At 72.9% G+C, this 56,433-nt stretch carries 50 protein-coding genes and 2 riboswitches (2 of these 52 running past the window's edge); of the genes, 23 read left to right on the forward strand and 27 right to left on the reverse strand.

Going from position 1 to position 56,433, the window contains the following annotated elements:
• The 3 genes from nagA to Pma05_RS13990 all read right to left on the reverse strand — a co-directional run.
• Positions 1-513: the 5' end (the start) of an N-acetylglucosamine-6-phosphate deacetylase gene (nagA, locus tag Pma05_RS13980; RefSeq protein WP_203857815.1), read on the reverse strand. The gene continues 609 nt to the left of window position 1, outside the view; only the first 513 of its 1,122 coding nucleotides appear in the window; its start codon is at positions 511-513; the stop codon falls past the left edge of the window.
• 63 nt (positions 514-576) lie between these two features.
• On the reverse strand, positions 577-1,584 hold the full coding sequence (locus Pma05_RS13985) for an ROK family protein (RefSeq protein WP_203857816.1): 1,008 nt from the start codon (positions 1,582-1,584) through the stop codon (positions 577-579).
• Entirely contained in the window at positions 1,581-2,510 is a 930-nt protein-coding gene (locus tag Pma05_RS13990; RefSeq protein WP_203857817.1) for an SIS domain-containing protein, read from the reverse strand. Before Pma05_RS13990 ends, Pma05_RS13985 begins: the two co-directional genes overlap by 4 nt.
• 224 nt (positions 2,511-2,734) lie before the next feature.
• Here Pma05_RS13990 and Pma05_RS13995 point away from each other — a divergent pair, with 224 nt between their 5' ends.
• From Pma05_RS13995 to Pma05_RS14005, 3 genes are all read left to right on the forward strand, one after another.
• A complete protein-coding gene (locus tag Pma05_RS13995) occupies positions 2,735-3,520 on the forward strand; it encodes a DeoR/GlpR family DNA-binding transcription regulator (protein WP_203857818.1) in 786 nt (261 codons plus the stop codon).
• Between the two features lie 183 nt (positions 3,521-3,703).
• Entirely contained in the window at positions 3,704-4,399 is a 696-nt protein-coding gene (locus tag Pma05_RS14000; protein ID WP_203857819.1) for a hypothetical protein, read from the forward strand.
• A gap of 176 nt (positions 4,400-4,575) precedes the next feature.
• A complete protein-coding gene (locus tag Pma05_RS14005; RefSeq protein ID WP_203857820.1) occupies positions 4,576-5,100 on the forward strand; it encodes a hypothetical protein in 525 nt (174 codons plus the stop codon).
• A gap of 122 nt (positions 5,101-5,222) precedes the next feature.
• Here the strand turns inward: Pma05_RS14005 and Pma05_RS14010 are convergent, their stop codons facing one another.
• Both Pma05_RS14010 and Pma05_RS14015 read right to left on the reverse strand, forming a co-directional pair.
• Positions 5,223-5,873 (reverse strand): response regulator, encoded by a 651-nt coding sequence (locus tag Pma05_RS14010; protein ID WP_203857821.1) that lies wholly within the window; start codon positions 5,871-5,873, stop codon positions 5,223-5,225.
• Complete coding sequence (locus tag Pma05_RS14015) at positions 5,870-7,006, reverse strand: sensor histidine kinase (RefSeq protein ID WP_203857822.1); 1,137 nt, start codon at positions 7,004-7,006, stop codon at positions 5,870-5,872. The genes Pma05_RS14010 and Pma05_RS14015 overlap by 4 nt, the downstream gene beginning before the upstream one ends.
• 154 nt (positions 7,007-7,160) lie before the next feature.
• Here Pma05_RS14015 and Pma05_RS14020 point away from each other — a divergent pair, with 154 nt between their 5' ends.
• The 4 genes from Pma05_RS14020 to Pma05_RS14035 all read left to right on the forward strand — a co-directional run bounded on the left by Pma05_RS14020 (position 7,161) and on the right by Pma05_RS14035 (position 11,059).
• Positions 7,161-8,051 (forward strand): hypothetical protein, encoded by an 891-nt coding sequence (locus Pma05_RS14020; RefSeq protein ID WP_203857823.1) that lies wholly within the window; start codon positions 7,161-7,163, stop codon positions 8,049-8,051.
• A 292-nt stretch (positions 8,052-8,343) separates the two neighbouring features.
• Positions 8,344-9,348 carry an ATP-binding cassette domain-containing protein gene (locus Pma05_RS14025; RefSeq protein WP_203858053.1) on the forward strand — a complete coding sequence of 335 codons (1,005 nt, stop codon included), beginning with the start codon at positions 8,344-8,346 and terminating at the stop codon, positions 9,346-9,348.
• Entirely contained in the window at positions 9,345-10,361 is a 1,017-nt protein-coding gene (locus Pma05_RS14030) for an ABC transporter permease subunit (protein WP_203857824.1), read from the forward strand. The genes Pma05_RS14025 and Pma05_RS14030 overlap by 4 nt, the downstream gene beginning before the upstream one ends.
• A gap of 314 nt (positions 10,362-10,675) precedes the next feature.
• Positions 10,676-11,059: a DUF3263 domain-containing protein gene (locus Pma05_RS14035; RefSeq protein ID WP_203857825.1), complete on the forward strand. Its 384-nt coding sequence runs from the start codon at positions 10,676-10,678 to the stop codon at positions 11,057-11,059.
• 16 nt (positions 11,060-11,075) lie between these two features.
• Here the strand turns inward: Pma05_RS14035 and Pma05_RS14040 are convergent, their stop codons facing one another.
• Positions 11,076-11,288, reverse strand: coding sequence for a hypothetical protein (locus Pma05_RS14040; RefSeq protein WP_203857826.1), 213 nt, complete (start codon positions 11,286-11,288; stop codon positions 11,076-11,078).
• A 331-nt stretch (positions 11,289-11,619) separates the two neighbouring features.
• Between Pma05_RS14040 and Pma05_RS14045 the strand changes: the two genes are divergently transcribed.
• The 3 genes from Pma05_RS14045 to Pma05_RS14055 all read left to right on the forward strand — a co-directional run bounded on the left by Pma05_RS14045 (position 11,620) and on the right by Pma05_RS14055 (position 13,900).
• A complete protein-coding gene (locus Pma05_RS14045; protein WP_239312338.1) occupies positions 11,620-12,456 on the forward strand; it encodes a hypothetical protein in 837 nt (278 codons plus the stop codon).
• Between the two features lie 60 nt (positions 12,457-12,516).
• On the forward strand, positions 12,517-13,113 hold the full coding sequence (locus Pma05_RS14050; protein ID WP_203857827.1) for a DUF4291 domain-containing protein: 597 nt from the start codon (positions 12,517-12,519) through the stop codon (positions 13,111-13,113).
• A gap of 268 nt (positions 13,114-13,381) precedes the next feature.
• A complete protein-coding gene (locus Pma05_RS14055; protein WP_203857828.1) occupies positions 13,382-13,900 on the forward strand; it encodes a GNAT family N-acetyltransferase in 519 nt (172 codons plus the stop codon).
• Positions 13,901-13,930: 30 nt separating this feature from the next.
• On the opposite strand, the gene Pma05_RS14060 is transcribed toward Pma05_RS14055, so the two are convergent.
• A complete protein-coding gene (locus Pma05_RS14060) occupies positions 13,931-14,515 on the reverse strand; it encodes a TetR/AcrR family transcriptional regulator (protein WP_203857829.1) in 585 nt (194 codons plus the stop codon).
• Between the two features lie 89 nt (positions 14,516-14,604).
• Between Pma05_RS14060 and Pma05_RS14065 the strand changes: the two genes are divergently transcribed.
• Positions 14,605-15,012 (forward strand): nuclear transport factor 2 family protein, encoded by a 408-nt coding sequence (locus tag Pma05_RS14065; protein WP_203857830.1) that lies wholly within the window; start codon positions 14,605-14,607, stop codon positions 15,010-15,012.
• A 52-nt stretch (positions 15,013-15,064) separates the two neighbouring features.
• On the opposite strand, the gene Pma05_RS14070 is transcribed toward Pma05_RS14065, so the two are convergent.
• The 7 genes from Pma05_RS14070 to Pma05_RS14100 all read right to left on the reverse strand — a co-directional run bounded on the left by Pma05_RS14070 (position 15,065) and on the right by Pma05_RS14100 (position 23,835).
• Complete coding sequence (locus Pma05_RS14070; RefSeq protein ID WP_203857831.1) at positions 15,065-17,332, reverse strand: AAA family ATPase; 2,268 nt, start codon at positions 17,330-17,332, stop codon at positions 15,065-15,067.
• 66 nt (positions 17,333-17,398) lie between these two features.
• Positions 17,399-17,812 carry a hypothetical protein gene (locus tag Pma05_RS14075; RefSeq protein WP_203857832.1) on the reverse strand — a complete coding sequence of 138 codons (414 nt, stop codon included), beginning with the start codon at positions 17,810-17,812 and terminating at the stop codon, positions 17,399-17,401.
• 53 nt (positions 17,813-17,865) lie between these two features.
• Positions 17,866-18,651 (reverse strand): GTP-binding protein, encoded by a 786-nt coding sequence (locus Pma05_RS14080; RefSeq protein ID WP_203857833.1) that lies wholly within the window; start codon positions 18,649-18,651, stop codon positions 17,866-17,868.
• Positions 18,629-19,180, reverse strand: a complete 552-nt coding sequence (locus Pma05_RS14085; RefSeq protein ID WP_203857834.1) for a DUF742 domain-containing protein — start codon at positions 19,178-19,180, stop codon at positions 18,629-18,631. Before Pma05_RS14085 ends, Pma05_RS14080 begins: the two co-directional genes overlap by 23 nt.
• A gap of 56 nt (positions 19,181-19,236) precedes the next feature.
• Positions 19,237-19,707, reverse strand: coding sequence for a roadblock/LC7 domain-containing protein (locus Pma05_RS14090; RefSeq protein WP_203857835.1), 471 nt, complete (start codon positions 19,705-19,707; stop codon positions 19,237-19,239).
• Positions 19,704-22,532, reverse strand: a complete 2,829-nt coding sequence (locus Pma05_RS14095; protein WP_203857836.1) for a sensor histidine kinase — start codon at positions 22,530-22,532, stop codon at positions 19,704-19,706. Before Pma05_RS14095 ends, Pma05_RS14090 begins: the two co-directional genes overlap by 4 nt.
• Complete coding sequence (locus tag Pma05_RS14100) at positions 22,522-23,835, reverse strand: hypothetical protein (protein ID WP_203857837.1); 1,314 nt, start codon at positions 23,833-23,835, stop codon at positions 22,522-22,524. The genes Pma05_RS14095 and Pma05_RS14100 overlap by 11 nt, the downstream gene beginning before the upstream one ends.
• A gap of 376 nt (positions 23,836-24,211) precedes the next feature.
• Between Pma05_RS14100 and Pma05_RS14105 the strand changes: the two genes are divergently transcribed.
• Positions 24,212-27,127: an alpha/beta fold hydrolase gene (locus Pma05_RS14105; protein WP_203857838.1), complete on the forward strand. Its 2,916-nt coding sequence runs from the start codon at positions 24,212-24,214 to the stop codon at positions 27,125-27,127.
• Positions 27,127-28,014: an ABC transporter permease gene (locus Pma05_RS14110; protein WP_203857839.1), complete on the forward strand. Its 888-nt coding sequence runs from the start codon at positions 27,127-27,129 to the stop codon at positions 28,012-28,014. Before Pma05_RS14105 ends, Pma05_RS14110 begins: the two co-directional genes overlap by 1 nt.
• A 64-nt stretch (positions 28,015-28,078) precedes the next feature.
• Here Pma05_RS14110 and Pma05_RS14115 read toward each other — a convergent pair whose 3' ends face one another.
• Together Pma05_RS14115 and Pma05_RS14120 are read right to left on the reverse strand one after the other, a co-directional pair.
• Entirely contained in the window at positions 28,079-28,357 is a 279-nt protein-coding gene (locus Pma05_RS14115) for a DUF6295 family protein (RefSeq protein WP_203857840.1), read from the reverse strand.
• Positions 28,358-28,388: 31 nt separating this feature from the next.
• Positions 28,389-29,132 carry a dienelactone hydrolase family protein gene (locus Pma05_RS14120; RefSeq protein ID WP_203857841.1) on the reverse strand — a complete coding sequence of 248 codons (744 nt, stop codon included), beginning with the start codon at positions 29,130-29,132 and terminating at the stop codon, positions 28,389-28,391.
• A gap of 230 nt (positions 29,133-29,362) precedes the next feature.
• Positions 29,363-29,479: riboswitch (SAM riboswitch) on the forward strand.
• Positions 29,480-29,492: 13 nt separating this feature from the next.
• Between Pma05_RS14120 and thrC the strand changes: the two genes are divergently transcribed.
• The 3 genes from thrC (at position 29,493) to paaN (ending at position 33,956) form a co-directional block, all read left to right on the forward strand.
• Positions 29,493-30,788, forward strand: a complete 1,296-nt coding sequence (thrC, locus tag Pma05_RS14125) for a threonine synthase (RefSeq protein WP_203857842.1) — start codon at positions 29,493-29,495, stop codon at positions 30,786-30,788.
• Positions 30,789-31,202: 414 nt separating this feature from the next.
• On the forward strand, positions 31,203-32,219 hold the full coding sequence (locus Pma05_RS14130) for a GNAT family N-acetyltransferase (protein ID WP_203857843.1): 1,017 nt from the start codon (positions 31,203-31,205) through the stop codon (positions 32,217-32,219).
• 63 nt (positions 32,220-32,282) lie between these two features.
• Positions 32,283-33,956 carry a phenylacetic acid degradation protein PaaN gene (gene paaN / locus Pma05_RS14135; RefSeq protein WP_203857844.1) on the forward strand — a complete coding sequence of 558 codons (1,674 nt, stop codon included), beginning with the start codon at positions 32,283-32,285 and terminating at the stop codon, positions 33,954-33,956.
• Between the two features lie 153 nt (positions 33,957-34,109).
• Here paaN and Pma05_RS14140 read toward each other — a convergent pair whose 3' ends face one another.
• Positions 34,110-34,646: a GNAT family N-acetyltransferase gene (locus Pma05_RS14140; RefSeq protein ID WP_239312388.1), complete on the reverse strand. Its 537-nt coding sequence runs from the start codon at positions 34,644-34,646 to the stop codon at positions 34,110-34,112.
• A gap of 413 nt (positions 34,647-35,059) precedes the next feature.
• Here Pma05_RS14140 and Pma05_RS14145 point away from each other — a divergent pair, with 413 nt between their 5' ends.
• The gene (locus Pma05_RS14145; protein WP_033342363.1) at positions 35,060-35,263 is read left to right on the forward strand and encodes a cold-shock protein; all 204 of its coding nucleotides are present in this window, start codon (positions 35,060-35,062) and stop codon (positions 35,261-35,263) included.
• Between the two features lie 838 nt (positions 35,264-36,101).
• Complete coding sequence (groL, locus tag Pma05_RS14150) at positions 36,102-37,724, forward strand: chaperonin GroEL (RefSeq protein ID WP_203857846.1); 1,623 nt, start codon at positions 36,102-36,104, stop codon at positions 37,722-37,724.
• A 51-nt stretch (positions 37,725-37,775) separates the two neighbouring features.
• Here groL and Pma05_RS14155 read toward each other — a convergent pair whose 3' ends face one another.
• From Pma05_RS14155 to Pma05_RS14185, 7 genes are all read right to left on the reverse strand, one after another.
• Positions 37,776-38,018: a hypothetical protein gene (locus Pma05_RS14155; protein ID WP_203858080.1), complete on the reverse strand. Its 243-nt coding sequence runs from the start codon at positions 38,016-38,018 to the stop codon at positions 37,776-37,778.
• A gap of 80 nt (positions 38,019-38,098) precedes the next feature.
• Positions 38,099-39,064 carry a GNAT family N-acetyltransferase gene (locus Pma05_RS14160; RefSeq protein WP_203857847.1) on the reverse strand — a complete coding sequence of 322 codons (966 nt, stop codon included), beginning with the start codon at positions 39,062-39,064 and terminating at the stop codon, positions 38,099-38,101.
• Between the two features lie 185 nt (positions 39,065-39,249).
• Entirely contained in the window at positions 39,250-41,946 is a 2,697-nt protein-coding gene (locus tag Pma05_RS14165; protein ID WP_203857848.1) for a S8 family serine peptidase, read from the reverse strand.
• Between the two features lie 66 nt (positions 41,947-42,012).
• A complete protein-coding gene (locus tag Pma05_RS14170; protein ID WP_203857849.1) occupies positions 42,013-43,254 on the reverse strand; it encodes a S8 family peptidase in 1,242 nt (413 codons plus the stop codon).
• A gap of 70 nt (positions 43,255-43,324) precedes the next feature.
• A complete protein-coding gene (locus Pma05_RS14175; RefSeq protein WP_203857850.1) occupies positions 43,325-44,563 on the reverse strand; it encodes a S8 family peptidase in 1,239 nt (412 codons plus the stop codon).
• A 153-nt stretch (positions 44,564-44,716) separates the two neighbouring features.
• The gene (locus Pma05_RS14180) at positions 44,717-45,067 is read right to left on the reverse strand and encodes a winged helix-turn-helix domain-containing protein (RefSeq protein WP_203857851.1); all 351 of its coding nucleotides are present in this window, start codon (positions 45,065-45,067) and stop codon (positions 44,717-44,719) included.
• Positions 45,060-45,809 (reverse strand): hypothetical protein, encoded by a 750-nt coding sequence (locus Pma05_RS14185; protein WP_203857852.1) that lies wholly within the window; start codon positions 45,807-45,809, stop codon positions 45,060-45,062. Before Pma05_RS14185 ends, Pma05_RS14180 begins: the two co-directional genes overlap by 8 nt.
• A 212-nt stretch (positions 45,810-46,021) precedes the next feature.
• Between Pma05_RS14185 and Pma05_RS14190 the strand changes: the two genes are divergently transcribed.
• Positions 46,022-47,851: a glycerol-3-phosphate dehydrogenase/oxidase gene (locus tag Pma05_RS14190; protein WP_203857853.1), complete on the forward strand. Its 1,830-nt coding sequence runs from the start codon at positions 46,022-46,024 to the stop codon at positions 47,849-47,851.
• A gap of 51 nt (positions 47,852-47,902) precedes the next feature.
• On the opposite strand, the gene Pma05_RS14195 is transcribed toward Pma05_RS14190, so the two are convergent.
• Positions 47,903-49,297, reverse strand: a complete 1,395-nt coding sequence (locus Pma05_RS14195; RefSeq protein WP_203857854.1) for an FAD-binding oxidoreductase — start codon at positions 49,295-49,297, stop codon at positions 47,903-47,905.
• A gap of 179 nt (positions 49,298-49,476) precedes the next feature.
• Here Pma05_RS14195 and Pma05_RS14200 point away from each other — a divergent pair, with 179 nt between their 5' ends.
• A complete protein-coding gene (locus tag Pma05_RS14200) occupies positions 49,477-50,709 on the forward strand; it encodes an FUSC family protein (RefSeq protein WP_239312340.1) in 1,233 nt (410 codons plus the stop codon).
• Positions 50,710-51,064: 355 nt separating this feature from the next.
• Here the strand turns inward: Pma05_RS14200 and Pma05_RS14205 are convergent, their stop codons facing one another.
• Positions 51,065-51,310: a flavin reductase gene (locus tag Pma05_RS14205; RefSeq protein ID WP_203857856.1), complete on the reverse strand. Its 246-nt coding sequence runs from the start codon at positions 51,308-51,310 to the stop codon at positions 51,065-51,067.
• Positions 51,311-51,953: 643 nt separating this feature from the next.
• On the opposite strand from Pma05_RS14205, the gene Pma05_RS14210 reads away from it, so the two are divergent.
• Together Pma05_RS14210 and Pma05_RS14215 are read left to right on the forward strand one after the other, a co-directional pair.
• The gene (locus Pma05_RS14210; protein WP_203857857.1) at positions 51,954-52,757 is read left to right on the forward strand and encodes a helix-turn-helix domain-containing protein; all 804 of its coding nucleotides are present in this window, start codon (positions 51,954-51,956) and stop codon (positions 52,755-52,757) included.
• Positions 52,732-52,905: a DUF397 domain-containing protein gene (locus tag Pma05_RS14215; protein WP_203858054.1), complete on the forward strand. Its 174-nt coding sequence runs from the start codon at positions 52,732-52,734 to the stop codon at positions 52,903-52,905. Before Pma05_RS14210 ends, Pma05_RS14215 begins: the two co-directional genes overlap by 26 nt.
• Before the next feature lie 364 nt (positions 52,906-53,269).
• Here the strand turns inward: Pma05_RS14215 and Pma05_RS14220 are convergent, their stop codons facing one another.
• On the reverse strand, positions 53,270-54,655 hold the full coding sequence (locus tag Pma05_RS14220) for an aminotransferase class V-fold PLP-dependent enzyme (RefSeq protein WP_203857858.1): 1,386 nt from the start codon (positions 54,653-54,655) through the stop codon (positions 53,270-53,272).
• A 46-nt stretch (positions 54,656-54,701) separates the two neighbouring features.
• Positions 54,702-54,823: riboswitch (SAM riboswitch) on the reverse strand.
• 24 nt (positions 54,824-54,847) lie between these two features.
• Between Pma05_RS14220 and Pma05_RS14225 the strand changes: the two genes are divergently transcribed.
• Positions 54,848-56,433, forward strand: the 5' portion of a protein-coding gene (locus Pma05_RS14225; RefSeq protein WP_203857859.1) for a PrsW family intramembrane metalloprotease. It continues 136 nt past the right edge of the window; only the first 1,586 of its 1,722 coding nucleotides appear in the window; its start codon is at positions 54,848-54,850; the stop codon falls past the right edge of the window.

Below are 56,433 nucleotides of genomic sequence, written 5' to 3' on the forward strand. Positions count from 1 at the left end.
TAGTTCGATCGCGGCCAGCGCGCCGGGCAGCTCGGGGGCGAGGGTGACCATCCGGACCGTACCGTCGCCGAGGGCGAGCAGTTCGGTCAGCTCGTCCAGGGACGGGGCGCGGAGGAACTTCGGGTTCTGCGCCCCGCAGCGCACCCCCGACAGGTAGGGCCCCTCGTAGTGCACGCCGGCCAGCACGCCCTCCTTGACCAGCGGCGCGTACGCCTCGGTGGCGTCCCGCATCAGCTCGTACGGCGAACTGACCAGGCTGGCCAGCATGCTGGTGGTGCCGTGCGAGAGGTGGAACGCGGCGGCGGCCCGGGCCGCGTCGGCGTCGCCGGTGGTGAAGGTGTGCCCGCCGCCCCCGTGACTGTGCATGTCCACGAAGCCGGGCACGATCCAGTGCCCGTCCCGGACGGACGGGTATTCGGCGACCGCCGAGATCCGATCGCCGTCCAGCTCCACGCATCCCTGCCGGATCACGCCGGTCGGGGTTACCACCTTGCCACTGACCCGGACGGTCATGTCGTCTCCTTGCTGCGCTCGTCGTCGCCATGACATATCAGACAGGGCCGACCGACGATCTCGTCAGGCCCGGTCATGTCGTCGTACCCGATTCAGGGTGTCGAGGGCGAGCAGGGCGGCGCCGAGGGAGCCGGCCTCGTCGCCGAGGGCCGCGCGCAGCAGCCGGGGCTCGGTCTGGAAGGTCAGCCGCTGCCGCAGCGCCACGCCGAGCGGGTCGAGCAGGTCGGCACCGGCCTCGGCCAGCCCGCCGCCGAGTACGACGACCTCGGTGTCGTAGAGCGCCTGGGCGATGGCCAGCCCGTCGGCCAGGGCGTCGATGGTCTCCCGCCACACCCGGGTCGCCGCCTCCTCGCCGCCGGCCGCCCGGGTGACCACCTCGGCGGCGGTCGCCGGACCACCGGTCAGCGCCGTGTAGCGCCGGCCGACCGCAGCGGCCGAGGCGACCGCCTCCAGACAGCCGCGCCGGCCGCAGCCGCAGACCGGCCCGTCGGGGCGTACCACGACGTGGCCCAGTTCGCCGGCGGCGCCGTGCGCGCCCGCGAAGGCCGACCCGCCGACCACGTGCGCGGCGGCGATCCCGGTGCCGATGGCCAGGAAGAGCACGTGCCGGGTGCCCCGTCCGGCGCCGAGCCGGGCCTCGGCGAGCCCGCCCACCCGCACGTCGTGGCCGAGCGCCGCGGGCAGGCCCAGCCGCGCGGTGAGCAGCTTCCGCAGGGGTACGTCCCGGAAGCCCAGGTTGGCCGACCAGATCGCCCGGCCGGTGGTCTCGTCGACCACCCCCGGCACGGCGAGCCCGACCGCGACCGGGGTGAGCCCGTCGGCCCGCGCCTTCCCGGTGAGCCCTTCGGCGACATCGAGGATGCTCTCCACCACGGCCGCCGGCCCGCGCTCGGCCCGGGTGTGGTGCCGTTCGGTGTGTACGACGCGCCCGTCGGGTCGGACCAGGGCACACTTCATCCCGGTCCCGCCGACGTCGAGCGCGACGACCACCTCCCCGACCCTGCCGCCGGCGGGCGCCTCGCCGGCTGGCGCGATGCCGGCTCCGGCGGGCGGCTCGGCGGGGTCGGTCATGCGAGGACCACGGACCGGGTGAGGTGCCGGGGCGCGTCCGGGTCGAGGCCGCGCCCCTTGGCCAGGGCGACCGCGAAGCGCTGCGCCAGGATCAGGTCGGCCATCGGGTCCAGCGGCGGCCGGCCCGCCGCCCAGCCGCCGATCACCGCGTGTACGCCGTTGGTCCGGCTGTGCACGAACGCCGCCCCGGTGGCCGCGATGTCCTCGGCCAGCCCGTCGGGGATCTCGCCGAACGCCCAGACCACCCGGCCCGGTGCGGCGATCGAGATCGGGCCGTGCCGGTAGTCCATCGCCGGGTACGCCTCGGCCCAGGCGGTGGCCGCCTCGCGGCACTTGAGCGCCGCCTCGTGGGCGATCCCGACCGTCCAGCCCCGGCCGAGGAAGGTGATCTGCTCCACCCGGGAGGGGTCGAACGGCAGCGGGGCGCGTACCGCCACCTCGGCGTCGGCGGCCAGCGCGGTGATCCCGGTGCCGAGGTGGGTCCGGAGCAGGGCCAGGGCGCTGGTGGCGAACCGGGTCTGCACCACCGAGCGCTCGTCGGCGAAGGGCATCGCGACGGTCTGCTCGGCGAGGTCCACGGCCGGCGAGCCGGGGTCGCCGACGATCACGGTGCTCGGCCGGCGCCCGCGCAGCGCGGAGAGTACGTCCAGCACCTCGGTGGTGGTGCCGGACCGGGTGATCGCCACGACCCGGTCGTACCGGCGGTCGAGCGGGAACTCGGAGGACTGGAAGGCGTCGGTCTCGCCGTGCCCGGCGCGCTCGCGCAGCCCGGCGTACGCCATCGCCATGAACCAGGAGGTGCCGCAGCCGACGACGGCGACCCGTTCGCCGGGCCGGGGCAGTGCGGAGGTGGAGTCGGCGGCCAGCCCGGCGGCCTGTCGCCAGCACTCGGGTTGACTGGCGATCTCCGCGTCGACGTGGCCCATCGCAGCTCCTCGCGGGCGGGAGGCCGCACCGGCGGGGCGGCGCCATGTGACGGCGGACCGCCCTGCGCAATACGGCTCAGTTTGACGATCTTTCGCGCGTTATTCTGCGCGAAACATCACGGTCGTGGCAACCGTGTGCAGCTTCGCGCAGAACACAGTTTTGCGGCGGCGCGTTTCGCGCACTATTGTGCACGGAATCTCCGCAACGAAGCTGGAGGCCCGGGGTGGACCGCTACGCGAGATGGAACGCGCTGCTCGAACTGCTGACCGACACCGGTCGGGTCAGTGTGGAGGACGCCGCCGCCCGGCTGGACGTGTCGCAGGCGACCATCCGGCGTGACTTCGACCAGCTCGCCCAGCAGCAGATGATCACGCGTACCCGGGGCGGAGCGGTCGCCAACGGCGTCTCGTACGACCTGCCGCTGCGCTACAAGACCGCCAAGCACTCGGCCGAGAAGCAGCGGATCGGTGCCGCCGCCGCGGCCCTGGTCGCCCCGGGGATGGTGGTCGGGCTCAACGGCGGCACCACCACCACCGAGGTGGCCCGGGGGCTGGCCGTCCGGCCCGACCTGAACAGCAGCGCCGACGGCGCCCAGTTGACCGTGGTGACCAACGCGCTGAACATCGCCAACGAGCTGCTGGTCCGGTCCCGGATGAAGATCGTGGTGGCCGGCGGGGTGGTCCGGCCGCAGTCCTTCGAGCTGGTCGGCCCGCTCGGCGGCGCGTTGCTCCGCGAGGTCACCCTGGACGTGGCGCTGCTCGGGGTGGACGCCATCGACGTACAGCTCGGTGCGGCGGCGCATCACGAGGGCGAGGCGTCGATGAACAACCTGATGGTGGCTCGGGCCAAGCGCGTCGTGATCATCGCCGACTCCTCCAAGCTGGGCGGGCACGCCTTCGCCCGGATCTGCCCGATCGAGCGGGTCGAGACCCTGGTCACCGACTCGGGTGCCGACCCGGCGACGGTCCAGGCGTTCCGGGACGCCGGCGTCAGCGTCGTCTGCGCCTGACCCACCGGAGCGTCTACCCCACCGGACCCGTCTACCCCACCGGACGGTCTACCCCACCGGACGGTCTACCCCACGGGACCGTCTACCTCACCTGAGCGCCTACCGCACCTGAGCGTCTACCCCACATGGTCGATCTTGCTGGGCGCTTGACATGCTAAAGCTAATGGCCTTAGCTTTGTGGCTATGAAGAATCCTCGGCCCACCACGCCCTCGACACCTCCTGCCACTGCCACCCGCACCCGGCCCGGTGCTCTCCTGCTCGCCGCCACCGGCATCCTGTTCGTCCTCTATCCGGCCCTCCGGCCCTGGGAGGACGAATCCACCCTGGCCGGGGCGATCGCGGCGTTGGGTTCCACCGCGTGGGTGGCCTCGCACTTGTTCGCCATGATCGGCTTCATCCTGCTGCCGCTCGGGCTCCTCGCGCTGCGCCGAGCGGTCGCCGGCACCCCGGGCGAACGGCCGGCGGTCGCCGGGCTGCTGACCGCGTGGATCGGTGCCGGGCTGGTCCTGCCGTACTACGGCGCCGAAGACTTCGGCCTGAACGCCATCGCCCGCGAGGCCGCCGAGGGCCAGCGGTTCGACCTGCTCGCCGTGGTCGAGACCGTACGCTTCAGTCCGGTCGCGGCCACCACCTTCGGGATCGGACTGCTCGCGCTCGCCGTCGGCGCGGTGCTGGCCGGGGTGGCGGTCTGGCGCTCGGGGACGCTGACCCGCTACAGCGGGATTCCGTTCGCGCTGGGATTCGCCCTGTTCCTGCCGCAGTTCTTCACGCCCGCCCCGGTGCGGATCACCCACGGCGTGCTGGTCGGGATCGGCTCGGCCTGGCTGGCCCGGGAACTGTGGAGAACGGAAACCCGCCAGCCCGCACAACTCAGCTGAACAGATCCGCTGAACAACTCACCCGAACAACTCACCCGAGCGACTCAGTCGAACGACTCAGTCGAAGGGCGGGCCGGAAGGGCCTCTCCGGCCACCAACGGGCGATGTGGACGAACCGGGCATCGCCGTACGGTCTCTCCGTCCAAGTCCGAATCAGTGATGGCGAGGTGTTCCAGATGACCGGACACGACGACGACCGGAGGCGGTTCCTGCGGCATGCCGCGGGTGCCGGCGCGGTGGCGCTCGGTGCGGCGGTAACCGCGAGCGGGGTGGCGGTGGGTACGGGCGGGCCTGCCGAGGCGTCCCCACTGGACCGCCGGAGGCAGGACAGCCCGGTCGTGGGTACCTGGCGTGGTGTCGTCACGTTGCCGCACGAGGACGAGGTGGCACTCTTCACCTTCCTGCCGGACGGCTTCTTCCTCTCCTTCGCCCAGGGGATGCACATCGCCACCGGGCGCTGGGAGCCCACCGGGCGGCGTACCGTCACGTTCACCCTCTGGCAGGTGCTGCCGGAGGACCTGAAGGGGATGCCGCTGCGCTACAACGGCGAGGTCCGGGCCCTGCACCACGCCGAGGTACGCGGCGACACGCTGACCAGCCAGGGCACCTACCGAGGGCTCGACATCGACGGCAACGAGACCGGCCGGGGGCCGGTGAGCGCCCGGGCCACCCGGTTCGACATCAGCACCTTCTGGGCATAAGCACCTTCTGGGCATCCGGCGGACCGGGCCGGCCGACCCGGCTCAGCGGAGCAGACCGGCCGACCTGGCTCAGCGGGCCGGCCCGGCCGTCCCGGCTCGGCGACCGAGCCAGCCGTCCCGGCTCAGCGGACCAGGCCGGCGCGGTGCGCCAGGATCGCCGCCTGGACCCGGTTCGTGAGCTGGAGCTTGGCGAGCAGTCGACTGACGTGGCTCTTCACGGTGGCCTCGCTGAGATAGAGCCGCCGGCCGATGTCACTGTTCGTCAGGCCCTCGGCGAGCGCGACCAGCACCTCCCGTTCCTTGTCGGTCAACACGTCGAGCCGGCGGAGGGCGTCGTGCCGGTGCGGGTCGGCCGGCTCGGCGAACCGGTGCAGCAGCTTGCGGGTGACCTGCGGCGAGAGCATGGCGTCACCGGCGGCGGCGCTGCGTACCGCGGTGGCCATCTGGTCGGCGGTGGCGTCCTTGAGCAGGAAGCCGACCGCGCCGTGCCGGAGCGCCGTCGCCACGTACTCGTCGAGGTCGAAGGTGGTCAGCACGACCACCTTCGGCGGTACCGCGGACCGGGCCAGCGCGGCGGTCGCGTCGAGCCCGTCGGCGCGGGGCATCCGGATGTCCATCAGTACCACGTCGGGGCGCAGTTCGCGGGCCTGCCGTACCGCCTCGTCCCCGTTGCCGGCCTCGCCGACCACCTCGATGTCGTCATACGCGGCCATGATGGTCCGGAGCATCGCCCGGACCATCCACTCGTCGTCCACCACCAGCAGCCGGATCACCTGTGGACCTCCAGATCCGGGTCGGTCACCGGCAGCCGGGCCGACAGCTCGAACCCGCCGTCGGCCAGTTGGCGGGTATCCAGGGTGCCGCCGACCAGCCGGACGCGTTCGGCGATGCCGAGCAGTCCGTGCCCGCCGCCCGGCGCCACCGACGGCGCACTGGTGCCGCCGTCGTCCCGGACCACCAGCCACAGTCCGTCGCCGTCCGACCCGACAGCCACGGTGGTACGGGCGTCGAACGCGTGCTTGTGCACGTTGGTCAGCGCCTCCTGCACCACCCGGTAGACCGCGTGCTGCACCAGGGCCGGGGCGGAGAGTCCGGCCTCGACGGAGAGTTCGACGGTGTGCCCGAGCGCCCGGGACGCGGCCACCAGCTCGGCCAGGTCGTCGAGGCCGGGCTGTGGGCGCAGCGGCGCGTCGGCACCGTCCCGCAGCACGCCGACCAGGGTACGCAGCTCGGCCAGCGCCTCCCGGCCGATGCCCTGGATCCGGCCGGCGATGGTCACCGCGTTCCGCCCCTGCGCCGACTCCAGCGCGGTGGCGTGCAGCACCATCAGCGCCACCCGGTGGGTGACCACGTCGTGCATGTCCCGGGCGATCTGGGCCCGCTCCTCGGCCCGGGCCTGGTCGATCCGGAGCCGCTCCTCGCGTTCGTTGCGCCGGACGCGTTCCTCCAGGTTCGCCAGCACCTCCCGGCGGGACGACAGGTAGAGCCCGACCAGCACCGGCAGGATGCAGAGCGCGATGCTGAGCGGTGCGCCCGCGTCGCCGCCGTTGGATCGCGAGATCGGCCAGGCCACCGCGATCACCATGACGGCGGTGAGCGCGATCCGCAGCCGGGCCGAGCGCAACTGGGCGCCGACGGCGTACTGCGCCAGGATCGTCCCGGGCCACGCCCCGACGACGGCCCAGCAGATCAGCGCGGAGCCCCACAGCAGCAGTGGCCGGTCGCGCCGGAGCAGTACGGCGAGTCCGGTGAGCAGCCCGAGAGCCGCGTTCACGGCCAGCGGGGCACGATGGTCGACGAGCGGGGAGCCCGCGAACAGCCCGGACTGGAACACGTCCCAGACGCCGGCCACCACACAGAGCGCCGCGAGCGGCAGGTCCACGGCGAGGCGCTGGCGGGGACCCATGTCGGAGAAGTCTAGGCAGCTCGGCCTCGTACCGCCTCCGCCGTCGGATTCATCCGAAAGTAGTGCCGGGTCCCGGCATCGGGCGACCATCGGGCGGCGGGTCGAATCAGCTCGGCCGATGGCGGCCGGATCGGCCGAACCTAGCGTCGGAGGCATGTCTATCGATCTCCGAACCGAGCCCGCCGGCCCGGCCACCGGTCGGTCCCGGCCTGCCCCCGTCACCGTGCTGCACTGGGTCTTCGTCGGTTTCGCCGCGCTGACCTTCGGGATGCTGCTGGACGGCTCCGATGCCGCCGTGTTCCGGACAGCGGCACTGGTCGGCTATCCGGTGGCGGTGCTGCTGTCGGTGGTCGCCGCGCTGCGCGGGCCGGAGCGCGGTCGCCGGATCACCATCGTGTTGCACCTGGTCCTGGCGCCGATGCAGTTCGTCTTCAGCATCCCGGCCACGATCGCGCTGCTCGGCATCCCGCTGTCGCTGACGATCCTGGGGCTGAGCCGGCCGAGGTTTCCCCGGATGTCGCCCCGGACCCGGAAGATCTGGCTGATCCTGCACGTCGGCTTCAGCGTCGGCTGGCTCGGCGTGGCGCTGACCATGACCGTAATGGCGATCATCGGCAGCGCCGCCGAGTCGCACGCGCTCCGGCACGGCGCGTACGAGGCGTTGCACGTGATCGACCTGGCAGCGGCGATCCCGTCGATGTTCCTCGCCATCATCACCGGCCTGGTGCTCTCACTCGGTACGAAGTGGGGCCTGGTCCGGCACTGGTGGGTACTGGTCAAGTTCGCCATCTCGGTGAGCATCCCGCTGCTCGCCGGGACCGTGGAGAGTGCGCTGGCCGACGAGTTGGCGCTGCGTACGGTCGATCCGGCCGCCGAGCCGGGTTCCACCGGTGTGGCCCTGACGGCCTGCCTGGCCGGGTTCACCATCGCGCTCTGGGTCGCCACCATCCTGTCGGTGGCGAAGCCGTGGCCGCGTACCCGATGGGGGCGCTCGGCCGACGCCCGGGAGCGGGCGGCTCGCCTGCACGCGCAAGCCCGCGGGTGAGGTGCACGCCGAGGTACCTCATCAGTCCCACCCGGTCGCCCTTGAAGCCAACCACAGCAGTCGGCCGCCCTCACCTGTACACCAGATGCGCTACCAGGCCCCTGTAACGCCTTCCACGTCCAGGTCACCGGTCCGGACGTCGCAACCACCCCACCCCACCGTCGCAAGCCGACCGTTGCGGCGGATCGTCGCAAGCGAAGTAGCGTGTATAGCGTGGTAGCGCGTAAAGCGATGGTACGGTGTCGGTCGTTACCGGACGTAAGCGATGCCGGACGTGACCAGAGAGGCCGAGATGGCTGCCGTACTGGAGATCGAAGGTCTGCGCAAGACCTACCGGAGCAGACGTCGGGGCACCCGGCAGGCGTTGGACGGCTTCGACATGCGGGTCGAGGCCGGCCAGGTGCACGGGTTCCTCGGCCCCAACGGCTCGGGCAAGACGACCACGCTGCGTACGCTGCTCGGGCTGATCCGGCCCAACGGAGGCCGGATGGCGATCCTCGGCCAGGAGGTACCGGCGGCGCTGCCCACGGTCGCCGGCCAGGTCGGCGCGATCGTCGAGAGTCCGCAGTTCTTCCCGCACTTCTCCGCCCAGGACACCCTCTCGCTGCTGGCCGGGGCCGGCGGCGTGTCGCAGACCCGGGTGATGGAGGTGTTGGAGCTGGTCGGGCTGCGGGAGCGGGCCAAGGACCGGGTCAAGACCTACTCGCTGGGCATGAAGCAGCGGCTCGCGGTTGCCTCCGCCCTGCTGAAGAACCCGAAGCTGCTGATCCTGGACGAGCCGGCCAACGGCCTCGACCCGGGCGGCATCCGGGAGATGCGCAGCCTGATGCGCGATCTCGCCGCCTCCGGCATGACCGTGGTGGTCTCCAGCCACATCCTCGGCGAGGTACAGCTCATCTGTGACTCGGTCACCATCATCTCGCTGGGCCGTCGGGTCGCCGCCGGTCCGGTCGCCGAGGTGCTGGCCGAGCACTCCGGCGGTGGGCTGCGGGTCCGGCTGGAGGCGGTCACCGACCTGCCGGCCGCCGTCGAGCTGCTCACCCGGGCCGGCGCCCGGGTCAGCCCGCACGACGACCACCTCCTGGTGTACGAGGTGGACAAGCCAGCCACCGTCACCCGTACGCTCGCCGCCGCCAACCTCTACGTCAGCGAGCTGGCCCCGATCACCGTCGACCTGGAGAGCGTCTTCCTGGAGCTGACCGCCACCGCTCCGGTGCCGGGCCAGCACCGCCAGGTGGACCAGTCCGTCGTCGTCGACGGCACCGACTCCAGGACGAACGGGGGGTGGGGGGTGTGAACCTCTACACCACGGAACTGCGCCGGCTCGCCAAGCGGCGGTTCGTCCGCTATCTGACCCTGGCCGGGCTGCTCGTGCTGGTCGCCGTCGCGGTCGGGATGTTCTTCACCAACCAGAAGATCGGGCCGGCCCAGATCGCCGAGGCGGAACGCGTCGCGGACCGGGATTACCGGCAGAACGTCGCGATGACCGAGCAGTACCGCAAGGAGTGCGAGCAGGCGAAGGCGGCCGGCGACACCTCGACGGACCGGTTCCCGACGGAGTGCGCGGACATCCAGCCACCGCCCCGGGAGGCGTTCCAGGCCGACTGGCACCTGCCGGCCAGCTTCGACTTCCGGGAGGAGTTCGGCCGTACCCTCACCACCCTCACCGCCGTACTCGCGCTGGTGGCGTTCGTCGGGGGTGCCTCGTTCGTGGGTGCCGAGTGGAGTACCGGCGGCATGATGAACCTGCTGCTCTGGCGACCCCAGCGGATCCGGGTACTCCTCACCAAGCTGGGCGCGCTGCTCTCCGCGCTGTTCGGCGTGACGGTGCTGACCGGCGTGTTCTGGACGGCGGCGTTCTGGGCGACCGGCAGCTTCCGGGGCAGCACCGCGAAGATGACCGCCGGAGTCTGGCAGTCGTTCGGCCTGACCGGGCTGCGCGGGCTCGTCCTGATCCTGGTGGCCGGGGCGCTCGGCTTCGGCCTGGCCTCGCTCGGCCGGCACACCGCGCTGGCCCTGGGCGGGGTGCTCGGGGTGATGGTGGTCGGACAGTTCGGCCTCGGCATCGTACTGGCGATGGCCCAGGTCAGGTTCATCGAGAGCTGGCTGCTGCCGACGTACCTGCTGGCCTGGATGGACAAGAAGGTCACCTTGCAGAACTGGGACGCCTGCCAGGCGTCGTTCACCGGTGAGTGTCAACCGCTGACCAGGGACATCACCTGGCAGAACTCGTCGGTCCTGCTCGCCGTCGGGCTGGTGGTCGTACTCGGCGGGGCGATCTGGTCGATGCGGCGCCGGGACATCACCTGACCTGTCTGCGGCGGCGAGTGACGGGGGTCGGGGCGGCGGGTTACGGGGGTCGGGGGCGGCGGCCGGGGGGCGCCGCCCCCGACGGCCGCCGCGCCGGTCGGCATCCGTCTGACGGTGGTCGGCACTCCGCCCAGCAACAGCGAGCCTCCGCCCACCAACAGCGAGCCCTCACCGGAGTCACGGAGCCGGGCGGCCGTCCGGAGGTGACGGTTGTCGCCGGTCGCGCCCGATGCGGTCCTGGCCGGGCGTCGGTAGGCTGGTGAACTGTTCGCAGGTCGTGCCGTGTCTACGGTGTCTACTACCGGAGGAGCGCCATGAGGAACGCCTCTGCTCCGGCCGACGACGACGAGGCGGACGACACCGCCGCCGGGCACGCCGAGACCGCCCACGTTCCGCAGCCGAGGCCCGCGCCCGGTGTCGAGTCGGAGGACGTACCCGGGATTCCCGCCCCGGCGCCACCGGCCGACCCGGCACTGTCCGAGCGGGAGCGCGAGATCCTGGCCTTCGAGCGGCGCTGGTGGAAGCATGCCGGCGCCAAGGAGCAGGCGATCCGGGACGCGTTCGACCTCTCCGCCACCCGCTACTACCAGCTCCTCAACGGACTGCTGGACAATCCGGCCGCACTGGAGGCCGAGCCGATGCTGGTCGCCCGGCTCCGCCGGCTGCGCGCGGCCCGCAGCCGCAACCGCCGCCGCTGACCCCGCCTGGGTCCCGTTACTGCTCGTAGCCGCGCAGCCCGTTGCCGAGCGCGATGAAGGCCGGCGCCCACTCGCCGACGAAGATGCCCCAGCGGTCGGCCCGGTCGATCCCGGTGTACGCCAGCCGTCTCGACAGGCACCAGCTCAGGAACGACAGCCCGATGCCGGCCGCGCCCGCCAGGTACATGTGCTCGGCCCGCAGGCCCATCCGGTGCAGGTGCTCCAACATCTGCGCTTCCCCCTCGCGGTCGAGCCCCGCTACCGACGCTACCGTCGGTAATCGTCGTCGGTCGGCGGGTTGCTCCGAACGGCCCCGGACCTCACCCGCACCGCGACCGCGCGCCGGGAGCGCCTGCCGGCGTTCCTGGCCCCACCCCGCCGACCGGTCACTGAAACTCTCCGAACCGTCGATTCCGGCCGGTCCGGGCGTCGATTCGCGGTAGACAGGAGAGGGAGAACCACCCGTCGGAGCGCCGGGAGCCGCCGATGACACCGCCAGGCCGCCCGCACCCGCACCCGCACCCGCAGCCGGAGCCGGAGCCGGAGCCGGAGCCGCGCCGATGATGCGGGTCCGGTCGGCCTCGGCGCCCGCGCCGGGGCGGCTGGAGAACGAGGACCACGTGTTCCAGTACGGGGAGCTGGTCGGCGTACTCGACGGGGCGACGGTGCCGGACGGCTTCGACACCGGGTGCGTACACGGACCGGCCTGGTATGTCCGGCGGCTGGCGGCGCGGCTCGGCCTGGCCGCCGCTGACCGGCCCGCCGCCGCGCTGACCGGCAACCTCGCCGCGGCGATCCTGGCGGTACGCGCCGACCACGGCGGTACCTGCGACCTCGACCATCCCGGCACCCCGTCGGCTACCGTCTGCCTGCTGCGGCACGGTGGCGATCACGTCGACTACCTGGTGCTCTGCGACAGCCCACTGGTACTCGACCTCGGCGAGCGGGTCCAAGTGATCTCCGACGAGCGGCTGCGCACGGCAATGGCCGACCTGCGGCAGAAGGCGACCACCGCCGCCCGGGTCGGTGGCGAGGCCGATCCGGCGACCCGGTTCCGCCGGGCGGTGGCGTTGCAGCGGGAGCAGATGAACCAGACCCACGGCTACTGGGTGGCCGCCGCCAACCCGGACGCGGCGTACCACGCGGTCGCCGGCAGCCTGCCGCTGCACGGCCCGGAGCGGGTCCGCCGGGCCGCGCTGCTCACCGACGGGGCCTCGGTCGCGGTCGAGCAGTTCGGTCTCTTCGACTGGCGTGGCCTGCTCGACCTGCTCAGCGAGGCCGGGCCGGGCGAGCTGATCCGCCGGGTTCGGCTGGTCGAGGCCGGCGACGGCCAGCGCCGCAGCGGCTTCAAGCGGCACGACGACGCCACCGCCGCACTCTGCGAGTTCTGTGACTGAGCGCCGGCCCGGGTGGAAACCGGGTGGCGGCGGGCCTCGGGTACGGCGACGATCGGCATCGTGTCGATTCCCCTGCGGCAGGTCCGGGCCGGCTACACCGACGAGACGATCACGGTCTACCAGGCGTACTCGGCGGCGATCGTCGATCCGGCGCTGGCCGCCGGCCGGTTCGTGGCCCCGTTCAAGCGGGAGCGGATGACCTGGATCAAGCCGTCCTTCCGGTGGATGATGTACCGCTGCGGCTGGGCGGAGAAGCCCGGTCAGGAGCGGGTACTCGCGGTCGAGATCACCCGGGACGGCTTCGAGTGGGCGCTCGGCCGGGCCTGCCTGAGCCACTACGACCGGGACCGGTACCCGAGCCGGTCGGACTGGGCCGCGCGGCTGAAGACCAGCCCGGTACGCGTGCAGTGGGATCCGGAGCGCTCGCTCGACCTGGCACCGCTGCCGTACCGGTCGCTCCAGGTCGGGCTGAGCGGCCCGGCCGTCGCCCGGTACGTCGACGACTGGATCGTCGGCATCCGCGACGTCACCGCGACCGCACAGGCGATCCGGGCACACCTACGGGCCGGCGAGCGGGACGCCGCGACCGCACTGCTCCCCGCCGAGCACCCGTACCCGCTGCCGGAGCCGGTGGCGGCGGTCGTCGGCGCCTCCTGACCAGGCCGGCGCCGGCCGTGCCGTTCGGTGCGGCACCTTGGGGCCGGTTCGCCGGCCGGTATTGAACCTGCCGTCGCCGGTCCGCCGGCCGGCGTAGGTTGTGCCGGTTCGGTGCGGCACCCCGCAGTCGGGTCCGCCGGCCGGCGTCGGGGGCGGCACGACCAGCCAGGCGGTGAGGGGGTCGCCCGGTCGGGGCGGGATGGCCCGAACGGAGCGGGTCTGGCAAACGGGTGGACGTGGCGGCGGCGCGGCGAGAAGCATCGGGATCGTGACTCGTGAAGTACGGCTGACGCCGGTAGACGAGCAGAATCTCGAACCGCTGCTGTCGGTGGCGGTCGCCGAGACCGAGCCGGACGAGGTGATGCCGCCGGTCGAGGCGCCCGCTGGCTGGTCACAGGCCCGGCGCGACGCGTTCCGCGAGTTCCACCGGGCGAACTTCGGCGGCCTGGACGGGCCGACCGGCAACCTGATGTACGCGATCGTCCAGGACGGCGACGTGGTGGGGATGGCCCGGCTGGGCCGGCACGCCGAGCCGGGCACGCTGGAGACCGGGATGTGGCTCGGCAAGTCCACCCGGGGGCAGGGGATCGGGCTGATCGCACTGCGGCTGCTGCTCGCCGAGGCGGTCGACGCCGGCGCCCGGCGGGTGGTGGCCGAGACCCGGGCGGACAACCTGCCGGCGCTGAACCTGCTGAGCCGCTGCGGGGCGGTGCTGGGCGGCGACGGTACGGCGATCCGGGCGGAGATCCGGCTCGGTGTCAACGAGGACGTGGCCGGCGCCTGGTAGACCCGGGCAGCCGGGACCGTCGACCGCCGGTCAGCGGGGCGCGCCCGGCCGCAGCCCGGCGAAGATGATCGCCAGGGTACGTTCCCGCAGCTCAGCGTCCCAGCCACCGTTCAGGGCACCCTGGCAGGTACTGGCGAGCAGCGCCATCACCTCGGGCAGGCGTACCTGCCGGTCGACCGTCCCGGCGGCCTTGGCCTGGCGCAGCAGGCCGTGCACCGCCTCGCCCAGTACGTCGAGCAGCTCGGGGAGTTGGATCTCGACGCCGGTCCGGGCGAGCAGGTCGGCCACGGCCTTCTCGGTGGCGGCCTGCTCGACGGTCCGAGCGAAGAACGTGAACAGCCCGGTGCCGTCGCTGTTGTCGCCGCCCAGCGTCGCGGCCTCCTCGACCAGCCCGGCCAGTACGCCCTTCATGATCGCGGCGAGCAGGTCGTTCTTGGTCGGGAAGTGCCGGAAGACGGTACCGATGGCGACGCCGGCCCGGGCCGCGACCTCCTCGGTCGACGCCGCGACCCCGTACTCGGCGAACACCTCCTCGGCGGCGGCCAGGATCCGGACGCGGTTGCGCTGCGCGTCGGCGCGCAGCGGCCGGCCGGGGTCGGTTGTCCGGGACGTCATGCGGGTCCGCCCTCCTTGCAAAGTGAGTCCAGACTCATTATCTTCCTAAGTCGAGTAGCCACTCATTTTATCTCGGAGGAGATTTTTCGATGAGCGCACCCAGCGAAGCCTTCGCCCGGATCCGGGAACACTTCCTGGCCAACACGGCCGTCTTCGAGGAGGACCAGCTCGCCGAGGACGTGGTGGTGGAGATGCCCTTCGCCCCAGCCGGGCGGCCCAACCGGATCGAGGGCCGGCGGGAGTTCCTCGAATTCGCCGCCGCCGGTCGGGCCAACCTCCCGCTGCGGTTCGACGACTGCCGCAACGTGGTGATCCACGAGACAGCCGACCCCGAGGTGATCGTCGTCGAGTACGAACTCGCCGCCACCGTGACCACCACCGGCGTCTCCGCCTCCGCCCCGTTCATCGCGGTGCTCCGGGTCCGGGACGGCCTGGTGGCGCACTGGCGGGAATACCAGAACCCGGCCGCGCTCGCCCTGACGACCGGCCAGGGCTGACGCCCCACCGACCAGACCCGAGCCACCGGGTGGACCCGAGACGGGAGCGGGCTCACCGCTGCGCGGCGTAGGCGGCCAGCCAGGCGACCTGGCCCGGATCCAGGGACGGCCGGACCCGGGCCCGGGCCGTCGCCACGTGCCCGGCGTGCACCGTGCTCGCCTCCAGCGACTCCCGCATCGCCGCGAGCGCCGCCTCCCGGACCAGCGCCGCACAGTCCGCGGCGGAGAACCCGGCCAACTCCTCGGCCAGCGCCGCCAACTCCACCTCCTCGGCCAGCGGCACCGACCGGGCCGCCGCCTTCAGGATCTCGGCCCGGGCGGCGGCGTCCGGCGGCGGTACGTAGACCAGCCGCTCCAGCCGGCCCGGTCGGAGCAGCGCCGGATCCACCAGATCGGGCCGGTTGGTGGCACCGACCACCACCACGTTGCGCAGCGCCTCCACCCCGTCCAGCTCGGTGAGCAGCGCCGCGACCACCCGGTCGGTGGTACCGCCGTCGGTGGCCTGGCCGCGTACCGGGGCCAGTGCGTCGACCTCGTCGAGGAAGACCAGGGTCGGTGCCGCCTCCCGGGCCCGGCGGAACAGCTCCCGGACCGCCCGCTCGCTCTCGCCCACCCACTTCGAGAGCAGCTCCGCGCCCTTCACCGACAGCACGTTCGCCCGCCCCGTACCGGCCAGCGCGGTGACCAGGAACGTCTTGCCGCAGCCCGGCGGGCCGTAGAGGAGTACGCCGCGCGGCGGCTGCACGCCGAGCCGGGCGAAGGTGTCCGGATAGTTCAGCGGCCAGAGCACCGACTCGGTCAGCACCTCCTTGACCTCGGCCATGTCGCCGACGTCGTCCAGGGTCACGTCGGCCAACTCCAGCACCGAGGACTCGGCCATCGAGGTCGGCCGGACCACCTCCAGCGCCGCCGAGAAGTCCGCCATCGCCACCGTCGGAGCGGTCGCCTCCTTCTGGCGCAGCGCGGCGCGTACCCCGGCCTCCCGGGTCAGCGCGGCCAGGTCGGCGGCGACGAATCCGGGCGTACGGGCGGCCACCTCGTCCAGCCGGACGTCCTCGGCCAGCGGCATCCCCCGGGTCAGCACCGTCAACTGCTCCCGGCGCAGCGCGGCGTCCGGCAGCGGGATCGCGATCTCCAACGAGAGCAGGTCGGGGGAGCGCAGTGCCGGGTCCACCGACTCGGGTCGGCTGGTCGTGCAGACCACGGCGGCTCCGGCGCGTACCGTCTCGGCGAGCAACTGCCGGAAGACCGTACCCAGCGGTCCGGGTGTGTCGCGCGGGGCCAGCGCCTCGACGTCGGAGACCAGCAGCACCGCGGGCGGCGCGTCCCGGACCGAGGCGGCGGCCTCGCGCAGCCGCCGGGCGGCGGCGTCGTTGGTCAGCGCGGCGATCTCGGGCGCCCAGATCGCGGCGAACCGCGCGCCCACCACCCGGGAGACCGCCCGGACCAGTGCCGACTTGCCGGACCCGGCCGGACCGGTCAGCAGTACGCCGAGCGAGACCGTCGTACCCAGCCGGCCCAGCACCTCGCGGTGGTGGAAGCCGAGGTCCAGCAGCTCGGTCAGCTCCTCGGCCTGGGTGCGCAGCCCGGGCAGCTCGTCCAGCCCGGGGGCCGGATCCGGCACCGGCCCGGTCGCCGCCCCCGGGCTCGGGCCACCGGTCACCGCTCGCAGCTCGGCCACCGTCGTGCCGTGCGTGGCGTGGCCGTGCTGCCAGCCGACCACGCTGTCCATGGTCACCAGCACCGAATCGGTCCCGCCGTCGGCGCCGGTCGGCCCGGTCGGCCCAGTCGACCCGTTCGCGGACTCCGCCGAGGTGACCGTCAACAGGGTGCTGGTCCAGGCATAGCCGACGGTGTTCGCCAGGCTGCGCCGGGCCGCCTCGACCAGGGTCCGCACCGCCGCGTCCGGGAGTACGTCCTGGGGTAGCAGGGAGACGTCGTCACCGGTGGTCACCATCTTGCCGAGCAGCGCGAGGCGGAGCATCTCCGGCGAGACCACGGCGACGATCTCCGGCGGCCCGGTCAACACCACCCGGCGGGCGGCCACCACCGGCGTCGGGGTGACGGTGACCTGGCTGCCGTCGCGTACCCCGAGGTTGCCGAGGACCAGGTCGTCGGCGTAGAGCAGGGCGCGGCTCGCCGACGGTTCCGCCCGGGCCACGATCCCGGCGGTGGTCCGCCGCCCGGTGAGCCGTACCGGAGCGCCGGGGTGCAGACCCAACGCGGTCAGTACCTCCGGATGCAGCCGGACGATGCCCCGGCGGGCGTCCAGCGCGGCCGGCCGCAGGCTGGCGGTGAGCGTGAGATCCCGACCCGTCACCGGCTGAGAGTACCGACCGGCAGCCAACCACCGGCACGCGACGAGTCCCCGGGTCGGTGGAATGTCTCAGCCGTGGTCGTCGGGGCCGAGCAGGGACGGGTCCCGCCGGATCAGGTCGGCGAGCCGGGCGGCGGCGTCCGGGGCCGGTGGGTCCTCCGGGGGCGCCCAGCTCGGCACCGTGCGTACCGACATCGGCCAGGAATGCGGCGGCTGCCCGGCGGTCGGCAACGCCGGCTCGGCGGCGGGGCGTACGGTGACCTCCCCGTCCGACCAGGCCACGTGCATCGCCGAGATCTTCGGCCCATCGGCGACCCACATCGTGACCGCCACGTTCGGATATTGCGCGACGACCCGCTGGACCGCCTCGGTCACCTCGTCGACCGGTGATCCGGCCCGGGCCGCCGCCTCCTGGGCCCGTCGTCGTTGCAGCGCCTCCCGGCGCTCCATCCGTGCCAGTGCGTCGTCCAGTTCGCCCCTCATCGTGTCACCCTTCCCGGCCAACCGCCGACCCGTCGCGGCCGGACCGTCGCGGGCTAAGTCTCCCGCTCCCGGATCGCTCGATCCAGGGCCCGATCCAGCACGATCAGTAAGGCATCGCGCACCGAAAGTCGATCTCTGGCGTCGAACTGGACCAATGGGACGTGTTCTCCGATCGCCAGCGCCCACCGGATCGCCGTCAGGTCGTGCGCGATCTTGCCGTCGAACGCGTTGACCGCGACGACGAAGGGTAGACGGGCCCGCTCGAAGTAGTCGATGGCGGGATAGCAGTCGTCGAGCCGGGAGGAGTCCACCACCACCAGCGCCCCGAGCGCACCCCGGGCCAGGTCGTCCCACATGAACCCGAACCGGGCCTGCCCGGGGGTACCGAAGAGATAGAGCTTGAGACTGCGGTCGATGGTGACGCAGCCGAAGTCCATCGCCACCGTCGTGGTGGTCTTCTCCGAGCGGATTCCCGGATCGTCGACGCCGATCCCGGCGGTCGTCATCTCCGCCTCGGTGGTCAGCGGCGCGATCTCCGAGATGGCGCCGACCGTGGTGGTCTTGCCGACCCCGAAACCACCGGCGATCAGGATCTTCACCGGAATCGGCGCTGCGGTGCCGCGCCGCTGTTCGGGCCCTGTCGCCCCGGCCGGGTCGGCGTCGGTCTCCCGGACATGCCGGGGCGGCAGGTGGCGGGCCGGCGGGGCGTACCCGGCCGGTAGCCCGCGGGTGCCCGCGACGCCGTGTCCCGCCGGGCTGCCGTACCGGCCGGGTGCGCTGTTCGCCAGGGGGCCGGGCGGCAACGAGGCGGGCCAGTCAGGAGATCGCACGAAGTCCATCGATCACTCGCATAATGAGGTCGGGGTCGTGGGCATCCTCGACGGCACAGACGTGCACGTCGAGGTGGCCGGCGGCCCGCAGGTCACCGACCAGGATCTTGGTGACGCCGAGATGCATCCGGAGCCGCGCGGAGATCTCCGCCACGGACATCGGCTCGACGCACAGCGCGACGATCTCCTGGAGTTCCGAGGAGAGCCGGTTGACCGGCGGGCTGGTCCAGGACGCACCGTCGATCCTGGCGGTCACCTGGGTCTCCAACCCGATCGCCGGGTCGGCCCCGGAGACCCGCCCGGCGGTCAGCACGAACGGGCGCAGTCCGGTCGGCGCCGGTCGCACGATCGGCAACTCCCCGGTGTCGGCCTCCGGCTCCGCCTCCTCCTCGGCCAGTGCGGCCTGGAGATAGGGACGGATCCGGACCGTCGGCAGTACCTCCGGTTCCGGCTCCGCGTCCGGCTCGGGCACCTCGCTCCGCTCGGTGTCGCCAGGCCGCCGGCCGGGCTGGCCGATGCCCTCGGTCCGCTCGGTCATGCCGGTCCCTCACTCCGCCCGGAGCCGTTCCACGGTGTACGGCGCAGCACCCGTGGTCACGACTGGACGGAGTTCTTCAGTTCGACGATCAGCCGAGGGGTGAGCGCTCCTCCGGCCCGACCGGCGAACAGGGTCATCTCGTAGGCGACGGTGCCGAGGTTGGCCGTCCGGTCGGCGACCACCCCGAGTACCGAGCCGCTGCTGATCGCGCTGACCAGCAGGTAGCCGTCGGTCATGTCCACCACCACCCGGTTGAGCGCGCCCAGCGTGTACCAGTTGGCGGCGCCGCTGGCCAGGCTGGTCATCCCGGAGACGACCGCGGCCAGACGCTCCGCGTTCGACCGGTCCTTGATCGACGACATGGCCATCAGCAGGCCGTCGGAGGAGACCGCGATCGCCTCCTGTACGCCGGCCGTGCCGGACGTGAACGAGTCCAGCAACCAGTTGAAGGTGCGCGCCTCCTGGCTCAGCTCGCCGGTGCCCGCTGCCTGCTGGTCCTGCTCGGTACGGATGAAGGGAGTGCTCATCGTGGGGTTCCCTCTTCGTGGCGGTGTTCTGTTCGGACTTCGCTCAGCGCGCGGGCGACACCGGACTCGAACTGCATCATCAGCTCGCGTACCTCCTCGGGGTCGCCCGGGCCGGCGATGGCCGGCGTCTGGCCGAGCGGGGTGGTCGGCAGCGGAACGCTCAGGTTGGCTCCGGGGACCCGCCGGTTGAGCCGTGGCGGAGCACCCGTCGCGGCGGGGGTGGCCGCCGAGGTGCCGTTGGCCCGGGATGCCGAACCTGACGGCGTGGACTGCTGCTCGCGCTGCGCCCGGCGTACCCCGGCTTCGAACTCCTCGATCAGCGCCCGGACGACGGACGGGTCGGCCGGGGTCGGTTCGGGGCGGGTCCTGCTGGCGGTGTTCGGCAGTTGAGCGCCCGGGACCCGCTGGCGCAGCCCGGTGCCGGGGCCGGACGAGGCGGGTCCCGGGCTGCTGTCGGCGGAAGGCGTCACCGGCGCACCGGAGGTCGCCGCGCCACCTCCCGCATCCCGGCCGCCGGGTGGGTCGCCCGGCACGGCGCCGCCCGGTTGCCCCGCCTGGTCCGCGCCGGTCCCGGCGGCGGCGCCCGGCCAGGCGGTGGCCACCGGGCGGGTCAGGAAGGCGTTCCAGGGCTGGCCGGAGGCGAGCGACCGGGTGGCCCGACGGATCAGCTCCTCGTCGAAGACCGGTCCGGCCGATGCCGCCACCGGCATCAGCTCCGGCAGCCGGAACACCGGTGCCGGCTCGGCGGGCCTCGGCGGTGCCGGCTCGGCGGGCTGGCTGTGCCCGGGCGTCGGGTCGGCGGGCTGGCTGTGCCCGGGTGCCGGGGTGGCGGGCTGGCTGTGCCCAGGTGCCGGGGTGGCGATCGGGGCCGGCACCCGGCTGGGCAGGGCGCCGACCTCCGGGAGCTTGACCGGTCGGACCGGCAGCGGCGCCGACGCGCTCGCCCGGGGCGTCGGCAGGTCGGCTTCCGAACGGCGGGTGACCAGGAGCCGGTCGTCGATCTCCACCCCGACGGTGACGCCGCCGCCGGGCGTGGTCGCCGAGAGGGTGACCCGCCAGCCGTGCCGGCGGGCCAGCCGGCCCACCACGAACAACCCGAGCACCTCGGTCGGGACCAGGTCCAGCCGCTCCCGCCGGGTCAGCCGGGCGTTCTCCTCGGCCAGCCGCTCCGTGGTCATCCCGATGCCGTGGTCGACCAGGTTGAGGCGTACCCCGCCCGGGACGACCTCGGCGAGCACGGTGACCCGGGTGTGCGGCGGGGAGAAGGCGGTGGCGTTCTCCATCAGCTCGGCGAGGGTCAGCACCAGGTCCCCGATCACCCCGGGCGCCACCCCGACGTCGAGCCGGACCTGCACGTCGACCCGGGTGAAGTCCTCGATCTCACCGAGCGCCAGCCGGACCACGTCACCCAGCGGCAGCGGGGCGACGTGCCCGTCCCCGCCGGCTCCGCCGGAGAGCACCACCAGGCTGCTCGCGTTGCGGCGCAGCCGGCTGGAGACGTGGTCGAGCCGGTAGAGGTGCTGGAGCCGGCCCGGGTCCGTCTCCTGGTGTTCCAGCCGGTCGATCAGGGCGATCTGCCGGCCGACCAGGTTCTGGGTACGTCGTCCGACGTGCCCGAACATCTGGGCCACGTTCCGCCGGCTGGCGGCCTGCCGCTCCACCAGCCGGGCGGCGGTACCCTGCACCCGCTCGAAGGCCCGGGCCAGGTCGCCGATCTCGTCGCGGCCGTCCACGTCCACCGGGTCGAGCCGGATCGGGTGGTACGACTCGGACTCGTCGTCGACGATCCGGGTCAGCTCCTCCTCGGCGGCCCGGGCCATCCGGTCGGCGGAGACGGTCAGCCGGGTCAGCGGCCGGGCGACGGTACGCGCCACCGCCAGGCTGAGCAGCATCATCAGCGCGATGATCAGCAGTACCAGCAACCCGACCGTGTACGCCTCGACGATGGCCCGCTCGCGCTGGTCGGTCACCTCGGCGACCACGTCGGTGACGATCTTCTTCTCGATGAACTGGCCGAGCGTGATCAGCGAGGTGGCGGCCGGGAACAGCTCCGCCAGGTTCAGCTCGGCGATCGCCTCGGTCGGGTCGGCGGCGCCGGCGCTGAGGAAGTCCGGTCCGGTCCGGGCCGCCGTCGCCCGCTCGATGAGACTGTAGAGCTCGTTCTGGGCCGGGGTGGCGAAGCTGCGGAACCGGGCCAGGTTGGATTCGAGCCCGGCCATGGTGCCGACGTACGCGATGCCGGAGGCCGGGGTCTTCGTCCCGGCGACCAGCACGATCAGGCTGGCGGCGGCGCTGATCCCCTCGTCGGTGTGTAGCACCGCGTCCAACGCGATGAGCTGGCGGCCCTCGGGCGTGGTCGCGTCCGCGGACCGGGTCAGCCCGAGCGAGGTGATCAGTGCGGTGTGTACCTGCCCGAACGCGGTGATCACCTGGTCCGGCCGGACCCGCCGGGTCAGTACGCCGGCCCGCAGGTCGGCGAGCCGATCGATGTCGCCGATCGCGCTGTCGACCTCCCCGGTGAGCTGCTCGCCGAGGTCGGCCCGCAGGTCGGCGATCCGGTCGGCCACCTGCGCGCCCTGCTGGACGAGTGCGGAGCGGTCGACCACGTTCAGCAGGTAGCCGACGGAGAGCAGCCGCTCCCGTTGGAGGTCCTGCACGAGAGTGCCGACGTGGCCGGCCCGGCGCACCGCGTCGGCGGTGTCGGCCGCCTTCCGGGCCGAGTCGATCCGGCCGACCAGCACCGGGACGGCGAGGCCGATGGTGCTGAGCAGCGGAAGGACGACGAGCAGGGCCAGCCGGCCCTGGATCCGGAGCCTACCGAGCATCGGGACGTCCCCACGGCGCCTGGCTGTCCGCGGCGGTGGACTGGGCAGCCTGGCCGGCGGGTACCGGATCCTGCCAGTCCGCCAGCGGTGGCCGCCGGCCCGGGTCGCCCGTCGGGTCGGTCCCGCGCGGCCGGCGCTCGGGCAGCGGCGGCAGCCCGCCGGCCAGCGCCGCGCCGACCGGCAGCGCCGACTCGGCCAGTGGCGGCCCGGCCGGCGGCGGCCCGGATTCGGTACCGGTGGTGGGGCGGAGCCCGTCGACGGTCGGCTCGTCGGCCTCGGCCGGGGCGCCGCCGTTCCGGGCGGACCGGGCGGCCAGCACCGGCAGGGCGGCGAGGGCGAGCACCAGGAGTACGGCCAGCACCAGCGCGCCGACCACGATCCGCCGCTCGCCGGTCAGCCCGTCGACCCGGTCCCGGAGCAGGGTGTCGAGTTCGGCAAGGATGATCGTGGTCAGGCCGGATCCGGCGAGCTGCGCGGAGGCCCGGGCGGCACCCACCTGGATCGGGTCGGGTGCGGCGGTGTCCCGGGTGAGCGTGGACAGCTCCTCCACCGCGCGCTGGTAGCCGTCGAGCCGGCTGAGCAGGTTGCCGCCGAGGGTACGGCTGGTGGTGTTCTCCACCGCGGCCCGCAGGTTCTCGACCAGGTCGTCCGCCGGGCTGAGCACGTCGGCCCGGGCCAGGGCCAGGTCGCTGGCGGTACGCAGCCGGTCGGCACCCGAGCGGCCCGCCGCCAGTACCGCGCGGTCGGCGAGGCGTCCGGCCGCGATCAGGGCCTCCGGCAGCTCCTCGCCCGCCGCGTCCTGGAGGTGGTAGGTGTCCGACTCCGGGTCCCGGATCAGCCCGGAACTCTCCCGCACCTTGGCGTAGAGCGCCAGCAGCAGGTCGGTGGTCTCGGTGTAGACCGTCCACGCCTCCTGCGGGTCGGCCGGCGGCCGGTCGGGCAGCGCCTCGATCTTGGCGTGCAGCCCGGCCCACCGCTCACTGGTACGCAGCTCCGCGCCGTACCGGACGTCGATCGCGCTGGTCTGCTCGACGGCGCCACGCAGCGCGGCGGCGGCTGCCGCCCGGCCCGCCACGGCACCGGACTGGGCGTCGACCAGGGCCAGCGTCACGTGCCCCAGGGAACGCAGGTATTCGACCCCGTGCCGCTCGCGCTCGGTGACGGTGAGCCGCTCGTCGTTGCTGCGCCAGGCCGAGTGGAACAGCACGCCGGCCGGAACGAGCACGGCGACCGCGAGCAGCACTCGCAGTGCCGTACCGGTCCGGTTCGGCGCGCGCCGGGACCGTTGCGCGGGAACTGTCATCGTCCATCTCCATCGGCGCGAGGGGGCGAACTGCGTGGCGGGCGTGGGGAGGCCGCCCGGTCCCGTCCACCGGACCGGAAAACTAGTAGACGCCGGGTCCGCTCGATCCGGGCCGAGCAGTCAGTTATGCGTCACTTGGGTGCAGGTAACACCGGGTGACCAAAATTGTGACTCCTTGTGCATAGTTGCCTAGGCGCATGTATCGATTAGTGGCTTGGTGCACCGAAAGATCGGAATTCACAGGATCCGAAGTTGCCGCGCCGGATAACCGGTGGTGAAGCGCGGACGACGACTCGCGGAGACCGAACGGGCCAGCCGGACAGACGTACGGCGGATCTCAGCCAACGCTCAGCTCCGGCGCCGTACGGTGTGACCCATGCCTTCCCGACTGCTGGCGCGGCTGCGCCGTGCCCGGCCGACCCGGCGCCGGATGGTTGCCGGATCGACCGTGCTGGTGTTGCTGGCCGCGCTGGTCGGCTGGGCGGTGTGGCCGGAGCGCCCGCCCTACTCCACAACGGACTCCATGATCACTGTCCGTTCCGGACCAGCCGGCGACCAGCCGGTCGACCTGGACACCAGGTTCTACCTGCCGGACGGGGCGAGCGCGGCCCGGCCGGTACCGGCGGTGCTGCTGGCGCACGGCTTCGGCGGTACGAAGCGGTCCGTCGAGTCCGACGCCGAGGACCTGGCCGGGCTGGGCTACGCGGTGCTGACGTACACCGCCCGGGGGTTCGGGCGCAGTGGTGGGCAGATCCACCTGGACCACCCCGACTACGAGGTACGGGACGCGGCCCGGCTGCTCGACTGGCTCGCCGCCCGGCCGGAGATCCGCAAGGACGCCGCCGGTGACCCCCGGGTGGGCGTGGTCGGCGGCTCGTACGGCGGCGGCCTGGCCCTGCTGCTCGCCGCCCAGGACCAGCGGGTGGACGCCATCGTGCCGATGATCACCTGGAACGATCTCGCCCGCTCCTTCCTGCCCGAGTCCACCGGGCGGGAGCCGGCCGACGGGGTGTTCAAGAAGGGCTGGGCCGGGATCTTCTTCGGCAGCGGGAGCGGTACCGGCCTGGGCGGACTGGCCGCCCCCGGCGCCGCGCAGGGCGGCGACTCCGGATCGGAGGGTACGGACGGGCCGGCCGGCGGCCAGGATCCGGTACCCGGTGCGGTGCCGGGCGCCGCTCCGGGCGGTACCCCGGCCGACCCGGCCTGCGGGCGCTTCGCCGCCGACGTCTGCGCCGCGTACCTGCGGATCGCCACCACCGGCCGGGCCGACCCGGCGGCGGTCGAGCTGCTCCGCCGGTCCAGCCCGGCCGGGGTGCTCGACCGGATCAAGGCACCCACCCTGCTGGTCCAGGGCGCGGCGGACACCCTCTTCCCGCTCGCCGAGGCGGACGCCAACGCCCGGGGCATCGCGGCCGGCGGTACCCCGGTCCGGGTCGCCTGGTTCACCGGCGGGCACGACGGCGGCGAGGGTCCGCAGACCGACCGGGACCGGCTGCGCTTCCTGATGGCGCAGTGGCTGGAGCACTACGTCAAGGGGTCCGGCGAGACGCCGTCGACCAGCTTCACCTGGTCGCGGATCGCCGGCTTCGACGCGCTGGACCGCGGCCTGGTCGCCACCGGCTTCTCCGTCACCGACTACCCGGGCGTCGGCGGCACCACCGCCGAGCCGATCGCGGTCGCCGGCCCGGCACAGCGGATCGCGAACCCGCCGGCCGGCAACCCGGCGGCGATCTCCGCGCTGCCGGGCACCGGCGGCTTCTCGTCGCTGCTCGACGGGGTCGCCGGTGACCTGCCCGGCCAGCACGCCCGGTTCGAGTCGGCGCCGCTGGACCGGGCCGTGGACGTGGTCGGCTCGCCGAAGGTCACCATCCGGGCCGCGTCGCCGACCGGCGAGGCGGTGCTCTTCGTCAAGCTCTACGACGTCGACCCGAACGGCCCGGCCGCGCTCTCCAACGGGCTGGTCGCGCCGGTCCGGCTGACCGGGCTGCCCGCCGACGTCACGGCGGCGACCCCGGTGACGGTCACCCTGCCGGCGATCGTGCGCCGGATCGAGGCCGGGCACCGGCTGCGGATCGTGGTCGCCACCTCCGACCAGGGCTACGCCACCCCGGTCGAGCCGGTCACCTACACCGTCGCGCTGGCCGGACCGGCCGCCGGGACCATGCCCGGAATGCCGGCCGGCGCCGCGCTGACCGGCGCCGAGGTGTCGCTGCCGACCGTGGTCGGCGAGCCGATCGCCACCCCGGCGGTGGTCTGGCGCTGGGCGCTCGCCGGCCTGGTCGCCGCGATCGTGCTCGGGCTCGTCGTGCTGGTGGCCGTGCTCCGCCGCCGGCACCGCCGGCACGACACCTCGGTGCATCCCGAGTACGCCGACACCCCGCTGGTCGTCCGCGAGCTGCGCAAGGAGTACGCCGACGGCTTCGTCGCGGTCTCCCGGATCGACTTCGAGGTGCACCGGGGCCAGGTGGTCGGCCTGCTCGGGCCGAACGGCGCCGGTAAGACCACCACGCTGCGGGTGCTGATGGGGCTGACCCAGCCGACCACCGGCGAGATCCACGTCTTCGGGCACCGGCTGGTGCCCGGCTCGCCGGTACTGTCCCGGATCGGTGCCCTGGTGGAGGGGCCGGGCTTCCTGCCGCACCTCAGCGGGCTGGAGAACCTGCGGGCGTACTGGCGGGCGACCGGGCGGCCGTGGGCGGACGCGCACTTCGACGAGGCGCTGGAGATCGCCGGGCTCGGCGACTCGATCCACCGGAAGACCCGGAAATACAGCCACGGCATGCGCCAGCGGCTGGCCATCGCCCAGGCCATGCTCGGCCTGCCGGAGCTGCTGGTGCTGGACGAGCCGACGGACGGGCTGGACCCGCCGCAGATCGCCGAGATGCGCCGGGTGCTCCGCCGGTACGCCACCGACGGCCGGGCGGTGCTGGTCTCCAGCCACCTGCTGGCCGAGGTGGAACAGACCTGTACGCACGCGGTCGTCGTACACAAGGGGCAGATCGTGGCGGCCGGCAGGGTGGAGGAGATCGTCGGCGAGTCGCCGAGTACCCAGTTCGACGTCTCCGACGTGGACGCCGCCCGGGCCGTACTGGACCGGCTGGCCGGGGTACGGGTGCTGCCGGAGACGAACGGGGCGCTGGTGGTGGACACCAACGGCACCGCCCGGAGCGAGGTGGTGGCCGAACTGGTCCGGGCCGGCGTCGGGGTGGACCGGGTGATGCCCCGCCGCCGCCTGGAGGACGCCTTCCTCGCCCTGGTCGGCGAGAACTCTCGGGGAAGCGGGGACCGCTGATGACCGCCACGGAGACTGCGACGGCACCGGACGCGGCCGGCGGTGCCGCCGGGTACCGCCCCCGGGCCACGCTCTCGATCGGCGCCGAGTGGCGGCGGCAGGCGTCCCGGCGTCGGACGCAGTTCGCGCTCGGCTTCATGGTGCTGCTGCCGCTGATCATCCTGATCGCGTTCCAGTTCGAGAGCTCCGGCGACGACGACAACGGCGGGGGCGAGTTCGGCAGCCTGATCGAGCTGGCCACCACCGGCGGGCTCAACTTCACCCTCTTCGCGCTGCTCGTCTCGTCGTCGTTCCTGCTGGTCGTGGTGGTGGCGCTGTTCTGCGGCGACACGGTGGCCAGCGAGGCGAGCTGGGGCAGCCTGCGCTACCTGCTGGCCGTACCGGTGCCCCGGGCCCGACTGCTGGCCGTCAAGCTGGCGGTCGCACTCGGGTACTCGCTGCTGGCCCTGCTGCTGCTCGCCGGCACCGCCCTGCTCGCCGGCACCCTCCGGTACGGCTGGTCCCCGCTCTCCAGCACCGTGGCCGCGCAGATCCCGGCCGGGGAGGGACTGCTACGGCTGCTCGGCATCCTCGGCTATCTGGCCGTCGTACTTCTGGTCGTGGCCGGCCTGGCATTCCTGCTCTCGGTGAGCACGGACGCGGCACTCGGCGCGGTCGGCGGCGCCGTGCTGCTCTGGATCCTCTCCAGCATCCTCGACCAGATCACCGCGCTCGGGGTGCTCCGGGACTTCCTGCCGACCCACTACAGCAGCGCCTGGCTCGGCCTGCTCTCCACTCCGGTGCAGACCGACGACATCGTCAAGGGCGCCATCTCGGCGATCTGCTACGCCACCGTCTTCTGGTCGCTCGCCTTCTGGCGCTTCACCCGCAAGGACGTGGTCTCGTAGGGCTGGCCCACGACGGGCCGGCACGGGTGGTCGGGGCGCGAGCCCCGGCCACGCGTACCCCGGGTCAGACCTGCTGGTCGCGGCTGGCCAGTCCGGCCGGCGCGGCGGCCAGCGCCGCCTGGATCGCCTCGACCAGGGCGAGTGCGGACTCCTCGGTCAGCTCGACCGCGACCCGGGCACCGGGTCCGGCGGCCGGGTTCAGGAAGTCGATGTTGAGGGTGTGTGCGTACGGGGCGTGCGTCGGATGGTCCACGTAGACGCAGGTGTGGCTGACCGGGAACCAGCCGTCGGCACCCTTGCCGCTGCCGTCGACCTCGCGCTTCACCGTGACGTACGTGCACATGCCGGCCTCCTCGGGCTCGGAGTGGAAGGGGTCAGGCGCCGAGTTGGCGGTCGAAGAAGTCCCAGACCCGCCGCCAGCCCTCGGTGGCGGCCAGCGGCCGGTAGCCGGGCCGGTCGACGGCGAAGAAGCCGTGCCCGGCGTCGGCGAAGGTGTGGAACTCGTGCGGCTTGCCGAGCCGGGTCAGCTCCTGGGACAGCTCGTCCATCTGGGCCGGCGACGGGTACCTGTCCTCGGCGCCGAAGAGCCCGAGCAGCGGGCAGGAGAGCTTGTCGGCCTGGTCGAGCAGCGGCTTCACCGCCAGCGGGAAGGTCTCCGGCGGGTCGCCGACGACGAACGCGCCGTAGCAGTCGACGGCGGCGTCCAGCCGCAGCCGGGTGGCGGCCAGGAACGACTGCCGGCCACCGGAGCAGTACCCGATCACCCCGACCCGGCCGTTCGAGCCCGGCAGCCCGCGCAGGTGCTCGGCGGCGCCGCCGACGTCACCGACCAGCCGATCGTCGGGTACGCCGCCGGCGGCCCGGGCGGTGGCCGCCGCGTCGTCCGGGCTCGCCCCCGGTGCCTCCCGGGAGTAGAGGTTGGGGCAGATCGCCGCGTACCCGTAGCTGGCCAGCCGGCGGGTGATCTCCTTGGTCGCCTCGTCGTAGCCGGGCATGTGGTGGATCACCACCACCCCGCCGTGCGGCGTGGCTCCGAGGGGCTGGGCCAGGTACGCCTCGATCTCGTCGCCGCCCGCCCCGGTGATCCGGACCGTTCCGGCCTGCATCGCGTCCTGCAACGTCGCGCTCCCGTCCTGCTCGGCCGGTCCGTGCCGGCAGGCCGCACCGAATTCCGTCGGCCTGGGTAACTGTTCCGGTCTGGGTGGCCGTTCCAGCCTGGCAAGCTGTTCAACTGTTCCAGTCGGCGGTCGACGGCGCCCCGGCGGCCCGGCGCGGGGATCTTGCTCACACCGGGAAGAGACCCGGGACAGCGGATTCCGGGGCACGTAGACTGACGACACAACTTCATACCTCATCCAGAGGGGCTGAGGGATACGGCCCGATGACGCCCCGGCAACCACTCCACGGCGGAGCAGGTGCCAAATCCGTCCCCGCCGCGCGGTGCGGCGCCAGGGAAAGATGAGAGGACGGCCCTCGCCATGACGTCGATCATCGACGCGACCCCCAGCCAGACCGGCCCGGTGGCCCCCAACCCCGCCCGGGTACTCGTCTGTCGCGGCTGTGGCACCGAATATCCGCTGATCGCCCAGCATGCCTGCTACGAGTGTTTCGGCCCGCTGGAGGTCGGCTACGACGCCGCGACCCTGGCCCGGGTCACCCGGGCCGACATCGAGGCCGGCCCGCAGAACCTCTGGCGGTACGCCGCCCTGCTGCCCGCCGGCCAGGACCCGACCGCCCGGGTCACCCTCGACCCCGGGCTGACCCCGCTGGTCCCGGCCGCCGGCCTCGCTGCCGAGCTGGGCATCCGGGCGCCGCTCTGGGTCAAGGACGACAGCGCCAACCCCACCCACTCGTTCAAGGACCGGGTGGTGTCGGTGGCGCTGACCGCCGCCCGTGGCCTCGGCTTCACCCGGTTCGGCTGTGCCTCGACCGGCAACCTGGCGAACTCGGTCGCCGCGCACGCGGCCCGGGCCGGGGTGCCGTCGATCGTCTTCATCCCCGGCGACCTGGAGCAGGGCAAGGTGGTCACCACCGCCGTCTACGGCGGCGACGTGGTCGCCATCGACGGCTCGTACGACGACGTCAACCGGCTCTGCGGCGAGCTGGTCGAGACCGACGAGTTCGAGGACACCGCGTTCGTCAACGTGAACGTCCGGCCGTACTACGCCGAGGGCTCGAAGACGCTGGGCTACGAGGTCGCCGAGCAGTTGGGCTGGCGGATCCCCGAGCAGGTGGTGATCCCGATGGCCAGCGGCGAGCTGCTCACCAAGATCGACAAGGCGTTCAGCGAGCTGGTGGAGATCGGTCTGGTCGAGGCACCGGCCAACGGCTGGAAGGTCTTCGGGGCCCAGTCGGCCGGCTGCAACCCGATCGCCGTCGCGCTGCACGCCGACACCGACGTGATCACCCCGGTCCGGCCGACCGGGATCGCCAAGTCGCTCAACATCGGTGACCCGGCCGCCGGGCTCTACGCCCTGGAGGCGGTGCGCCGTACCGGTGGCTGGATGGACTACGCCGACGACGACGAGATCCGGGCCGCCATCCGGCAGTTGGCCCGTACCACCGGGGTCTTCGCCGAGACGGCCGGCGGGGTGACGGTCGCGGTTCTCGGCAAGCTGGTGGCGAGCGGCCGGCTGGACCCGGACGCCGAGACTGTCGTCTACAACACCGGCGAGGGCCTCAAGACCCTGGACGCGGTGGCGGCACAGGTCGGTCCGACGTACCGGGTCAAGCCGTCGCTGCGGGCGGCCCGGGACGCCGGCCTGCTCGGCTGAATTTCTTCGAGAAAATTTTCGGCATCTGCGCGGACCTGCCCGGGCAGATGCACGTGCAACTTGCAGGTGAGATCGTTCGGATCCTTCCGACGAGTGGTCGACCCGGTGGTACGGATGCGGTGCGTAGCTGCTGTTTTGCCGCCTGTGACGAAAACACGCGGAAGAGGGCTTGACGCCTGCATCTGCACGACGCAAGATGCTCCGTGCGGGAGGACGCACCGCCGTAGACTTTCAAAGCTCTTACGACCCGACGCCGGAGGCGTTGTGCGGGCGTCCTCCCGACCAAATCCCTCCTGAGGCCCCGGCTGACGCCGTTGCCCGCCCACTTTGGGCTCAACGCGGATCCATCGACTCCGGTGACGGTCGACCGATATTCGGTCGCGGCCGGTTCGTGTAACCGGCACCCTCCACAGCATGGACATCGTGGTCACCTCCCTGGACGTCGCCGACGTCGCCGCCACCGAGCGGGCGTACGAGATCGAGTCGGCCGCCCGGGCGGCCGACCAGCCCGACATGCCCCCGTCGCCCCGACAGCGCTTCTTCACCGCGCTCCGGCGGCCGTGGCCGGGTGACGACGACCGGCACGCGCTGGGCTATCTCGACGGGGTGGCCGTGGGCTACCTGGCGGTCTCGCTGCCGCAGCGGGAGAACCTGGAGAACGCCGGGCTGGTCCTCGCCGTCCTTCCGGAGTACCGCCGGCGGGGCGTGGGCCGGGCCCTCTACGAGTACGCGGTGCGGCTGGTCCGGGAGGAGGGCCGTAAGCGGATCGTCGGCGAGGTGGCGAACATGAGCCCGGAGTCGGCACCGACCACGCCGGGCGACGCCTTCGCCGCCGCGATGGGTGCCAGGCCGGCACTGGCCGACATACGCCGCCGGCTCGACCTGAGCAGGCTCGACGAGCCGGAACTCGACAGGCTGCTGGCCGAGGGACTGGCCCGGGCCGAGGGCTACTCGCTCGTGCGCTGGCGGGGCGCGACCCCCGACGAGTACGCCGAGGACGTCGCCTACCTGGACAGCCGCCTGGTCAGCGACGCGCCGATCGGCGACCTCACCTGGGAGGCGGCCAAACCGGAGGTGTCCCGGCTGCGCGAGATGGAGCAGGCGCACCACGAACGCGGCCAGTACTGGTACAACAGCGGCGCCCGGCACGACGCGACCGGCCGGCTGGTGGCCTGGACCGGGATCGGCACGAACGCCGGCTGCGACTGGCACGCGTTCCAGCAGATCACCCTGGTCGAGCCGGCGCACCGGGGGCACCGCCTCGGCACCGTCGTCAAGGTCGACAACCTGCGGCACATCCGGGCACACGAGCCGGCGCTGCGGGTCATCGACACCTACAACGCCGCGTCGAACGACTACATGATCTCGATCAACGAGGCGCTCGGCTTCCGCGCGGTCGCCGGGCTCAACTCCTGGCAGACGACCCTCTGACCAGCGGTGCCCACCCGGGTGCGGAGGCTGGGACCGGCCGGGCGGGTGCGGCATGATGGCGGCATGACGGAGACCCCGCACCCCCTCTTCGCCCGGCACGCCGACACGCTGGACCGGGCGCTGACCGCGATCACCGAACGGGCCTACTGGTCCGCCTACCCCGAGTCACCCAGCCCCCGGGTCTACGGCGAGACCGCCGCCGCCGAGGGCGAGGCGGCGTTCCGGGCGTACCTGGGCGGCAAGTTCCCGCTCGACCAGCCCGGCACCGGCGACTGGGTGGCGACCGAGGCGAGCCCGTTCGGCATCGACCTCGGGGTGAGCTACCCGCATGCCGACCCGGAGGTGCTGCTGGCCGCCGCCGCGACCGCGCTGCCGGCGTGGCGGGACGCCGGGCCGCAGACCCGGGTCGGGGTCTGCCTGGAGATCCTCGCCCGGCTGCACGCAGGCGTCTTCGAACTGGCCAACGCGGTGCACGCGACCACCGGGCAGGCGTTCGTGATGGCGTTCCAGGCCGGCGGCGCGCACGCGCTGGACCGGGCGCTGGAGGCGCTCGCCTACGCGTACCGGGAGATGACCCGGCACCCGGCGACGGCGGCCTGGGAGAAGCCGGCCGGCAAGGGCGACCCGCTGCGGATGACCAAGAACTTCCACGTCGTACCGCGCGGCGTGGCGCTGGCGATCGGCTGCAACACCTTCCCGACCTGGAACACCTACCCGGGGCTCTTCGCCTCGCTGGTCACCGGCAACCCGGTCGTGGTCAAGCCGCACCCCCGGGCCGTACTGCCGCTCGCCATCACCGTCCGGTGCGCCCGCGAGGTGCTGGCCGAGGCCGGCTTCGACCCGAACGTGATGCTGCTGGCCCCCGAGGCGCCCGGCGAGAGGCTCGCCTCCACCCTGGCGCTCCGCCCCGAGGTGCGGATCGTCGACTTCACCGGCTCCACCGAGTATGGCGACTGGCTGGAGGCGAACGCCCGGCAGGCCGCCGTCTACACCGAGAAGGCCGGCGTGAACACCATCGTGGTCGACTCGACCGACGACTTCGTGGGGATGTGCCGCAACATCGGTTTCTCGCTGACCCTCTACAGCGGACAGATGTGCACCACCCCGCAGAACATCCTGGTGCCGCGCGACGGGATCGAGACCGACCAGGGGCACAAGAGCGTCGACGAGGTCGCCGCCGGCATCGCCGCAGTGGTCGGCAAGCTCACCGGCGACCCGGCCCGCGCGGTCGAGCTGATCGGCGCGATCGTCAACGACGGGGTGGTGGCCCGGCTCGACGAGGTGGCCGGGATCGGTGAGCCGGTACTCCCGTCCCGGCCGGTCGAGCACCCGAACTACCCGGGCGCGGTGGTGCGTACGCCGCTGATCGCGAAGCTCGGCGCCGCCGACCTCGGCACGTACGGGCGGGAGTGGTTCGGGCCGATCTCGTTCGTGATCGCCACCGACTCCACCCCGCACAGCCTGGCGATCCTGCGGCAGACCGTCGCTGAGCGGGGCGCACTGACCGCCTCGGTCTACTCGACCGACTCCGCCGTGGTGGACGCGGCCGAGACCGCGGCGATCGAGACCGGGGTGCACCTCTCCTGCAACCTCACCGGCGGGGTCTTCGTCAACCAGTCGGCGGCGTTCTCGGACTTCCACGGCAGCGGCGCCAACCCGGCGGCGAACGCCGCACTGACCGACGGCGCGTACGTCGCCAACCGGTTCCGGGTGGTCCAGGCCCGCCGGCACAGCTGACCGGCGTTCCGGAGGGCTCCCGCCGGCTCGGGCGGGACGGAGAGGTCCCGCCGGGTCGGGCGGGGTCCTTCCGGCGCCCGAAGCCGGTACGCGGGCCGGGCGGGGTCCTTCCGGCGCGCCCGGAGGCGGCACGCGGGCCGGGGCGTGTCCGGCTCAGGCGCTCCGGCGCATTTGTAGCTCCCGGAGCACGGGGACGGTCGGGTGCACCACCCGTACCCCGGTGTCGACGAAGCCCAGCCGCTCGTACGCCCGTACCGCCCGGTCGTTGCCGACCACCACCTCCAGCAGCAGCTCCGGTCGGCCGGCCGCCCTGGACCAGTCGGCCACCGCCTCGACCAGGGCGGCCAGCAGGCCACTGCCCCGCCAGGCCGGGGTGAGGTAGACGGCGAAGACCACGGTGATGCCCGACTGACCGGGCGCCGCCTGGCCGCCCGCGTGCCCGACCACCCGGCCGTCGACCTCGGCGACGAAGGCCGCCGTCCGGAGCCCGATCGACATCCCGGCGATCCGGGCCGCGAACTCGGCGTGCGACCGGGCCGCCGCGTCGGCGAGCGTCTCCAGGAAGGCCAGCGGGGAGTCCGCGAGCATCTCCAGACGGATCGCCCGGACCCGGGCGGCGTCGGCGGGGCGTACCCGGCGGACCGGTGGCAGGTCGAGGCTCGGCCGGAGACCGGAATCGGCCGTACCCACGGACCGTTCCGGCGGAGCTGACTCCCGGCCGGTGGGAGGCGCGGACTCCGGCTCGGCGGCGGTCTGCGGGGTGGAAGCCGGCACGTCCGCCATGGTCGCACGGCGTACGGTGACCAGTTTCGTGGGGTGACGGGGCCGCCGGCGGTTCGGTGTGTGCCGGTTGAGCTGGGCAGCGACGGTCGCCAATAGGTGAGAGGCGAGAAAACGGGCGCCCGGTTGCCAACCTGGTGACCGTTTTGGCCTAGTGCGCTGCCACCCGACCTTGGTGTACGGTGCGGGTTCGGCCGCTCGATTCGTTGGATCCGTTCAATTACATGATCCATTTCGGCTAAAGCGACTCGTCGGCCCCGGCAGGCATACGGCGTCGCCGGAGCTCGGGCAGCTCCGACGCGACCGAAGTAAGGAAGTGCACCGTGGCGCAGGGCACCGTGAAGTGGTTCAACAGCGAAAAGGGCTACGGCTTCATCGCGGTCGATGGCGGGCAGGACGTCTTCGTCCACTTCTCCGCGATCGAGATGGACGGCTACAAGGCGCTTGACGATGGTCAGCGCGTCGAGTTCGAGATCGCCCAGGGGCAGAAGGGCCCGCAGGCGGAAAAGGTCCGGGTCATCGCCTGAGCTGTTGGGCCGTCGGCCCGCCGCTCTTCGGACTCGCCTCCCGTTCCACACCTCCCGACGGCCGGTACGCCGCCGCTCGGGACCATTACCGGCCCAGCCCGGACCCTCGCCGTGCCAACAACCATGGCGATGGCACCATGCGGCTGGCCGGGTTGCCGCGCCATGTCGCTGGGCATGTCCGGCGGACCGGTGTGACGCCCACTCCCGTGCCCGTGCCCGGTCACCCAACCACCCACCCCGCCCCCCCAAACCTCTGACCGGAACAGCAACTTCCCGGAAAGAGTGGGCGCCGGGGCGCCGGTTCGCACTCTTTCGCCGATCGTGCGTGGTCGAGGCGGCGGGGTGGCGGCGCGCGGTCGTCGGGCGAGGGTGTTCGGGCGTGCCAACCCGTTCTCGGGGCCGGAGTGGGCCCGCGTTCTGGTACCGCCGGTTTGGCTGTTGTTCCGCTCCGGTTCGGGTGCTGGCTGCCCGCCGCGCTGCGGCCACCCGTTGGCCGGTACCGGGGGTGGGTCGACCGGCTCACTCGCTTGCACTCGGCAGGGGAGAGTGCTAAACAAGTGTTTGGCACTCGCACACCGTGAGTGCCAAGGTCGGGGCGGTAGGGCCACGGTCGCGGGCCCGTGGAGCGGGTGCGCGGCACATGGCCGGTCGTCGCGGGCTGTCCGGCCCGGCCGGCGGACGTCACTGTCGCACAGCGCGACGGAGCAAGCAGGCACCTGCGGGTGCCGGCGGACCCCGTCCGCCAGTGCCGTAGTGACGTCCGAAGGTGCGTAATCAGGCGGCAGGTCGGGGTCGACAAGGCTCCGGCGGCCGTGAGTGTCCAGGAGGACAACGCCGTATGGCCAAGATGATCGCGTTCGACGAGGAGGCGCGCCGCGGCCTTGAGCGGGGCATGAACACCCTCGCCGACGCCGTAAAGGTGACGCTGGGCCCGAAGGGCCGCAACGTCGTGCTCGAGAAGAAGTGGGGCGCCCCCACCATCACCAACGATGGTGTGAGCATCGCCAAGGAGATCGAGCTCGAGGACCCGTACGAGAAGATCGGTGCGGAGCTGGTCAAGGAGGTCGCCAAGAAGACCGACGACGTTGCCGGTGACGGCACGACGACGGCGACCGTCCTCGCCCAGGCGCTGGTCCGGGAGGGCCTGCGCAACGTCGCGGCCGGTGCCAACCCGATGGCCCTGAAGCGGGGCATCGAGGCCGCCGTCGCGAACGTCTCGGAGGAGCTGAGCAAGCTCGCCAAGGACGTCGAGACCAAGGAGCAGATCGCCTCCACCGCCTCCATCTCCGCTGGTGACACCAGCGTCGGCGAGATCATCGCCGAGGCGATGGACAAGGTCGGCAAGGAAGGCGTCATCACCGTCGAGGAGAGCAACACCTTCGGGCTCGAACTGGAGCTGACCGAGGGTATGCGCTTCGACAAGGGCTACATCTCGGGGTACTTCATGACCGACCCCGACCGGATGGAGGCCGTGCTCGACGACCCGTACATCCTGATCGTCAACAGCAAGATCTCGACGGTCAAGGACCTGCTGCCGATCCTCGAGAAGGTCATGCAGTCGGGTAAGCCGCTGGCCATCATCGCCGAGGATGTCGAGGGCGAGGCCCTGGCGACCCTGGTGGTCAACAAGGTCCGGGGCACCTTCAAGTCCGTCGCCGTCAAGGCGCCGGGCTTCGGTGACCGCCGCAAGGCCATGCTGGGCGACATCGCCATCCTGACCGGCGGGCAGCCGATCAGCGAGGAGGTCGGCCTCAAGCTGGACGCCGTCGGCCTCGACATGCTGGGCCGGGCCCGCAAGGTCGTGGTGACCAAGGACGAGACCACCATCGTCGACGGTTCCGGCGACGCCGACCAGATCAACGGTCGGGTCAACCAGATCCGTGCCGAGATCGAGAAGAGCGACTCCGACTACGACCGCGAGAAGCTCCAGGAGCGGCTGGCCAAGCTGGCCGGCGGCGTTGCGGTGATCAAGGTCGGCGCGGCCACCGAGGTCGAGCTGAAGGAGCGCAAGCACCGCATCGAGGACGCGGTGCGCAACGCGAAGGCCGCCGTCGAGGAGGGCATCGTCCCCGGTGGTGGTGTCGCGCTGGTCCAGGCCGGCAAGACCGCCTTCGACAAGCTGGACCTGGCCGGCGACGAGGCGACCGGTGCGCAGATCGTCAAGATCGCGCTGGACGCCCCGCTGCGGCAGATCGCCGTCAACGCCGGCCTCGAGGGCGGCGTCGTGGTCGAGAAGGTCCGCAACCTGGACGCCGGGCACGGCCTCAACGCGGCCAACGGTGAGTACGTCGACCTGCTCAAGGCCGGCATCATCGACCCGGCCAAGGTGACCCGTTCGGCGTTGCAGAACGCGTCGTCGATCGCGGCCCTGTTCCTGACCACCGAGGCTGTGGTGGCGGACAAGCCGGAGAAGACCCCGGCTGCCCCGGCCGCGCCGGGCGGCGGGGACATGGACTTCTGAGTCCAGGCTCCACGTCGTGGGGGCGGGCCGCGTCAGCGGTCCGCCCCTTCGTCATGTCGGCATCCGTCGCTGGTTACGTCGTTTCTCTGTCTGGCTGAACGGTTCTCGGATCGACTTCGGCGTGTCCACCAGCGCCACGGGCTCTTCGGGAGACATCTCGTCGACCCCGTCCATTTCCGCCCGTTGGTCGGCGTCCCCGTAGTCGAGCCGGGACACCGGAGGATGGCTGGAGAGATCCGGGGGCGCCCAGGCGACCGAATGGAGATCGTCAACCGGTTCGTCGTCTTTTGCCATGGCTTCCTCCTCCACCGCAAACGGTAGGAGGTGCCGGCCGATCACACCGGTAAATGGCGCGGTATCGATATGAGCCGCTCCTAGAGCTGCTTGCGGTAGAGGAAGAAGACCCGTTCGATCCGCGCTCCGGCGCTGGCCGCGTAGAACGGTACCGGGCCGACCCAGCCGATCTCCGCCCGCAGGTGCCCGGCCGCCCGCTGGTCGCGTAGGCAGCGGCGGAGGAGTACGCCACCGATGCCCAGACCCTGGGCGGCTGGCGCGGTACCCATCGGCCCGAACCAGCTCGGCCGGGACGAGCCGTACGCGGCGAAGCCGAGCAGTTCCGGCGTACCGCCGCCGGTGGGCGTACGGACGGCGAGGTGGCAGCCGGCTCCCGGTCGACCGACCGAGTGCAGCAGTTCCAGGTCCCAACTGCCGCCGAAGGTCGACCGGGCGAACCCGGTCAGCAGTTCCAGGTCGGCCGGCTCGGCCCGGCGTACCGTGACGCCCTGCTCCGCCAGCCGTCGTTCGGCCGCCTCGGTGGGCCGCAGCGCCGGAGAGGACTCGGTGGAGAGGTCGGCGGTCATGTTCCAGGCGGTACCCTCCGGGCTGTAGCCGAGCGCCAGCACGGTGCAGATCGCCGGGGTGTACCGGACGTCGATGCCGGGCCAGACGTAGTGCGGCGGGTTGCCGACGACGCGTACCTGGGTGGCGCCGAGCCCGGCGAGCGCCTGCTCCAGCCGCGACACCAGGGCGCGGCCGATGCCCTGCCGTCGCCGGTCCGGGTGCACCGCGACCAGGTCGAGGTGCCCGGCGGTCGGGTCCGGACCCCGGTCCGCCATCGAGCCGAGCGCGACCCCGGCGAGCGCGCCGTCCTGCCACCCGAGCACCCCGACGGTACGGCGGGGCCCGGCGGCGCCCGGCAACGCCGAGTCGTCCCGGAGCCGGGTCACGATCTCGGCCGCCTCGGCCGAGTCGTCGGGCAGGTCCAGGGCTGCCCGGCAGAGTTCCACCACGGCGGGTAGCTGGTCGTCGGTCAACTCGGTGAGGGACAGCTCGACGCTCATGGTCGCTGACCATAACCGAGCCCGGCCGGCCCGACCGGCCCCGGTTCACCCGCCCCTGACCATCCGGTTCCGTTGCCCCGGACCATCCGGTGCCGTTGCGGCGCAGGGACCAGCCGTCGGCTACCGGTCGGGCTGGCCGAGTTGCCGGCTGGCCGAGCTGCCGGTCGGGCCGGTGGAGGTGCCGGTTAGCCGAGGTGCCGGGCGGCCTGGACCGCCTCGTACGCGTCGACCAGGCCGGCGCCGATGATGTTGCGTTCCGAGCCGCAGGTGTCGGTGTTCGGCTCCGACGGGTTGGTCGGCTCGGCCGGGCTGACGGTGTCGAGCAGGATGCGACGGGTCGTCTCCAGGTCGCCGACCAGCGCCGGGTTCGCCGACCACATCAACGCGACCACCCCGGCCAGGTGCGGCGCCGCCATCGAGGTGCCGCTCATCCTGCCGTACCCGCCGCCGGGCAGCGCCGAGAGCACGTCGTCGCCGGGCGCGACCAGGTCCGGTTTGGACACCCCGCCGGGCGTCGGGCCACGGCTGGAGAAGGAGGTGACCTGGCGCTGCCGGTCCACCGCGCCGACGGTGAAGACGTCCGGGTACGGGGCGGGCGGGTCGTCGACCGAGCCGCAGAACGAGCCGGTGTTGCCGGCGGCGGCGACGAAGAAGACCCCGGCCGCCGCCAGCGCCGAGGTGGCCGGCTGGAGGGTGTCCAGGGCGCAGCCCTCGATCGCCGGGCAGCCCCACGAGTTGGTGAGTACCTGGGGTGCCCGGTCCGGGCGGCCCTCGGTGAACGGGTCGGCGCCGGGCGGGAACGGCGCCAGCATGAACTGGAGACAGTCGAGGTAGCGCGCCGGATTGCCGAGGTTCCGGTCGAGGTTCACGCAGCCGACCCACTGCGCCCCGGGCGCCACTCCGACCTGTTGGTCGCCGACGGCGGTGGCCAGGGTGTGCGTACCGTGGCCGCCCAGGTCGGCGGGGGAGCGGGAGTCGTTCCACGGGTCGTACCAGGAGTCGTCACCGCCCCGGAAGCCGGCGGAGAGCGCCGGGTGTCGACCGTCCACACCGGAGTCCGAACCACCCACCACGACGCCCGAGCCGGTGACGTCGAGCTGCGACCAGACCCGGTCCGCGCCGATCATGCGGAGGTTCCAACTCGGTACGGCCGGTGCCGGCTCGTCACCACGCGTCGGTGACCCGCTCGCCGGCAGCGGGCGCAACCGCTGGCTGACCAGTACCTGGTCGACGTCTCCCCGCCGGGACAGCCAGGCCCGTACCGCCGTGCCGCCGTCCACCTCGACCGCGTTGACCAGGTAGTAGGGCGTGTAGTCCAGGCGCAGCCGGTCCAGTTCCCGGCGCAGGTCCGCCTGGGAGCGCTCGGCGGTCTCGACCAGCCGGCGGTACACCTCCCGACCCCGGGCCTGCCGACCGTCCGGGCCGGTCTGCGCCACCACTCCGGTCAGGTCCGCCTGCTCCTTCAGCACCACGAAGAGCCGCTCGCCGTGCCAGCCCGGCGAGCCGAGGCCGACGTACACCGCGCCGGTGGCGAGCAGCAGGACTCCGGCCACGGCCGCGGCGACCGGGCGGCGCGGTCGGGGCGCGGCGCGGCGGCCGAGGCCGACGCCGTACCCGATGCCGAGCAGCACCGCGACGGCGAGCGAGCCGGCGGCGGCGACGGCGGCCCAGAACGGCACGTCCCGGGCGCCGGAGAGCAGCAGCGTGACCTCCTCCGGATCGACCAGGGTCAACGGCCCGGCGGCGGCGATGCCGACCAGCCAACCGACCGGGGCGGAGCCGACCGGTCGGAGCCCGGCGTCCGGCGTGTCGGCCCCGGCCGCCGACCGGGCCCGGGAGGTCACCCGCAGCGCGGCGATCGCGAAACCGGCCGGCGGGAGGACGAGCAGCGCGGCGAGTTGCGCGCCGGACTGGCCGATCCCGCCCGCGAACAGCGCCAGCGTCACGCCGGCCACCAGCCCGCCGACCAGGACCAGCCGGGCCCCGCCCACCGGGCGCTCCGGGGCCGGGACACCGCTGCGGCTCGCGGCCGGCCGCTCGTAACCGGCCCAGAACCGTCCATCGAGGACGGTGGCGGCCAGCCAGCCCACCGCGGCCGAGGCGAGCAGCCCGCACACCGTCTCCAGTACGCCACCCAGGGCGCCCAGCCAGACCCAGGGCAGCAACAGGGCGAGTCCGCCGGCCACGGCCAGACCGGTCGCGGCCGGCTCGGCCCGGACCCGTTCCGGCCGGTCGGGAACCCGCTGGGGGTCCGGCACAGCGGGGTCACCCGACCGCCGATCCGCCGGGCCTGGGCCGCCGAGGCGCCGGATCAGCAGGGCGCCCAGTCCGGCCACCCCGGCCAGCCCGGCGAGATAGACCTCCGGCAGGGTGGGCGGTACCGCCCGGAGCAGTCCCAGCACGCCGAGCGCGATCGCGCCGAGCAGCCAGGCGCGGCCGGCGGCCCGGACGGCCGGGGAGCGGGGCAGCGCGGCCAGCAGTCCGGCCGGCGCCCCGACGACGAGCGCGGTCACCACGCCGGTCACCGGCCAGAGCCAGTCCTGCTGGTCCAGGCCGCTGACGAGCAGGACCTGTTCGACGAGCCAGGTGACGGTCTGGCCGCCGACGGTCGCGCCGACCGCCCAGACCCCGACCAGCGCGGCGGCGACCACCGGCCAGACCCCGCCGCCGGCGCCCGGCACCGGCCGGACCGGAGCCACCGGCCACGGCTGGTGCGGCCCGCCGGACCACGGCTGCTGCGGTGTCACCGGCCACGGCTGCTGCGGTGTCACCGGCCACGGCTGCTGCGGTGTCACCGGCCACGGCTGCTGCGGTGTCGCCGGCGACGGCTGGTTCGGCGGGGACGGTTCGTCGGGTGGCGGCGGTGTCGGACCATCCTGCATGACCGAACAGTACGGTGCCGCCCAACCCACCACCGACCTCGGCCGCTGGTGTCTGTCTCAGGGTGGTTAGTTGACGACGAAGAGCAGCCGGTTCGGCGAACCAGTACCCGGGCTGGTCACCACCCCTGCCGTCGCGTTGGCGGTGATGAAGCGGGATACCTGGGCGGCGGTCCAGGTCGGGTTCGGCGAGACGACAAGTGCGGCGTCGCCGGTGACGTGCGCGGTGCCCATCGAACTGCCGCTGATCGTGTTCGTCGCGGTGTCGTTGGTGTACCAGGCCGAGGTGATGCCCTGGCCGGGCGCGAAGATGTCCAGGCAGGTGCCGAAGTTGGCGGAACCCATCTTCGCGTCCGTGCTGGTGGTCCCCGCGACGGTGAGCGCCGTCGGTACCCGGCTCGGCGAGAAGTTGCACGCGTCGGTGGCGGAACTGCCCGAGGCGACCGAGTAGGTCACGCCGGACGCGATCGAGTTGGTCACGGCGGTATCCATCACCGCACTGGCCGTACCACCGAGGCTCAGGCTGGCGACCGCCGGGCGGATCGCGTTCGCGGTCACCCAGTCCACCCCGGCGACGACCCCGGCGATGCTGCCGCTACCGGTACAACTGAGCACCCGGACCGCGACCAGCCGTACCTCCTTGGCGACCCCGTAGGTCCGGCCGCCGACGATACCGGCCAGGTGGGTACCGTGCCCGTTGCAGTCGTCGGCGGTGCCGCCGTCGACCGTGTCGATGCCGCTGGTGGCCCGGCCGCCGAACTCGGTGTGAGTCAGCCGGATCCCGGTGTCGATCACGTACGCGTGCACGTTGCGCGCCGTGTTCGGGTAGCGGTACTGGTTGTCCAGCGGCAGGAAGCGCTGGTCGATCCGGTCCAGTCCCCAGGACGGCGGGTTGGGTTGCGCGCCGGCCAGCGAAACGACGTGGTCCTGCTCGACGTACGCCACGGCCGGGTCGGCGGCGAGCCGGCGGGCGCCCGCCTCGGACAGCCGTACCTCGAAGCCCCGCACGGCCGACCGGAAGACGCGGCCGAGCGTGCCGCCGTACCGGGCGGTCAGGCTGTCGGCGGTGGCGGCGACGGCGGCGGGTCCACCGGCCGCCCGCAGCGCGCGGTCGTGCAACACGACGAGGTAGTTGCCCGGAATGGCGGTGACGCCGCCGGCGTTGTGGATCTCACCCACCGGCGGGGCGGGTCGCGCCGTTCCCGCGGTCGCCTGGGCCGGACCGGGCAGGGCGGCGATGCCGGCGGCGGCGAGGACCGTGGCGAGGCCGAGCGCCAACCGGCGCCGGCCGGGAACAGTCGAAGTGTTCATCGGTCTCCTCACTCCCGAGCACATCGGCCCCGGGGCGGTAACCGTCCCGGGGCCGATGGATCTCACTGGGTCAGGCAGTCGGCGCCATGTAGAGCAGGCGGTTCGGCGAACCGGTGCCCGGGTTGACCACCACGTTGGTGGTCGCGTTGCTGGTCAGGTACGAAGCCACCTGGGCCGGGGTCCAGGAGGGGTTGCTGCTGAGCACCCGGGCAGCCGCGCCGGCCACGTGCGGGGCGGCCATCGAGGTACCGCTCAGCGAGGCGGTGGCGGTGTTGCTCGTGTACCAGGCCGAGACGATGGCCGAGCCGGGCGCGAAGATGTCCAGGCAGGTACCCCAGTTGGAGTACGAGGCGCGGACGTCGGTGCGCTCGGTCGCGCCGACGGTGATTCCCGCCGCCGTGGACGCCGGCGAGAAGCTGCACGCGTTGGCGTTGGAGTTGCCGGCCGCGATCGCGTAGGTCACGCCGTCGGCGATCGAGTTCGCCACCGCGTTGTTGAGCGACGTGTTCAGGCCGCCACCGAGGCTCATGTTGGCCACGGCCGGCTGACCCGGCTGGTGGTTGCCGGTCACCCAGTTGATGCCGGCGATGACCTGGTCCCAGGTGCCGCTGCCGGCGCAGTTGAGTACCCGGACGGCGACGAGCCGAACGCTCTTGGCCACCCCGTACGCCGTGCCACCGGTGGTGCCGGCGACGTGCGTGCCGTGCCCGTTGCAGTCGTCGGCGGGCAGGGCGCCGTCGATCGCGTCGAAGCCGTGCGAGGCCCGGCCGCCGAAGTCGGCGTGGCTGGTCCGGATCCCGGTGTCGATGATGTAGGCGGTGACGCCGGAGCCGGTGCTGGTGTAGCTGTACTGCGCGTTCAGCGGCAGGTTGCGCTGGTCGATCCGGTCCAGGCCCCAGGACGGCGGGTTGACCTGCGTGGCCGACGCGGTGACGGTGTGGTTCTGCTCGACGTAGGCGACCGACGGGTCCGCGGCGAGCCGCTTGGCACCCTGCTCGGACAGCTTCACCGAGAAGCCGTTGAGCGCGTGGCCGTAGACGTTGCCGAGGGTGGCGCCGTACTTGCTGGCGAGGGCGCTCGCCTTGCCGTTCACCGCGGAATTCCGGGTGCCGGCCTTGCCGCCGACCGCGCTGTCCTTGAGTACCACGATGTAGCTGTCGGCAACGGCGGTGGCACCGCCAGCCTGCAGGATTTCACCGGTGGCCGGTGCCGCCGTCGCCGGAGCGCCGACCATGGCGGTGACCATGGTCGAGGCGACGAGGACACCGAAGGCCGCCAGCCGGTGCCGATGCGTACGGGGGAGTGTCATCTCCCGGACCTCCTCACTCTGGCCGTCGCCGCGGGCGGGCTCGTGGCCCCGCGGCGACGGTCCCGGGCATTGCGGAGAGCCTACAAACGAGATCCAAAATCTTGTATATAGCGAAATATCTATAGCATCCAGGTGGTTGCCGCACGGCCCGGTTCAGCTCTCCGCCTCCGGCTCGGCGGTGGCGCTGCGCAGCCGGCTCACCAACTGCTCCAGCGCGGCTACCTCGGCGCGCAGGGCGGCCCGGCCCTGTCGGGTGAGCCGCAGCCAGGTGCAGGGGCGGCGTCCCTCGTACCCCTTGATCACTCGGAGCAGTTCGGCCTGTTCGAGGATGCGCAGGTGCCGGTTGAGGTTGCCGTCGGTCAACCCCAGCTCGTCCCGGAGGGTGGCGAACTTGCACTCCCGGGTCTCGCTGAGCACGGTGAGGATGCCGAGGCGTACCCGCTGGTGGACGGTGTCGTCCAGGGCCAGTGCCGGGTGTGCGGGAGCCGGCCGGTCGTCAGGCATTGGGTACGCGTCTGGTGCGGGCCGCGCGTACGGCGGCGAAGACGACGAGCGGCAGCGCCATCAGCACAAGGTAGTGCCCGGGGCGGAGCGAGAGCTGGCCGCCGAGTGAACCGGATCCGCCGCCGAGGAGGTTGGTGGCCCAGGGCGGCAGGTAGCCCAGCGGGAACGTGCCACACAGCCAGACGGTGAGCAGGGCGATCCAGGTCCCGGCGGCGGCGAGACCCGGACTGCGCTCGGCCCAGGCGAGCGCCAGTACGGCCACCGCGACCGGCAGCAGCGGGGTCAACAGCCCCTGCCAGATCCAGTCGGGTGCCGGGGCGAGGGCATCGGACCCGACCTCCGACTCGGGTACCGCCGCGAGGACCGCGAGCAACAGCAGCACGCCGAGACCGGCACCGGCGAAGATCGGCCAGGAGACCCGCAGGCCGAGCCGCCGGGCGCGCAGGGTGTACCAGGCGGCGGTGGCGGCGAACAGCAGCGGGGTACCGACGAACCAGAAGACGTACGACAGGACCGGTTGGCGCTGCTGGTCCGGGAGCCCGGCCCAGTAGGGATGGTCGGCGCTGATCGCGGTCAGTTGCCCGAAGGGCATCTGGTAGAGGGCGATGCTGGCCAGCAGCAGCGCGGCGATGGCCAGTGCCGGCAGCCAGGCGCCGCCGTGGGTCCGGGTGCGGGTGCGGTTACGCAGCCGGTCCAGCTCGGTCAGGATCTCCGCGGAGCGTTCCTCGTCGGTGGAACTCATTCGTTGCCTCCTCAACTTTGCATCAGCACTTCACTCTGCAACGCAAAGTCTACGGCCACTGTCAATCCTCCGCCGACGACTCCGCCGGAGGTGACACCGGGGACTCCGCTGGGGGTGACACCGAGGGCTTCGCTGGAGGTGACACCGGGGGCTCGGCCGGAAGTGGCACCCGGGGAGCCCGCCCCGGGCACCGCTGCCGCTACCGTGGACGGGTGCGTGACCCCAGCCTTTCCCGGAACACGGCCAGCCGGCTGTCCCCGTCCCGCCGCGCCGCCGACCTGCGTCGGCTCCGGAGCGAGCGGTTCGACGTACTCGTCATCGGTGGTGGGGTGACCGGCGCGGGCGCCGCACTCGACGCCGCCTCCCGAGGGCTCAAGGTGGCCCTGGTCGAGGCCCGCGACTTCGCCTCCGGCACCTCCAGCCGGTCCAGCAAGCTGATCCACGGCGGGCTGCGCTACCTGGAGCAACTGGAGTTCCACCTGGTCCACGAGGCGCTGACCGAGCGTGGCCTGCTCGCCACCCGGCTCGCCCCGCACCTGGTGCGCCCGGTGCCGATCCTGGTGCCACTGCCGCCCGGCAGCGGCCCGGCCGGGCTGGTCAGCCGGGCCTGGCGACGCTCCTACTACGGCACCGGGGTGGCGGCGTACGACGCCTTCGCCGGGGTCTTCGGCGGCGGGCGGGGGATGCCACTGCACCGGCACCTCACCCGCGAAGGGGCCCGGCGGACCTTCCCGAGCCTGCGCGCCGACGCCGTCTCCGGGGCCATCCGCTACTACGACGGGCAGGTCGACGACGCCCGGCTGGTGGTCACCCTGGCCCGCACCGCGGCCAGCCTCGGCGCGGCGATGGTGACCAGCGCGCGGGTCGTCGGCCTGATCCGGCAGGCCCGGGAGGTGACCGGGGTACGGGTCCGGGACATGGAGGCACCGCCCGGCTCACCGGACGCCGAGTTCGAGGTACGCGCCCGGACCGTCATCGCCGCCACCGGAGTGTGGAGCGACGACATGTCCGAACTGCTCGGTGACGTCGGGGTGCGGCGCGGACTGCGGGTACGGGCCTCCAAGGGCGTACACCTGGTGGTGCCCCGCTCGGCGATCACCGGCGAGGCCGGGCTGATCCTGCGTACCCCGACCTCGGTGCTCTTCGTGATCCCGTGGGGCGGGCACTGGATCATCGGCACCACCGACACCGACTGGCAGCTCGACCGGGCCCACCCGGCGGCCTCGGCCCGGGACATCGAATACCTGCTCGACCAGGTCAACACCGTGCTGGACCGGCCGCTGACCACCGCCGACATCGAGGGCGCCTACGCCGGGCTGCGCCCGCTGCTGAGTGGCGAGGCGGACTCGACCTCGAAGCTCTCCCGCGAGCACGCCGTCTACGAGCCGATGCTCGGGCTGCTGCTGGTGGCCGGCGGGAAATACACGACGTACCGGGTGATGGCCGCCGACGTGGTCGACCGGGCCGCCCGCCGGCTCGGCGGAGTACGCCCGTCCCGCACCGCCGACCTGCCGCTGCTCGGCGCCGACGGATACGCCGCGCTGTGGCGGGACCGGGCCGACCTGGCCCGCCGGCACGGCGTACCGGCCGGGGTGGTCGAACACCTGCTGGAGCGGTACGGCAACCTCACCACCCACCTGCTGGACATGGTCGACGCCGACCCGCTGCTCGGCTCCCCGCTGGCCGGAGCACCGGAATACCTCGCCGCCGAAGTGGCGTACGCGGCCCGGGCCGAAGGCGCGCTGCACCTCGACGACGTGCTGACCCGGCGTACCCGGATCTCGTTCGAGACGCCGCACCGGGGCGTCGAGTCGGCCGAGCAGGCGGCCGAGATCATGGGCCAGGTGCTTGGCTGGGACGCCCCGGTCCGGGCCCGCGAGGTGGAGCACTACCTGGCCCGGGTACAGGCGGAACGGCAGTCCCAGCGGATGCCCGACGACGCCACCGCCGACGCGGCCCGGGTGGGCGCCCCGGACGTCCGGGGTTTCGCCGCCGACCGGGGCGCGGGCGCCGGCCTCGACGGGGTGGAGTTGCCCGGCTGACCGGCTCAGAGCCCCTGCCGGGGTTGATCAGAGCACCTTGCCCGAGGTTGATCAGAGCACCTTGCCGGGGTTGAGTAGCCCGGTCGGGTCGAGCGCGTCCTTGATGGCCCGGTGCACCCGCAGACCCACCGGCCCGATCTCCCGGGCCAGCCAGTCCCGCTTCAGCAGGCCGACCCCGTGCTCGCCGGTGCAGGTGCCGCCGAGCGAGAGACCCAGTTCCATGATCGCGTCGAACGCCCGCCGGCCCCGCTCCAGGTTCGCCGGGTCGGCCCGGTCGACCACGATGTTCGGGTGCATGTTGCCGTCCCCGGCGTGCCCGACCACGCCGATCGGCACGTCGTGTTCGGCGGAGATCCGGGCCACCCCGTCGAGCAGCGCCGCCAGCGCGTCCCGGGGTACGGCCACGTCGTCGATGACCAGGCCGCCATTGCCGTCCGGATAGGTGGCGGCGGCGTACCGTTCCATTGCCGGATGCGCCAGCCGGCGGGCCGCCAGCAGTGCGGCGGCCTCCTCCGCGTCGGTGGCCGCGAAGACCTCGTCGGCACCGCTCGCCGTGCAGACCTCGGCCAGTTCCGCCAGGTCGGCGGCGGCCCGGGTGCCGGTGTCGGCGGCGGCCAGCAGCAGCGCCTCGGCATCGGTGCGCAACCCCATCGGCCGGTACGCCTCGATCGCGCCGAGGTGGGTGCGGTCCAGCAGTTCCAGCAGGCTCGGGGTGAGCCCCTGGGCGGAGATCTCCGCGACCGCCCGGCCGGCGGCGGCGGTGGACGGGAAGACCGCGACCAGGGTCAGCGACTCCTCGGCGGCCGGACGCAGCGAGACGGTCACCTCGGTGATCACCCCGAGGGTGCCCTCCGAGCCGACGAAGAGCCGGGTCAGGTCGTAGCCGGCGACCCCCTTGGCGGTACGCCGCCCGGTGCGCAGCACCTCGCCGTCGGCCAGTACCACCTCCAGGCCGAGGACGTACTCGGTGGTCACGCCGTACTTGACGCAGCACATCCCGCCCGCGTTGGTCGCCACGTTGCCGCCGATGGTGGACGACTCCCAGGAGCCGGGGTCGGGCGGATAGCGCAGGCCGTGCTTGGCGACGGCGGTGGCCAGGGCGGCGTTGACCACCCCCGGCTGGACCACCGCGATCCGGTTAACCGGGTCGACCTCGCGGATCTCGTCCATCGACACCGTGGAGAGCAGTACCGCCCCGTCGACCGCGTTGGCGGCCCCGGCCAGCCCGGTCCGGGCCCCCTGCGGCACCACCGGTACGCCGTACCTGGCCGCCGCCCGGACCACGGCGACCACCTCCTCGGTGGTCCGGGGCCGGACCACCACGGCCGGCATTCCGGCCGCGCAGAGGTCGGCCTCGTCGCGCTGGTGGCCGCGGAGCAGATCGGGATCGGTCAGTACGGCGGACTCGCCGAGCGCCGCCCGCAGGTCGTCGAGAAGATCCAGCATGCCTGGCAGGCTAACCGCCCGACGAGTACGCCGACCATGGCGGTTTCCGGCCGTCGGGGGCAGACCTCGGACAACTCAGGTCGACCCGCCCGGACGGGCCGACGGTACGGGTTCGGCGGGTTCGTCAGTGGGTAGTCCCCGCCATGCGCTCCCTCCGGCACACCGTGGCCAAAACGCCCGTGGAGCTCGATCGGGAGCGGATCACCAAGCTGGCGAAGGACTTCCGAAACCGGTCCCGGGCCACCGTCCGGGACCGCTGGTACGCCGTCCGGTTCAACCTGCTGCTGGCCCTCCAGGCGGGGGTGGCGGCCGCGCTGGCCTGGATCGGCTCGCACGAGTTCCTGGGCAACCCGTCGCCGGTCTTCGCACCGATCTCCGCGATCGGTACCCTCGCCTCCTCGGTCGGCCAGCGGCTCCGCCGGACCTTCGAGCTGATCATCGGCGTGGCGGTCGGCATCGGGCTCGGCGACGCCTTGGTCTTCGCCGCCGGCACCGGGCCCTGGCAGCTCGGCGTGATCGTGACCCTGGCGATCGTGGTCACCATCTTCCTGGGCGGTGGCCCGGCGGTGGTGACCCAGGCGGCGGCGACCGCCGTACTGATCGTGACCGTCGAAATGCCGCACGAGGCCAACATCGAGTCGCCCCGGGTGATCGACGCGCTGATCGGCGGCGTCGCCGGGCTGGTGGTGATCGCTCTGGTGCTGCCGTTGAACCCGTTACGGGTGGTGGACCGGGCGGCCCGGCCGGCGCTGGGCCGGCTCTCCGAGGACCTCTCCGAGACCGCGGAGGCGCTCAAGACCCGGGACGCGCCCCGGGCGCAGGCCGCGCTGGAGCGGCTCCGCGAGGTGGAGGACCACCTCCAGGGCTTCGAGGAGGCGCTGGAGGGCGGCCGGGAGACCTCGATCCTCTCACCGGTGCGCTGGCACCGCCGGGGAGCGCTGGCCCAGTACGTGGAGAGTTCCGAGTACATCGAGCACGCCGTGCACAACAGCGGAACCCTGATCCGGCGGGCGGTCACCGCGCTGGAGGACGAGGAGGCGGTTCCGGAGGAGATGTCGAACGCGGTGGCGCTGCTCGCCGAGGCGGTACGGCTGCTGCGCAGGGACCTCGGCCTCGGCGTGTGCCCGGAGTCCGCCCGGGAGCAGGCGTTGCAGGCGATCGGCCAGGCCGGCCGGGCGTACGCCGAGGGGGTCGGGTTCTCCGGCAGCGTGGTGATCGCGCAGGTGCGTACCACCGGCAGTGACCTGCTCCGGGCCACCGGCATCGAACGGCAGGAGGCGAACCAACTCGTCCGCCGGGCGGCGGGCGGGCATGCCGGCAAGGCTGCCTCGGAGGCCGCCCAGCAGCCCGGGATCCGGCCATCGGACCGACCCTCCGGCACCCCTTCCTCGGAGGCGGGCTCGGCACGGTAGTCAGGGATGTGCCAGCGCTCACCGCCTGTCGGGCGGACGATCAGCCATTGGCCCGCCGTGTCAAAGATCAGGCTGATGCCGTTGTCATCGATCTTCCGCTCCGACTTCAATCCGTAGTGAGGGATACGATCTTTGCTGTTAATCGGACATATTTGCCGGGGTGGCCAGAGCAAATTACCCCGGCCCGTATGACCGGCGCTCGGCGCCCCGGGCCGGTGCCGGAGAGGACAACAGCGACCCGGGGCGCCTTGCCTGTCGGCGCCGGCCCCGGGCGATGCGCGGGGGAAGCGAAGGCCGGTGCCGACGTTTCGGGAATGCCGGACCGGCGCTAACGAGCAGATGACACCAGTTGGTGTCATCCCCGGCGACGGGGCACCCAATAAATGATCTGCCCGACAATCAGCGCGGGATGCCGATCGGGCATCGCTTGTAGTGCGCGGGTGAGGTGCACGGCGAGGTACATCATCAGTCCCACCCGGTCCCCGTCGAACTCGACCAGCAAGGCCAGGCGGGCATCCTGACAGGGCCAGTCGTGGTCACAGTCTCGACAGGAGTACATGTCCGTGGGGACGTGTTCTCCGGCCGCCAGGCGCTCACGCACCCTTGACCGCCGTCGTGCGATGTGCCGTTCCCACCGCACCCACGGCCCGATCACGGTCTACACCCGCTCGGCGTGCCGGGCTCGGTGCCACTGGGCCGGAGTCAGGTTCCCCGCCCGCGCGGTGTTCAACGTGGGGTGCGCCCGTGTCGGCCCGTTCCACCCGTCGTACCGGTTCGCGGGCTTCGGGGCGGTCGCTGCCCCGCCGTCAGTCGCCGCCCGCGCCTCCCGGGCGATCCTCGCGTCAACGGTGGCGGACCGGACCGACCGCCGGAACTCGGTGGCCGGCACCGGGGCCGAGTCGGGGCAAGTCCATCGGTGCCCGCAACGACAGAAGATCCAAAGTAGCCACCATGCCCGGCGGTGGCGTGGCTTGGTGGCGAGTGCGTGTCTCATGTGTGTGCCCTCCCGTTCCGGCAAACAACAAGGAAAGGGGGCGGTGCCCGTGTCCCATCCGAGCAACCGCCCCCGTTGACGGAAAGACGACCCACCATCGGGGCGGATCTTTTGCGGGCCACGCCCCCGGCATGTGAAGCGGGCCGCTGTAAAGGCTCCTCCGTCTGCCATCCACCCTGGACCGTGACCGCCCGGTGACGGAAGATGTGTCAAGTGCAGTAGTGGCCTACAGACGGGCGGAGAGGGACAGTTGGCCGACACGAACGAGTTTCGTCACCTGTTGCGCAAGCTTCGGACGGAGCGCGGAATGTCTCAGGACGCCGTGGGCGCCGAGGTGCACGTCACCGGCTCCCAGATCGGTCACTACGAGTCGGGCCGATCGGTCCCGGTGGACGACATGGCCGCGCGGCTGGACGACGTCCTTGGGGCTGATGGCGAGCTGCGAAAAGCCGCCGAGCAATCCCGGGGGGAGGTCGTGGCGCCATGGTTGCGCCCCTGGGCAGATAACGAGGAACGGGCGATAACCCTCCGGCTCTGGGAGCACTCCATCGTGCCCGGCCTGCTCCAGACGGAGGCGTACGCACGGGCCGTCTTCGGAACCGGCTGGCACACCCCGAACCAGGCAGAAGAGGCGCTACGCACCCGCCTGGAGCGTCAGGCGGCGGCACTAGACCGTCCGGACCCAGTGACGCTCGCCGCCATCATCGGAGAGTCCGTTTTGCACCAAGGGGCGCCGGGCGTCATGAAAGAGCAGCTCACCCACCTGTTAGACATCGGTCACCGCCCCAACGTCCACCTGCGCGTGGTGCCGACCTCTGCCGGGATACACGCGGGAGTAGCCGGCGCGTTCGCTATCGCAACCTTGGCCGACGGGTCAACGGTCGTCTACCTGGACGACCTGGTGGAGGGTAAAATTGGCAGCCGAGCACGAGATCTGCGGCGAGCGGTCACCGCGTGGGAGAGCGTGTGTGCCAAGGCGCTACCCTCTGGGCAGTCCCGCCAACTCATCATGAAGGCGATTGATCACCATGGAACCGAACTGGCGTACGAGTAGCCGGAGCAGCGATAACGGCGGCAACTGTGTCGAGGTGGCCGACAACCTCCCTGGCCGCGTCCTCGTCCGGGACACCAAGGACCGAGACGGCGGCACGCTGACCTTCGAGCCGGCCGCCTGGCAGGCGTTCGTCAACCTGGCGAAGTAGCACGGCTGACGCGGGCCGCGCTTCCCGCGCGGCAACCCGGTCGAGCACCGGGCCGAGCTGGCGGCGCTCCCGCAGAGCGGCCCCGACCGTCCGCACGTAGGGCGTGCAAACGACCAGGACATTCGGCCGATTCGACAGGCGATGGCCTCACGGTTGCCCTTCGACGAGCCGGCGTGCCATGCGCCGTACCGCCTCGTGTGCTTCGTCGGGGTCCGCCACCGGGTGAAGTGACAGCGCGATATGCGACAGCGCTCCCCGGATCGGCCGGGTGTCGCCCGACGTCCACGGGGCGGCTCCGGTGCCGGGCGCGGGACGGGTCACGGCCTTCCCCGGACGGTTGGGTAACCCACGGGCGGGGTGGGGGTCAGCGGGTGGCCGCCAGGGCGGTGAGCAGGCGGTCGACGTGTGCGACGGTGCTGCCCAGCCCGATGCTCGCGCGCAGCGCGGTCGGTGGCAGGTCGCGCCGCCCGCTCCGGGTGGCCGCCTCGGCGAGCAGCCGCCGGGCCAGCGGGTGCGCGCAGAACAGCCCGTCCCGGAGCCCGAGCTGCCAGTGCTGGGCGAGGTCGGCCGCGACCGCCGCCGATTCCCGGCCGGCGACCACGAACGACACGATGCCGACCCGGGGCGCGTCCGCCTCGAAGGTACGCAGTTCGGCCACGTCCGGCAGGGCGGCGAGCCCGGACCGGAGCCGGGCGAGCAGGGCCTGCTCGTGGGCGTACTGCGCGGCGCGGTCCGCCTCGGCCAGGGCGGTGCAGACCGCTGCCAGGGCCACCGCGCCGAGCAGGTTGGGAGTGCCGGCCTCGTGCCGACCGGGCCCGTCCGCCCAGCGCACGTCGTGGGTGGCCGCCCCGACCCCGAGGGTCGCCCCGCCACCAGCCAGGTACGGCGGGGCGGCGTCCAGCCAGTCCGCCCGTCCGGCCAGTACGCCGATCCCGAACGGGGCGTACAGCTTGTGTCCGGAAAGAGCCAGGTAGTCGACGGTCAGGGCGGTGACGTCCAGTTCGGCGTGCGGGGCGAGCTGGGCGGCGTCCAGCGCGATCCGGGCGCCGTGCGCGTGGGCGACCCGGGCCAGCTCGGCGATCGGCCAGCACTCGCCGGTGACGTTGCTCGCCCCGGTCACAGCGACCAGGATCGGCGCGCCGCCGCCGCTGCCCCGGCGCAGTTCCCGCAGTGCCGCGTCGACCGCCCGCACGGCGTCCCCGGCCGAGCCGGGCACCGGCAACCGGACCGTACCGGTGGGCCAGGGCAGCAGGTTGGCGTGGTGCTCGGCCGCGAAGGTCACCACCCGGGTACCGGGCGGCAGGGCCCGGGCCAGCAGGTTGAGCGCGTCCGTGGTGTTGCGGGTGAAGACGACGTGGTCGTCGGGGCGTACCCCGAGGAAGTCGCCGACGTCCTGCCGGGCCCGCTCGTACGCCAGCGTGCTGCGCCGGGACAGCGCTCCGGCGCCCCGGTGCACGCTGCCGTACCAGGGCAGCAGCTCGGCCACCGCGTCGGCGGCGGCCCGCGCGCACGGCGCGGTGGCGGCGTAGTCGAGGTTGACCTGTCCCGGCACCCCGAGCACGCCGAGCGGACCGGTCGCGGTGGAGCCGCACCCGGCGGGCGTCGACCCGACCGGGGTCGCCGGGGTCGGCGCGGCCACGCCGGTCGGCGCCACGCCGGTCGGCGTGCCGGGTGCGGAGACGAGAGGCGGTGCGGAGACGAGAGCGGGCGGGGAAACGAGAGCGGGTGCGGAAACGAGACTGGTGCTCATCGGGCAGACCTCCGGTGTCCAGGGACCCCGGGGCGGGCGGGAACGGGGTCCGCGCTTGCCCGGTGCGGACCTGCACCGAGCCCGGTCATCACCCGGGGCACCCCACCGCGAACCTCGACGAGGGTTGCCGGCCAGCAAGCCGGGGCTTGGACGCTGGCACTCGTGACCTGCCGGTGAGCATAGCCGGGCCGGATGTGGTCCGGCCAGGCTGTCCGGAGGAACTACGCTGATCACATGGCCGACACCCCGCCCGGTGCGGCGGCGCCCCAGCCGCCGTCGCCGACCCCGCCGTGGCCGCCCGCCCCGTCGCAGCAACTCCCGCCGTCGCCGGGCACCCCGCCTGAGTGGTCGCCGGGCACCATGCCGGAGCTGGCGGCGACGCCCGAGCGGCGGAGCCGGGCCCGCCTGCTGATGGTGATCGGGGCGATCACGCTCATCGTCGTCTGCACGGTGCTGATGGCGTGGGAGCTGGTGTCGCCGGCCGGGGTCACGCCGCCGCTGATCGGGCTGGCCGCGGCGGCGCTGCCGGTGCCGGTGCTGGTGGCCTGCTTCCTCTGGCTCGACCGGTACGACCCGGAGCCGGTCAAGTATCTCGCCTTCTGCCTCGGCTGGGGCGCGGCGGTCTCCACCTTCGCCGCGCTGCGTACCAACACCTTCGCGGCCGACACCCTGGAGCTGCCCCTGCCGGTGGTCGGGGTGCTGGTCGCGCCCTTCATCGAGGAGCTGACCAAGGCGCTCGGGCCGTTCCTGCTCCTGCTCTACCAGCGCCGCAAGTGGTCCGGGATCACCGACGGGATCGTCTACTGTGGCCTGTCGGCGGTCGGCTTCGCGATGGTCGAGAACATCCTCTACTTCGGCCTGCACGGCTACGCCCAGGGCGTCGACCAGTACGGCCCGGCCACCGGTGCGCAGAACGTCTTCGGGATCTTCATCCTGCGGGTCCTGATCAGCGGCTTCGCCCACCCGCTCTTCACCTCGATGACCGGCATCGGGCTCGGCATCGCCGTACGGTCGGCCAGTCGCCCGATCCGGATCCTCGCCCCGATCGCCGGCCTGCTGCTGGCGATGATCCTGCACGGCGCCTGGAACGGGGCCGCGACCATCACCCAGCTCTTCGGGGAGGCGCTGATCCTGCTCTACAGCTATGTCGGGCTGATGGTGCCGATCTTCCTGGGCGTGGTCGGCCTGGCCGTCTGGGTGCGTAGCTGGGAGGGTCGGCTCACCCAGCGCCGGCTCCCCGAGTACGTGTCGGCGGGTTGGCTCACCCCGCCCGAGCTGGCCGCGCTCGGCACCCTCGGCCGGCGGCACGCGGCTCGTCGCTGGGCCCGCCGGGTCGCCGGTGACGAGGGTGCCAAGGCGATGCGGGCGTTGCAGATCTCCGCGACCCGGCTCGCCCTGCTCCGCGACGGGCTGGTGCGCGGGCTGGAGAGCCGGCCCGGGCAGCTCGCCCGGCGGCTCGCCGAGGAACGCCGGCTGCTCGACGCGATCCAGGCCGCCCGCAGGGTCTTCGTGGGGCGCGATCCGCAGACGCCGGCCGGGATCTGGGACGGTTCCCGCTATCACCTGTCGTTCCCGGACGGCTCCCGCCGGACCCTGCCGGCGCCGGCCGAGCCGGTGGTGCCGATCCCGGTGCTCCTGGTGGCACCGCCGCGCCCGCCGGCCCCGGTCGGCCCCGGCTACCCACCCCCGGGATACGGCCCGTACGGCGGCGCACCATCCGCGCACGGCGGCGCACCAACCCCGTACCCCGGTGCACCGGGTCCGTACCCTGGCGCACC

Origin of the sequence: Plantactinospora mayteni (assembly GCF_016862935.1) — a bacterium.
Classification (GTDB): domain Bacteria; phylum Actinomycetota; class Actinomycetes; order Mycobacteriales; family Micromonosporaceae; genus Plantactinospora; species Plantactinospora mayteni.

Coding starts and splice junctions, on each gene's coding strand:
- Pma05_RS14080 (WP_203857833.1), bottom strand. CDS start 18,651: ATGGACTTCGTGCGATCTCCTGACTGGCCCGCCTCGTTGCCGCCCGGC.
- Pma05_RS13990 (WP_203857817.1), bottom strand. CDS start 2,510: ATGGGCCACGTCGACGCGGAGATCGCCAGTCAACCCGAGTGCTGGCGA.
- Pma05_RS14170 (WP_203857849.1), bottom strand. CDS start 43,254: ATGAACACTTCGACTGTTCCCGGCCGGCGCCGGTTGGCGCTCGGCCTC.
- Pma05_RS14095 (WP_203857836.1), bottom strand. CDS start 22,532: ATGCTCGGTAGGCTCCGGATCCAGGGCCGGCTGGCCCTGCTCGTCGTC.
- Pma05_RS14040 (WP_203857826.1), bottom strand. CDS start 11,288: ATGTTGGAGCACCTGCACCGGATGGGCCTGCGGGCCGAGCACATGTAC.
- Pma05_RS14185 (WP_203857852.1), bottom strand. CDS start 45,809: ATGAGTTCCACCGACGAGGAACGCTCCGCGGAGATCCTGACCGAGCTG.
- Pma05_RS14075 (WP_203857832.1), bottom strand. CDS start 17,812: ATGAGGGGCGAACTGGACGACGCACTGGCACGGATGGAGCGCCGGGAG.
- Pma05_RS14180 (WP_203857851.1), bottom strand. CDS start 45,067: ATGCCTGACGACCGGCCGGCTCCCGCACACCCGGCACTGGCCCTGGAC.
- Pma05_RS14015 (WP_203857822.1), bottom strand. CDS start 7,006: ATGGGTCCCCGCCAGCGCCTCGCCGTGGACCTGCCGCTCGCGGCGCTC.
- Pma05_RS14085 (WP_203857834.1), bottom strand. CDS start 19,180: ATGACCGAGCGGACCGAGGGCATCGGCCAGCCCGGCCGGCGGCCTGGC.
- Pma05_RS14175 (WP_203857850.1), bottom strand. CDS start 44,563: ATGACACTCCCCCGTACGCATCGGCACCGGCTGGCGGCCTTCGGTGTC.
- Pma05_RS14115 (WP_203857840.1), bottom strand. CDS start 28,357: ATGTGCACGTACGTCACGGTGAAGCGCGAGGTCGACGGCAGCGGCAAG.
- groL (WP_203857846.1), top strand. CDS start 36,102: ATGGCCAAGATGATCGCGTTCGACGAGGAGGCGCGCCGCGGCCTTGAG.
- Pma05_RS14110 (WP_203857839.1), top strand. CDS start 27,127: ATGACCGCCACGGAGACTGCGACGGCACCGGACGCGGCCGGCGGTGCC.
- Pma05_RS14220 (WP_203857858.1), bottom strand. CDS start 54,655: ATGAGCACCAGTCTCGTTTCCGCACCCGCTCTCGTTTCCCCGCCCGCT.
- thrC (WP_203857842.1), top strand. CDS start 29,493: ATGACGTCGATCATCGACGCGACCCCCAGCCAGACCGGCCCGGTGGCC.
- Pma05_RS14160 (WP_203857847.1), bottom strand. CDS start 39,064: ATGAGCGTCGAGCTGTCCCTCACCGAGTTGACCGACGACCAGCTACCC.
- Pma05_RS14035 (WP_203857825.1), top strand. CDS start 10,676: ATGAGGAACGCCTCTGCTCCGGCCGACGACGACGAGGCGGACGACACC.
- Pma05_RS14000 (WP_203857819.1), top strand. CDS start 3,704: ATGAAGAATCCTCGGCCCACCACGCCCTCGACACCTCCTGCCACTGCC.
- Pma05_RS14105 (WP_203857838.1), top strand. CDS start 24,212: ATGCCTTCCCGACTGCTGGCGCGGCTGCGCCGTGCCCGGCCGACCCGG.
- Pma05_RS14060 (WP_203857829.1), bottom strand. CDS start 14,515: ATGACGTCCCGGACAACCGACCCCGGCCGGCCGCTGCGCGCCGACGCG.
- Pma05_RS14025 (WP_203858053.1), top strand. CDS start 8,344: ATGGCTGCCGTACTGGAGATCGAAGGTCTGCGCAAGACCTACCGGAGC.
- Pma05_RS14090 (WP_203857835.1), bottom strand. CDS start 19,707: ATGAGCACTCCCTTCATCCGTACCGAGCAGGACCAGCAGGCAGCGGGC.
- Pma05_RS13985 (WP_203857816.1), bottom strand. CDS start 1,584: ATGACCGACCCCGCCGAGCCGCCCGCCGGAGCCGGCATCGCGCCAGCC.
- Pma05_RS14065 (WP_203857830.1), top strand. CDS start 14,605: ATGAGCGCACCCAGCGAAGCCTTCGCCCGGATCCGGGAACACTTCCTG.
- Pma05_RS14020 (WP_203857823.1), top strand. CDS start 7,161: ATGTCTATCGATCTCCGAACCGAGCCCGCCGGCCCGGCCACCGGTCGG.
- Pma05_RS14155 (WP_203858080.1), bottom strand. CDS start 38,018: ATGGCAAAAGACGACGAACCGGTTGACGATCTCCATTCGGTCGCCTGG.
- Pma05_RS14215 (WP_203858054.1), top strand. CDS start 52,732: ATGGAACCGAACTGGCGTACGAGTAGCCGGAGCAGCGATAACGGCGGC.
- Pma05_RS14005 (WP_203857820.1), top strand. CDS start 4,576: ATGACCGGACACGACGACGACCGGAGGCGGTTCCTGCGGCATGCCGCG.
- Pma05_RS14130 (WP_203857843.1), top strand. CDS start 31,203: ATGGACATCGTGGTCACCTCCCTGGACGTCGCCGACGTCGCCGCCACC.
- paaN (WP_203857844.1), top strand. CDS start 32,283: ATGACGGAGACCCCGCACCCCCTCTTCGCCCGGCACGCCGACACGCTG.
- Pma05_RS14100 (WP_203857837.1), bottom strand. CDS start 23,835: ATGACAGTTCCCGCGCAACGGTCCCGGCGCGCGCCGAACCGGACCGGT.
- Pma05_RS14195 (WP_203857854.1), bottom strand. CDS start 49,297: ATGCTGGATCTTCTCGACGACCTGCGGGCGGCGCTCGGCGAGTCCGCC.
- Pma05_RS14165 (WP_203857848.1), bottom strand. CDS start 41,946: ATGCAGGATGGTCCGACACCGCCGCCACCCGACGAACCGTCCCCGCCG.
- Pma05_RS14045 (WP_239312338.1), top strand. CDS start 11,620: ATGATGCGGGTCCGGTCGGCCTCGGCGCCCGCGCCGGGGCGGCTGGAG.